The sequence below is a fragment of the Pseudomonas sp. NFACC02 genome, assembly GCF_900110765.1.
GTDB lineage: Bacteria > Pseudomonadota > Gammaproteobacteria > Pseudomonadales > Pseudomonadaceae > Aquipseudomonas.
The window spans coordinates 1-54390 of sequence record NZ_FOEO01000037.1 but is presented as its reverse complement, the minus strand read 5'-3'; the positions used below and the strand labels follow the sequence as shown (position 1 = coordinate 54390).

At 56.1% G+C, this 54390-nt stretch carries 49 protein-coding genes, 1 tRNA gene and 2 pseudogenes; 21 read left to right on the top strand and 31 right to left on the bottom strand.

The features are described from left to right. Positions 1-1590: 1590 nt before the first annotated feature. From BMY73_RS22300 to queA, 8 genes are all read right to left on the bottom strand, one after another. The gene (locus BMY73_RS22300; RefSeq protein WP_092409806.1) at positions 1591-3189 is read right to left on the bottom strand and encodes an argininosuccinate lyase; all 1599 of its coding nucleotides are present in this window, start codon (positions 3187-3189) and stop codon (positions 1591-1593) included. A gap of 66 nt (positions 3190-3255) precedes the next feature. Beyond that, positions 3256-4497 carry an OprD family porin gene (locus BMY73_RS22295; protein ID WP_062383533.1) on the bottom strand — a complete coding sequence of 414 codons (1242 nt, stop codon included), beginning with the start codon at positions 4495-4497 and terminating at the stop codon, positions 3256-3258. Positions 4498-4715: 218 nt separating this feature from the next. Next, positions 4716-5258 carry a glycine zipper 2TM domain-containing protein gene (locus BMY73_RS22290; RefSeq protein WP_062383536.1) on the bottom strand — a complete coding sequence of 181 codons (543 nt, stop codon included), beginning with the start codon at positions 5256-5258 and terminating at the stop codon, positions 4716-4718. A 118-nt stretch (positions 5259-5376) separates the two neighbouring features. Continuing rightward, positions 5377-6288 carry a protein translocase subunit SecF gene (secF, locus tag BMY73_RS22285; protein ID WP_092409804.1) on the bottom strand — a complete coding sequence of 304 codons (912 nt, stop codon included), beginning with the start codon at positions 6286-6288 and terminating at the stop codon, positions 5377-5379. A gap of 9 nt (positions 6289-6297) precedes the next feature. Then, positions 6298-8166 (bottom strand): protein translocase subunit SecD, encoded by a 1869-nt coding sequence (secD, locus tag BMY73_RS22280; protein ID WP_062383543.1) that lies wholly within the window; start codon positions 8164-8166, stop codon positions 6298-6300. A gap of 62 nt (positions 8167-8228) precedes the next feature. After that, positions 8229-8567 (bottom strand): preprotein translocase subunit YajC, encoded by a 339-nt coding sequence (yajC, locus tag BMY73_RS22275; protein ID WP_062383548.1) that lies wholly within the window; start codon positions 8565-8567, stop codon positions 8229-8231. A gap of 55 nt (positions 8568-8622) precedes the next feature. Then, positions 8623-9738: a tRNA guanosine(34) transglycosylase Tgt gene (gene tgt / locus BMY73_RS22270; RefSeq protein ID WP_175500231.1), complete on the bottom strand. Its 1116-nt coding sequence runs from the start codon at positions 9736-9738 to the stop codon at positions 8623-8625. Between the two features lie 14 nt (positions 9739-9752). Then, positions 9753-10832, bottom strand: a complete 1080-nt coding sequence (queA, locus tag BMY73_RS22265) for a tRNA preQ1(34) S-adenosylmethionine ribosyltransferase-isomerase QueA (RefSeq protein ID WP_092409800.1) — start codon at positions 10830-10832, stop codon at positions 9753-9755. Positions 10833-10940: 108 nt separating this feature from the next. Here queA and BMY73_RS22260 point away from each other — a divergent pair. The 8 genes and pseudogenes from BMY73_RS22260 to BMY73_RS22230 all read left to right on the top strand — a co-directional run bounded on the left by BMY73_RS22260 (position 10941) and on the right by BMY73_RS22230 (position 19520). After that, positions 10941-11025: transfer RNA gene (locus tag BMY73_RS22260), tRNA-Leu, on the top strand. A 708-nt stretch (positions 11026-11733) separates the two neighbouring features. Continuing rightward, positions 11734-12390, top strand: coding sequence for a dUTP diphosphatase (locus BMY73_RS22255; protein WP_218190168.1), 657 nt, complete (start codon positions 11734-11736; stop codon positions 12388-12390). Between the two features lie 12 nt (positions 12391-12402). Next, positions 12403-13314: a phosphoribosyltransferase-like protein gene (locus BMY73_RS28105; protein ID WP_139214266.1), complete on the top strand. Its 912-nt coding sequence runs from the start codon at positions 12403-12405 to the stop codon at positions 13312-13314. Next, positions 13314-15200: an ORC-CDC6 family AAA ATPase gene (locus BMY73_RS22250; protein ID WP_092409798.1), complete on the top strand. Its 1887-nt coding sequence runs from the start codon at positions 13314-13316 to the stop codon at positions 15198-15200. Before BMY73_RS28105 ends, BMY73_RS22250 begins: the two co-directional genes overlap by 1 nt. After that, positions 15187-16179, top strand: a complete 993-nt coding sequence (locus tag BMY73_RS28370; protein WP_175500230.1) for a hypothetical protein — start codon at positions 15187-15189, stop codon at positions 16177-16179. Before BMY73_RS22250 ends, BMY73_RS28370 begins: the two co-directional genes overlap by 14 nt. Then, positions 16179-17228: an N-6 DNA methylase gene (locus BMY73_RS22240; RefSeq protein ID WP_092409796.1), complete on the top strand. Its 1050-nt coding sequence runs from the start codon at positions 16179-16181 to the stop codon at positions 17226-17228. The genes BMY73_RS28370 and BMY73_RS22240 overlap by 1 nt, the downstream gene beginning before the upstream one ends. A 414-nt stretch (positions 17229-17642) precedes the next feature. Then, positions 17643-18002, top strand: coding sequence for an IS66 family insertion sequence element accessory protein TnpB (gene tnpB / locus BMY73_RS22235; protein WP_256571352.1), 360 nt, complete (start codon positions 17643-17645; stop codon positions 18000-18002). 18 nt (positions 18003-18020) lie between these two features. Beyond that, positions 18021-19520, top strand: a pseudogene (locus tag BMY73_RS22230) (IS66 family transposase). A gap of 364 nt (positions 19521-19884) precedes the next feature. On the opposite strand, the gene BMY73_RS28100 reads toward BMY73_RS22230, so the two are convergent. Then, positions 19885-20766 carry a hypothetical protein gene (locus BMY73_RS28100; RefSeq protein WP_139214265.1) on the bottom strand — a complete coding sequence of 294 codons (882 nt, stop codon included), beginning with the start codon at positions 20764-20766 and terminating at the stop codon, positions 19885-19887. 115 nt (positions 20767-20881) lie between these two features. Next, positions 20882-22504: a S8 family peptidase gene (locus tag BMY73_RS22225; protein WP_092409794.1), complete on the bottom strand. Its 1623-nt coding sequence runs from the start codon at positions 22502-22504 to the stop codon at positions 20882-20884. 400 nt (positions 22505-22904) lie between these two features. Here BMY73_RS22225 and BMY73_RS22220 point away from each other — a divergent pair. Continuing rightward, positions 22905-24277 (top strand): annotated as a pseudogene (locus BMY73_RS22220) (transposase). 286 nt (positions 24278-24563) lie between these two features. Here BMY73_RS22220 and imm45 read toward each other — a convergent pair. Then, positions 24564-24890, bottom strand: a complete 327-nt coding sequence (imm45, locus tag BMY73_RS22215) for an Imm45 family immunity protein (RefSeq protein ID WP_092409792.1) — start codon at positions 24888-24890, stop codon at positions 24564-24566. 141 nt (positions 24891-25031) lie between these two features. Continuing rightward, positions 25032-25979, bottom strand: coding sequence for an alpha/beta fold hydrolase (locus tag BMY73_RS22210; protein WP_256571351.1), 948 nt, complete (start codon positions 25977-25979; stop codon positions 25032-25034). A gap of 151 nt (positions 25980-26130) precedes the next feature. Here BMY73_RS22210 and BMY73_RS22205 point away from each other — a divergent pair, with 151 nt between their 5' ends. The 3 genes from BMY73_RS22205 to BMY73_RS22195 all read left to right on the top strand — a co-directional run bounded on the left by BMY73_RS22205 (position 26131) and on the right by BMY73_RS22195 (position 27810). After that, on the top strand, positions 26131-26475 hold the full coding sequence (locus BMY73_RS22205; RefSeq protein WP_092409788.1) for a hypothetical protein: 345 nt from the start codon (positions 26131-26133) through the stop codon (positions 26473-26475). A gap of 74 nt (positions 26476-26549) precedes the next feature. Beyond that, positions 26550-26864: a DUF3630 family protein gene (locus BMY73_RS22200; RefSeq protein ID WP_092409786.1), complete on the top strand. Its 315-nt coding sequence runs from the start codon at positions 26550-26552 to the stop codon at positions 26862-26864. Between the two features lie 574 nt (positions 26865-27438). After that, complete coding sequence (locus BMY73_RS22195) at positions 27439-27810, top strand: hypothetical protein (RefSeq protein ID WP_092409784.1); 372 nt, start codon at positions 27439-27441, stop codon at positions 27808-27810. A 234-nt stretch (positions 27811-28044) separates the two neighbouring features. Here BMY73_RS22195 and BMY73_RS22190 read toward each other — a convergent pair whose 3' ends face one another. Next, a complete protein-coding gene (locus BMY73_RS22190; RefSeq protein ID WP_092409782.1) occupies positions 28045-28563 on the bottom strand; it encodes a BRO-N domain-containing protein in 519 nt (172 codons plus the stop codon). A gap of 681 nt (positions 28564-29244) precedes the next feature. Continuing rightward, positions 29245-29988, bottom strand: a complete 744-nt coding sequence (locus BMY73_RS22185; protein ID WP_092409780.1) for an SDR family oxidoreductase — start codon at positions 29986-29988, stop codon at positions 29245-29247. Positions 29989-30133: 145 nt separating this feature from the next. On the opposite strand from BMY73_RS22185, the gene BMY73_RS22180 reads away from it, so the two are divergent. The 3 genes from BMY73_RS22180 to BMY73_RS22170 all read left to right on the top strand — a co-directional run bounded on the left by BMY73_RS22180 (position 30134) and on the right by BMY73_RS22170 (position 32660). After that, positions 30134-31060 carry a LysR family transcriptional regulator gene (locus BMY73_RS22180; protein ID WP_092409778.1) on the top strand — a complete coding sequence of 309 codons (927 nt, stop codon included), beginning with the start codon at positions 30134-30136 and terminating at the stop codon, positions 31058-31060. Positions 31061-31295: 235 nt separating this feature from the next. Further along, positions 31296-31958 carry a hypothetical protein gene (locus BMY73_RS22175; RefSeq protein ID WP_092409776.1) on the top strand — a complete coding sequence of 221 codons (663 nt, stop codon included), beginning with the start codon at positions 31296-31298 and terminating at the stop codon, positions 31956-31958. Positions 31959-32069: 111 nt separating this feature from the next. Next, positions 32070-32660 (top strand): DedA family protein, encoded by a 591-nt coding sequence (locus BMY73_RS22170; RefSeq protein ID WP_062388676.1) that lies wholly within the window; start codon positions 32070-32072, stop codon positions 32658-32660. Between the two features lie 19 nt (positions 32661-32679). On the opposite strand, the gene BMY73_RS22165 is transcribed toward BMY73_RS22170, so the two are convergent. Both BMY73_RS22165 and BMY73_RS22160 read right to left on the bottom strand, forming a co-directional pair. Further along, positions 32680-32979 carry an addiction module antidote protein gene (locus BMY73_RS22165; RefSeq protein WP_062388673.1) on the bottom strand — a complete coding sequence of 100 codons (300 nt, stop codon included), beginning with the start codon at positions 32977-32979 and terminating at the stop codon, positions 32680-32682. Then, positions 32972-33397, bottom strand: a complete 426-nt coding sequence (locus tag BMY73_RS22160; protein WP_370588220.1) for a type II toxin-antitoxin system RelE/ParE family toxin — start codon at positions 33395-33397, stop codon at positions 32972-32974. Before BMY73_RS22160 ends, BMY73_RS22165 begins: the two co-directional genes overlap by 8 nt. Positions 33398-33464: 67 nt before the next feature. Between BMY73_RS22160 and BMY73_RS22155 the strand changes: the two genes are divergently transcribed. Both BMY73_RS22155 and BMY73_RS22150 read left to right on the top strand, forming a co-directional pair. Continuing rightward, the gene (locus BMY73_RS22155; RefSeq protein WP_092409774.1) at positions 33465-34250 is read left to right on the top strand and encodes a transporter substrate-binding domain-containing protein; all 786 of its coding nucleotides are present in this window, start codon (positions 33465-33467) and stop codon (positions 34248-34250) included. A gap of 81 nt (positions 34251-34331) precedes the next feature. Then, complete coding sequence (locus BMY73_RS22150) at positions 34332-35345, top strand: ATPase (RefSeq protein WP_092409772.1); 1014 nt, start codon at positions 34332-34334, stop codon at positions 35343-35345. 52 nt (positions 35346-35397) lie between these two features. Here the strand turns inward: BMY73_RS22150 and BMY73_RS22145 are convergent, their stop codons facing one another. The 9 genes from BMY73_RS22145 to hmpA all read right to left on the bottom strand — a co-directional run bounded on the left by BMY73_RS22145 (position 35398) and on the right by hmpA (position 44481). After that, on the bottom strand, positions 35398-36021 hold the full coding sequence (locus tag BMY73_RS22145; protein ID WP_092409770.1) for a CatB-related O-acetyltransferase: 624 nt from the start codon (positions 36019-36021) through the stop codon (positions 35398-35400). A 39-nt stretch (positions 36022-36060) separates the two neighbouring features. Beyond that, positions 36061-36963 carry a glycosyltransferase family 2 protein gene (locus BMY73_RS22140; RefSeq protein ID WP_092409768.1) on the bottom strand — a complete coding sequence of 301 codons (903 nt, stop codon included), beginning with the start codon at positions 36961-36963 and terminating at the stop codon, positions 36061-36063. A gap of 244 nt (positions 36964-37207) precedes the next feature. Continuing rightward, positions 37208-38098, bottom strand: a complete 891-nt coding sequence (gene cyoE, locus BMY73_RS22135) for a heme o synthase (RefSeq protein WP_062388656.1) — start codon at positions 38096-38098, stop codon at positions 37208-37210. Positions 38099-38108: 10 nt separating this feature from the next. Further along, positions 38109-38441 carry a cytochrome o ubiquinol oxidase subunit IV gene (gene cyoD / locus BMY73_RS22130; protein WP_062388652.1) on the bottom strand — a complete coding sequence of 111 codons (333 nt, stop codon included), beginning with the start codon at positions 38439-38441 and terminating at the stop codon, positions 38109-38111. Further along, positions 38442-39074: a cytochrome o ubiquinol oxidase subunit III gene (locus BMY73_RS22125; RefSeq protein ID WP_062388647.1), complete on the bottom strand. Its 633-nt coding sequence runs from the start codon at positions 39072-39074 to the stop codon at positions 38442-38444. Positions 39075-39077: 3 nt separating this feature from the next. Next, on the bottom strand, positions 39078-41096 hold the full coding sequence (gene cyoB, locus BMY73_RS22120; protein ID WP_062388644.1) for a cytochrome o ubiquinol oxidase subunit I: 2019 nt from the start codon (positions 41094-41096) through the stop codon (positions 39078-39080). A 3-nt stretch (positions 41097-41099) separates the two neighbouring features. Then, positions 41100-42035 carry a ubiquinol oxidase subunit II gene (gene cyoA / locus BMY73_RS22115; protein WP_062388641.1) on the bottom strand — a complete coding sequence of 312 codons (936 nt, stop codon included), beginning with the start codon at positions 42033-42035 and terminating at the stop codon, positions 41100-41102. Positions 42036-42505: 470 nt separating this feature from the next. After that, positions 42506-43015 (bottom strand): disulfide bond formation protein B, encoded by a 510-nt coding sequence (locus BMY73_RS22110; protein WP_062388638.1) that lies wholly within the window; start codon positions 43013-43015, stop codon positions 42506-42508. Positions 43016-43299: 284 nt separating this feature from the next. Beyond that, positions 43300-44481 carry an NO-inducible flavohemoprotein gene (gene hmpA / locus BMY73_RS22105; protein ID WP_092409766.1) on the bottom strand — a complete coding sequence of 394 codons (1182 nt, stop codon included), beginning with the start codon at positions 44479-44481 and terminating at the stop codon, positions 43300-43302. A 289-nt stretch (positions 44482-44770) separates the two neighbouring features. On the opposite strand from hmpA, the gene BMY73_RS22100 reads away from it, so the two are divergent. The 4 genes from BMY73_RS22100 to BMY73_RS22085 all read left to right on the top strand — a co-directional run bounded on the left by BMY73_RS22100 (position 44771) and on the right by BMY73_RS22085 (position 47417). Continuing rightward, entirely contained in the window at positions 44771-45667 is an 897-nt protein-coding gene (locus tag BMY73_RS22100) for a chemotaxis protein CheV (RefSeq protein ID WP_062388631.1), read from the top strand. Between the two features lie 41 nt (positions 45668-45708). After that, complete coding sequence (locus BMY73_RS22095) at positions 45709-46170, top strand: GNAT family N-acetyltransferase (protein ID WP_092409764.1); 462 nt, start codon at positions 45709-45711, stop codon at positions 46168-46170. A gap of 54 nt (positions 46171-46224) precedes the next feature. After that, positions 46225-46548 (top strand): hypothetical protein, encoded by a 324-nt coding sequence (locus BMY73_RS22090; RefSeq protein ID WP_092409762.1) that lies wholly within the window; start codon positions 46225-46227, stop codon positions 46546-46548. A gap of 116 nt (positions 46549-46664) precedes the next feature. Further along, positions 46665-47417 carry a YkgJ family cysteine cluster protein gene (locus tag BMY73_RS22085; RefSeq protein ID WP_092409760.1) on the top strand — a complete coding sequence of 251 codons (753 nt, stop codon included), beginning with the start codon at positions 46665-46667 and terminating at the stop codon, positions 47415-47417. Between the two features lie 94 nt (positions 47418-47511). Here the strand turns inward: BMY73_RS22085 and BMY73_RS22080 are convergent, their stop codons facing one another. From BMY73_RS22080 to BMY73_RS22055, 6 genes are all read right to left on the bottom strand, one after another. After that, a complete protein-coding gene (locus BMY73_RS22080) occupies positions 47512-47748 on the bottom strand; it encodes a hypothetical protein (RefSeq protein ID WP_092409758.1) in 237 nt (78 codons plus the stop codon). A 107-nt stretch (positions 47749-47855) separates the two neighbouring features. Next, entirely contained in the window at positions 47856-48848 is a 993-nt protein-coding gene (locus BMY73_RS22075) for a fimbrial protein (RefSeq protein WP_092409810.1), read from the bottom strand. 2 nt (positions 48849-48850) lie between these two features. Next, positions 48851-49636 carry a fimbrial biogenesis chaperone gene (locus BMY73_RS22070; RefSeq protein ID WP_092409756.1) on the bottom strand — a complete coding sequence of 262 codons (786 nt, stop codon included), beginning with the start codon at positions 49634-49636 and terminating at the stop codon, positions 48851-48853. Further along, the gene (locus BMY73_RS22065) at positions 49633-52080 is read right to left on the bottom strand and encodes a fimbria/pilus outer membrane usher protein (RefSeq protein WP_092409808.1); all 2448 of its coding nucleotides are present in this window, start codon (positions 52078-52080) and stop codon (positions 49633-49635) included. Before BMY73_RS22065 ends, BMY73_RS22070 begins: the two co-directional genes overlap by 4 nt. A gap of 266 nt (positions 52081-52346) precedes the next feature. Beyond that, the gene (locus tag BMY73_RS22060) at positions 52347-53102 is read right to left on the bottom strand and encodes a fimbrial biogenesis chaperone (RefSeq protein WP_092409754.1); all 756 of its coding nucleotides are present in this window, start codon (positions 53100-53102) and stop codon (positions 52347-52349) included. A gap of 60 nt (positions 53103-53162) precedes the next feature. After that, positions 53163-53747: a fimbrial protein gene (locus tag BMY73_RS22055; protein WP_062388614.1), complete on the bottom strand. Its 585-nt coding sequence runs from the start codon at positions 53745-53747 to the stop codon at positions 53163-53165. Positions 53748-54390: the final 643 nt, after the last annotated feature.

Genomic DNA, 54390 nt, shown 5'->3' with positions numbered 1-54390 from the left:
CCGTCAGATCGCATCCGGCCTCTACCACAACGCCGCTTCTGCCCGCAGGGCGTAGGAGCGCGCTTGCCCGCGATCTGCCGGGAACCGGCAGTAAAACCGATGCATGCGGTGTGTCAGGCACAACCGAGTCGCCTGATTTTGCTGCCGCTTCGCGCCAGATCGCGGGACAAGCCACGCTCCTACAGTTTCGGAGTGAATCAGCAGCACGCGGCATACCGTCAGATCGCATCCGGCCTCTAGCACAACTCCGCTTCTGCCCGCAGGGCAGGTTCGGTCAGGCACCATCTTGCTTCTGCCCGCAGGGCGTAGGAGCGCGCTTGCCCGCAATCTGCCGGGAACCGGCAGTAAAACCGATACATGCGGTGTGTCAGGCATAACCGGGTCGCCTGATGTTGCTGCCGCTGCGCGCCAGATCGCGGGCAAGCGCGCTCCCACGGCCTTCGGCCAGAATCAAGAGCAGCGGCATGCCGCCAGATCGCATCCGGCCTCTAGCACAACTCCGCTTCTGCCCGCAGAGAGGGTTTGGTCAGGGACGATCTTGCTTCTGCCCGCAGGGCGTAGGAGCGTGGCTTGTCCCGCGATCTGCCGGGAACCGGCAGTAAAACCGGTGCATGCGGAATGTCTGGCATAACCGGGTCGCCTGACTTTGCTGCCGCTACGTGCCAGATCGCGGGACAAGGTGGAGCGCCACCCCGGACGCTCCTACAGTTTCGGCGTGAATCAGCAGCACGCGGCATACCGTCAGATCGCATCCGGCCTCTAGCACAACTCCGCTTCTGCCCGCAGAGCAGGTTCGGTCAGGCACGATCTTGCTTCTGCCCGCAGGGCGTAGGAGCGCGCTTGCCCGCGATCTGCCGGGAACCGGCAGTAAAGCCGGTGCATGCGGTGTGTCAGGCATAACCAGGTCGCCTGATTTTGCTGCCGCTTCGCGCCAGATCGCGGGCAAGCGCGCTCCTACAGCGCCGGCGTGAACCAACAGCAGGCGGCATACCGTCAGATCGCGATCCTGGGTTTATCGAGACACTGCTTCTGCCCGCAGGGCGTAGGAGCGCGCTTGCCCGCGATCTGCCGGGAACCGGCAGTAAAACCGGTGCATGCGGTGTGTCAGGCATAACCGAGTCGCCTGATTTGCTGCCGCTGCGCGCCAGATCGCGAGCAAGCTTGCTCCCACGGCCTTCGGCCAGAATCAAGAGCAGCGGCATACCGTCAGATCGCATCCGGCCTCTAGCACAACTCCGCTTCCGCCCGCAGGACAGGTTCGGTCAGGCACGATCTTGCTTCTGCCCGCAGGGCGTAGGAGCGTGGCTTGTCCCGCGATCTGGCGCGAAGCGGCAGTAAAACCGATGCATGCGGAGTGCCTGGCACAACCGGGTCGCCTGATTTTGCTGCCGCTTCGCGCCAGATCGCGGGACAAGGTGGAGCGCCACCCCGGACGCTCCTACAGTTTCGGCGTGAATCAGCAGCACGCGGTATGCCGCCAGATCGCATCCGGCCTCTAGCACAACTCCGCTTCTGCCCGCAGGGCAGGGTTGATCTGGCGCAATCTTGTTTCTGCCCGCGGGCGTCTCCCTCCGGGCAGAAACGGTGGCATCAGCCTTTGGACGACAGCAACTTCTCGAACGCCCGATCCAGGTTACCTTCCGCCTGGGTCAGCTTCTCCCGACGCTCACGCAACCATGCCTGATCGGCATCCAGCGTCTTGTGTGCCTCGGCCAGCATGCGCTTGACCTCTTCTGGCTGAGGTCCTCCGGTGCCTTTGCGGGTCTTGACCATGTTTTCCGGCGACAGCGACGCGCGGAAAGTCGCCTCATCCAGTGGCAAGGTATTTGGCTTCCATTGGTACTTGTCCGCCGCCTTGGTGTAGAGCTTTTGCGCATCGGCGTATGGGAAGGTTTTCGGCGTCAGGCCTTGATCCCGCGCCTGTTCGACAATGAGGGACGCGAAGCTGTGGCCAATGCGGAACGGTACTTTCTGGGTGCGCTCAAGCGTGTCCGCCAGCTCCATCGAAGTGGTCCACTCGTTTTCCAGTTCCTCACGCGCCCGCTGTGGATTGACCTGCAACGCATCGAGCACTGCATTCATGGCGCCGAACATTTCCTTGGTCGAATCGAACACGCCCAGCGAGTCGAAGGCGAACTTGTAGTCGGTCATGCCAGGCGTGACGTTGTGCGCGCGCAGGGTCACGCTTTGTGCCAAGCCCACCACGTCGGACGCGCTTTCCCGTGCGCGCATCAGCAACCCGGGGTTACGTTTCTGCGGCATCGCGCTGCTGGTGTAGGTCTTCTCCTCGTCCAGCAACAGCCACGGCCGAATCTGGTGATATTGGGTGTGGATGTCGCCAATCATCGCGCCGATGCGGATCGCCGAAGACGACGCGATATCCGCCGCCTCAATCGGGATGTCGTAGGTGGAAATCTGGCTGGAATCCATCGAGTTCTCACGCACACCGTCAAAACCCAACAACTCGGCCAAACGCTCGCGATTGAGCGGGTAGGCCGAGTTGGCCAGTACGGCAGTGCCCATTGGGCTCAGATTCAAACGTTGATACAGTTCGCGAATCCGCTGCCCGTCACGATCGAACGAAGCCTCGAAGGCCAGCAGGTAGTGGGCGTAGGTGATCGGCATGGCCTGAACACCGTTGGTGTACGCCGGAATCAACGTGTCGATGTTCTTGTCCGCCAGGTCCAACAGCCGCTTGCGGGTCGCGTTCATGGCCTCGCTGTAGGCCAGCACGTCAGAGCGAAGTTTGGCCAGACGGTAGGTGGCGAGAATGTCCTGACGGCTGCGACCCGAGTGAATCAGTGACGCTTCCGGGCCGATCTTGTCGGTCATGATCTGCTCAAGTTGCAGCACATCGCTCGGGCGCTTGCCGTTGGGCTGGTCGGCCTGATCGATGGCGTAGCGCACGCCGGTCGCAATCTTCTGACCCATCTCGGGTTTGACAATGCCCTCTTCGGTCAGCATGACGATCGAAGCTTTGTTGATACGGTTCAGCCAGGAAAACTGGCTCTCACTTTTGTTGCCTTTTGCACTCGACTTATCGACCGTCGCGCCGATTTTCGCCGCCTGGGCGGCGCATTGTTCGGTGGTCGCACACGGCAAGTCGGCGGTGTTGGCCGCGTAAGCGCCATAGCTGTTGAACAGGGCGAAGGCGATGGCCAGGTGAATGAGGGTCTTTCTTGCAGGCATGTCAGGCTCCGTTGCGGCGCGTGCCGAAGATGAGCGTTATCGGGAAAGTGTCGAAAAGCGTCGAACTCAGAGCAGCGGCAGCGTGTAGCTGACGATGACGCGGTTCTGGTCAATGTTGTTACCCCCATTACTGCGGTAAGTGCCGTTGCGCCACTTCAGTTCGAGGTTCTTCAGTGCGCCGCTCTGGAACACATAGGCAATGTCGGTATTGCGCTCCCACTCCGTGCCTTCCTTGTTGCCGCGCGCGAAGTTGTCGCCTTGCAGATAGCGCGTCATGAAGCTCAGGCCGGGCAACCCGACGGCGGCGAAGTCATAGTCGTAACGGGCTTGCCACGAGCGCTCTTCCGGGTTGGCGAAATCCGGAGAAATCATCACGTAGTTGACGAGGAAGGAGTCGGTACCCGCCAGGTGCGGAAACCCGGTGTCGCCGTTCATGCGTTGATAGGCCACGCCAAAGCCATGACCGGCAACGTTGTAGGTGAACTTGGCGCCGATGGCCGTGTTGTCGACGTTGGTATTACCGTCCTTGAGCGAACGCGCGTAACGCAGGTCGCTCTTGAGCGATTGGGATTCGCCCAGCGGAAAGCTGTGAACCAGCGTCAGAATGTGCTGCTTGTAGTTGTTCTCCAGCCCACCGTAGTTGTAGGACGTGGTCAGCCCCTTGGTCCAGTTGTAGCTGGCGCTGGCGAAGTCGAACTTGTCGCTGGGACGGCCACCTTTGATGCCTTTGCCCTCGGCTTCAATGTCTTCGTGCCCGCTGTCGTTTCGCTCGGTGTTGCTGGTCAGACGGCCGACATTGAGGGTCATGTCGGTGATGTCCCTGGACGTCACCTGCGCCCCGCGAAAGGTCTGAGGCAGCAGACGGCCATCGTTAGGCAGAACAGTCGGCAATCGCGGCAACAATGTGCCGACGCGCAGCACACTCTTGGAAATCCGCGCCTTGGCGGTGACGCCAGCACGGCCATAGTCATCCGGAGCCTTTTCATCCCCGACCGGCAGCAATCCCGAGTTGCGACGCTCGGGACCGGAATCCAGTTTCAAGCCGAAAAGCCCGATGGCATCGACACCGAATCCGACCGTGCCGTCGGTAAACCCGGACTCATAATTGAGGATCAGGCCCTGAGCCCATTCGTCTCGCTTGGACTGGTTGGCGCCGTCCTGGCGATAGTCACTGTTGAAGTAGAAGTTGCGAAATTCGAGATCAGCTTTGCTGTCCTCGAGAAAGTCGGCTTCGGCGAAGCCGGGAAACGCCAGGGTCAACCCGAAGGCAGCCGACGTGAGGCCTAGAGCAACAGGGCTTTTATGCATTTTTATTCCCGCGTGTCGTCGCTGATTTTTATTGGTTTTGTTGTGCGACCCCGATAACGCGTCCGCCTCGGGGCCACGCGAAAAGCTTACGCGGTGACGTTTGCGATTAAAAATATATAGTTACTACTCATTTGATACTTTTTGAATATGCAGAAAATGCGGACAAAAAAACGCCCCGAACCACGGGGCGTTTTTATCTAGCGGGACAAACGTCAGGGTTATTGAGCCTGGCTCAACTCCAGCTGACCGTCCTTGTTGACCGGAATCTGGCTGCCTGGATCACGGTCCATGCGCACCTGACCCACCTTGTCGTTCAACTTGTACTTCACGTTGTAGCCCACCACCTTGTCGCTGATGTCGTTGACGGTGTTGCAACGGCTTTCAGTGGTGGTGTAGGTGTCGCGGTTCTGCATGCCTTCCTGAACCTTGTTACCGGCATAACCGCCGCCGACGGCCCCGGCAACGGTCGCGATCTTCTTGCCGGTACCACCGCCTATCTGGTTGCCAAGCAGGCCACCGGCGACGGCACCGATGACGCTGCCCACAATCTGGTGTTCGTCCTTGACCGGTGCGCGGTGGGTGACCGCGACGTCTTTACACACTTGGCGTGGCGTTTTGATCTGTTCTTTTACAGGCTCGACGGCGAGCACTTCCGCGTACTCAGGGCCGTTTGATTTTACGAGGCTATAGGTGGCCAAAGCGCCACCGGCGGTGACACCGACAGCACCCAATACTGCACCAACTAGCAACGACTTGTTCACGTGAACCTCCTGACCATATTCAGCGCAATTGCTCGCGCTACTCCCAGCCTTGGAGCACAAAAAAAGGCGCGAGTTCACACTCGCGCCTTTTTACAGGATGACCGGTCCGAATAGAGGCTTACGGACGATCGTCCACTTTGTCGGTGGTCACGGGTGGCAGCAGGTCTTCACTGCGCAGGTTCAGCCAGATCAACACCACGTTGGCGATGTAGATCGAGGAGTACGTACCCGCCAGCACACCGATGAACAGCGCGACGGAGAAACCGTGCAGGCTGTCGCCACCGAAGACCCACAGCGCGACGATGGCCAGCAAGGTGGAAATCGACGTCGCCATGGTGCGCAACAGCGTCTGCGTGGTCGAGATGTTGATGTTCTCGATCAGCGACGCCTTGCGCAGCAGACGGAAGTTCTCACGAACCCGGTCGAATACCACGATGGTGTCGTTGAGCGAATAGCCGATGATCGCCAGCACCGCCGCCAGTACCGTCAGGTCAAACGTCACCTGGAAGAACGACAGGATGCCCATGGTCACGACCACGTCGTGGATCAGCGAGACAATCGCACCGACCGCAAACTTCCACTGGAAGCGGAAAGCCAGGTAGATCAGTACGCCGCCCAGCGCGAGCAACATGCCGATACCGCCCTGGTCGCGCAGCTCTTCACCGACCTGCGGGCCGACGAACTCGACACGCTTGACGGTCACAGGGTTGTCAGCGCCGGTCTTGCGCAGCGCTTCGGCCACCTGAGCACCCAGCTGTGGATCTTCGCCCGGCATCCGCACGAGCAGGTCGGTGGTTGCACCGAAGCTCTGCACGATGGCTTCGTGGTAACCCGAAGAAACCAGCTCCTCACGCACCTTGCCCAGATCGGCAGGACGCTCGTAAGTCAGTTCGATCAGCGTACCGCCGGTGAAGTCCAGACCGAAGTTGAGCCCTTTATGAAACCAGCTGAACAACGCCAGTACCGTGAGGAGCATGGTGATGGCGAACGCAACATTGCGAACGCCCATGAAGTTGATGGTACGTTTCATGGCAGCCCCTTAAATCCACAACTTCTTGAAGTCACGACCACCGAAAATCAGGTTGACCATTGCGCGGGTCACCATGATGGCTGTGAACATCGAGGTAAAGATCCCGAGCGACATGGTCACCGCAAAACCCTTCACCGGGCCGGTGCCCATTGCGAAGAGAATGCCGCCGACCAGCAACGTCGTCAGGTTGGCGTCGAGGATCGCGGTGTAGGCGCGGTCGAAACCTTCGTTGATCGCACGCTGCACGGTCATGCCATTGGCGATCTCTTCACGGATACGCGAGAAGATCAGCACGTTGGCGTCCACCGCCATACCCATGGTCAACACGATACCGGCGATGCCCGGCAGGGTCAGGGTTGCACCCAGCAGCGACATCAGCGCCAGCAGCATGACCATGTTGAGGGCCAGTGCGACGGTCGCGATCAGACCGAAGAAACGGTAGATGGCGAGGATGAACAGCGAAACGAACAGCATGCCCCAGAGCGATGCATGAATGCCCTTGGTGATGTTGTCGGCACCCAGGCTCGGGCCAATGGTGCGCTCTTCGGCAAAGTACATCGGCGCCGCCAGACCACCGGCACGCAGCAGCAGCGCGAGCTCGGAAGACTCACCCTGACCGTTCAGGCCGGTGATGCGGAACTGAGCACCCAGCGGCGACTGGATGGTCGCCAGGCTGATGATTTTCTTCTCTTCCTTGAAGGTCTGAACCGGCACGTCTTTCTCGACGCCATCCACCATCTGCTTGGTGTAGGTGGTGGTCGGTTTCTGCTCGATGAAAATCACCGCCATGCTGCGACCGACGTTGGCGCGAGTGGCGCGGCTCATCAGATCGCCACCATGACCATCCAGCTTGATGTTCACCTGTGGACGGCCGTGTTCGTCGAAGCCAGCCTTGGCGTCGGTCACCTGGTCACCGGTGATGATCAGACCCCGCTCCACCGCGGCCGCCGGACGACCGCCTTCGCGGAATTCGAACATTTCAGTGGTGGCCTTGGTGTCATCGGGGCCTGCGCCCAGACGGAACTCAAGGTTGGCGGTCTTGCCGAGAATACGCTTGGCTTCGGCCGTGTCCTGCACGCCTGGCAGTTCAACCACGATGCGGTTGGCACCCTGGCGCTGAACCAGCGGCTCGGCCACACCCAATTCGTTGACCCGGTTACGCACGGTGGTCAGGTTCTGCTTGATCGAGTATTCGCGAATCTCGGCGACTTTGGCCTGGGTCATCGTCAGACGCAGAATCGGCATCTCGCCACGATCGCTCATGGTGATATCGAAATCGGTGTAATCCTTGCGAATCAGCGCACGGGCCTGTTCACGGGAGTCGGTGTCACTGAAACCCAGCTGAATGGCATTGCCGTCTTGCGGCAGGCTGCGATAACGCACTTTTTCCTTGCGCAACAGGCTCTTCACTTCGCCTTCGTAGACGTTCAGACGGGCACTGAGCGCCTTGTCCATGTCCACTTCGAGCAGGAAGTGCACGCCGCCGGAAAGGTCCAGACCCAGCTTCATCGGGCTGGCGCCAATGCTGCGCAGCCACTTGGGCGTGGTTTGGGCCAGGTTCAGTGCAACGACATAGTCGTCACCCAGCGCCTTGCGCGCGACATCCTTGGCCGGCAGCTGGTCTTCCTGCTTGGTCAGACGCAACAAACCGCCCTTGCCATTCTCGGCCAGAGACGCGCCCTTGACCGCGATGCCAGCATCGGTAAGCGCCTTGCTTACGCGATCCAGATCAGCCTGAGTCACCTGCAACGCAGTGCTTGCGCCGCTGACCTGAACGGCCGGGTCATCAGGGTAGAGATTGGGTGCGGAATAAATAAAGCCGATCGCCAGCACTGCCAGGATCAGGATGTATTTCCACAGAGGGTATTTGTTCAACATCACGCCGCCTGCTTATAACGCGGGGCGCCTTGCGCGCCCCGTCGATTGGTAAAAGACTGGAATCAGATGGCTTTCAGAGTGCCCTTAGGCAGGGTGGCAGCGATAGCGCCCTTCTGGATCTTCAGTTCAACGGTGTCGGAAACTTCGATCACGACGAAATCGTCAGTCACTTTATTGATCTTGCCGGCGATGCCGCCGGAAGTGACAACTTCATCGCCCTTCTGCAAGTTGCCCAGCAGGTTCTTCTGCTCTTTGGCGCGCTTGGCCTGTGGACGCCAGATCATCAGGTAAAAGATGACCAGGAAACCGACCAGGAAGATCCACTCAAAACCCGAACCTGCCGGGCCAGCGGCCGCAGGTGCCGCGGCGTCTGCCATGGCGTTGGAAATGAAAAAGCTCATTTAACACTCCAGTTGCATAATTTTAATAATAAGAAGCGGTAAGACCGGTTGTCATTCAGTCCAGAGGCGGCACGGGAAGCCCGCGTTTGGCATAGAACGTGTCGACAAAGGCGGCCAATGTACCCTGTTGAATAGCCTCGCGCAAACCAGCCATAAGCAGCTGGTAATGCCGCAAATTGTGGATCGTATTGAGCATGCTCCCCAGCATTTCGCCGCACTTGTCCAGGTGATGCAGATAAGCGCGGGAGAAGTTCTTGCAGGTGTAGCAATCGCAGGTCGGATCCAGCGGCGATTCATCGTGGCGATGAAACGCGTTACGAATCTTCAGGACACCGGTGTCGATGAACAGATGACCGTTGCGAGCATTGCGCGTCGGCATGACGCAGTCGAACATGTCGACTCCGCGACGCACACCTTCAACCAGGTCTTCCGGCTTGCCTACACCCATAAGGTAACGAGGTTTTTCAGCTGGCATGCGGCCCGGCAGATAGTCCAGCACCTTGATCATTTCGTGCTTCGGCTCGCCCACCGACAGGCCGCCAATGGCCAGGCCGTCGAAGTCGAGCTCGTTCAAGCCTTCCAGCGAGCGCATGCGCAGGTTTTCATGCATGCCGCCCTGAACGATGCCGAACAAAGCCGCAGTGTTTTCGCCATGGGCGATCTTCGACCGCTTGGCCCAGCGCAGGGACAGCTCCATGGAGGTGCGCGCAACGTCTTCGTCCGCCGGGTACGGCGTGCATTCGTCGAAGATCATCACGATGTCAGAACCCAGGTCGCGCTGGACCTGCATCGACTCTTCCGGCCCCATGAACACCTTGGCGCCATCCACCGGAGAGGCGAACGTCACGCCCTCCTCCTTGATCTTGCGCATGGCACCCAGGCTGAACACCTGAAAACCACCGGAGTCGGTCAGGATCGGGCCTTTCCACTGCATGAAATCGTGCAGGTCGCCGTGGCCCTTGATCACCTCAGTGCCCGGACGCAGCCACAGGTGGAAGGTGTTGCCGAGGATGATCTGCGCACCCGTGGCTTCAATATCCCGAGGCAGCATGCCCTTGACCGTGCCGTAGGTACCGACCGGCATGAACGCCGGGGTTTCGACCACGCCACGCGGAAAGGTCAGACGACCACGACGAGCCTTGCCATCAGTGGCCAACAGCTCGAACGACATACGACAGGTGCGACTCATGCTTGATCCTCTGAGGCCGAGTCCGCTGGGTCAGAACCCTCAGGGGCAGTCGGCGCGGGATTGCGGGTGATGAACATGGCATCACCGTAACTGAAGAAGCGGTAACCGTGCTCCACCGCTGCCGCGTAGGCCGCCATGGTTTCCGGGTAACCGGCGAAGGCCGAAACCAGCATCAACAGCGTGGATTCAGGCAAATGGAAGTTGGTGACCAGAGCATCGACCACATGAAACGGCCGCCCCGGATAGATGAAGATGTCGGTATCGCCACTGAACGCCTTGAGCACGCCATCGCGCGCCGCGCTTTCCAGCGAACGCACACTGGTGGTACCGACCGCGATCACCCGACCGCCCCGCGCGCGACACGCCGCAACGGCATCGACCACGTCCTGCGTGACCTCCAGCCATTCGCTGTGCATATGGTGATCTTCGATCCGGTCCACGCGCACCGGCTGAAACGTCCCCGCCCCCACGTGCAACGTCACGAACGCCGTCTCGACGCCCTTCTCGGCAATCGCGTCCATCATCGTCTGATCGAAATGCAGCCCCGCCGTCGGCGCCGCCACCGCACCGGCACGCTGCGCGTACACGGTCTGATAACGCTCGCGATCCGCGTCATCATCCGGGCGATCTATATAAGGAGGCAACGGCATGTGACCGACGCGCTCCAGCAGCGGCAACACCGGCTCGGCAAAACGCAGCTCGAACAACGCATCGTGGCGCGCAACCATCTCGGCCTCGCCACCGCCATCGATCAGGATCGTCGAACCCGCTTTGGGCGACTTGCTGGACCGCACATGCGCCAGCACGCGGTGCTGATCGAGCACCCGCTCCACCAGAATTTCCAGCTTGCCGCCCGAGGCTTTCTGCCCGAACAACCGCGCCGGAATCACCCGGGTATTGTTGAAAACCATCAGATCGCCAGGGCGCAAATGCTCCAGCAAATCAGTGAATTGGCGATGTGCCAGCGCGCCGCTTGGCCCGTCGAGGGTCAGCAAACGGCTGCTGCGTCGCTCCGCCAAGGGATGGCGAGCGATCAATGAATCAGGGAGCTCGAAGGTAAAGTCAGCGACACGCATGATGGGGTTCGTCTAGCAGGGCCGGGAAGTTTAGCCGAATAAGTGAAAATTGACCATGAAACATGATTGACCAACGGTAGGAGCGTCTCTATACTTCGCCGCCATTGAGCCCTGATGGCGGAATTGGTAGACGCGGCGGATTCAAAATCCGTTTTCGAAAGGAGTGGGAGTTCGAGTCTCCCTCGGGGCACCAAACAGCAATACCTTCAAGCGGTTACGTGGCTTGAAGCACAGAGAAACCGGCCAGATTTGAGCCGGTTTTTTTGTGTCTAGCTGACTATCCTAGTCCGTGTCTCCAAAGTCTCGCCGCTTGTGGCATAAGAAGAAAATCGCACCTCGGTCCACAGAGACGACGCGTAGTTAAAACACGCCTTTCTATCGCTGACACGTTGGCCCGCGCCTGACCTCCGACGTCATCTTCTACTCTCCAACGAGGGAAGTGGTTACGCTTGAACAAGGGCAAAAGCAAATCACCGCACTAAGCCTCGGTAAGCATCATCTGACGCTTGTCGTTGGCATGTCCGCGGTCGGACATTGCTCCGGCAGGAACACTTACCTACAAGTCGCCGACCGCGCAGGGTGGGTGTTTTCACGCGCGAATCTTCAGCGCGAGCAGACGCGACGGACGGCCCCAGATCCACCAATCTACTGTGTCTGACTCCTCTCACGCGAAGGAGTCGGAGCGACAGATTTTTCGGATCCTCCTTTAGGGGGGGCTACATAGATTTCCAGACTCACAGGTTTTCTCTTGCTATTATTTTTGCAAGGATGTCCGTCTTATCAAAGCGTAAAAGCCGAGTCAAATGATGCGTCTGAGTAGAGGGACGCGGCACTACACCAGTGTTAAGATCAAGTTGGTTTTTTGCGCGTAGGCAACTGGTATTCCCCTGTGAGGTGGCAAATGGATAGGCTAGCACTGCTCCAAAATCAAGCAAAATTAATGTTGCATTTGCAAGACACTATCAATAGCAAAATAAACAAAGAATGGAGATCAGCAAGAAATCCATGGTATCGCGCTATTTGGACCGAATGTGCAGAACTAATGGACCACGTGGGGTGGAAGTGGTGGAAGTCGCAGGAAGTAGATATTGCTCAGATGAAATTGGAGCTGGTCGATATATGGCATTTCGGCTTGAGCGAGCTTCTTGCATCAGCTTACACCGAATCGAAAGTTGAAGCACTGCTGGCATCAGCATTAAGTGAACTAGACAAAGGTCAAAAATCCTACGCGTCTGCACAGAGCATCTTAGATGCAATAGAATCCTTTTCATTAGCAACTCTCAAATCAAAAAGCTTCGACCTGCCGTCCTTCATAACGCTTGCAGCAGCAAGCAACTTATCAACCAGTGAGCTCTTTAAGTCATATGTAGGAAAAAACATTCTCAACAGATTTCGCCAAGACAATGGCTACAAGTCAGGTACTTACATCAAGATATGGGAAGGCAAAGAAGACAATGTTTGGTTAAGTGAACTGATAGAAAAGCTGTCGATTACCTCAAGCGACTTCTCTGAAGAACTCTACAATCTGTTAGCCACCACGTATAAAAACAAAGCATAACAGGAGGCTTACATGGAAGTTGCATTACCAACAGATAAATGGCGCTATATGGTAACGACAGGGCTGTGGCCCAAAAGAGGTAATTTCGATCCAGTAGGATGGACATCCAATTTTTCAAAAGAAGAGATGCCATTAGCACTCAGACTTCTCGACGGCTTTACATATTTCTCTGACGAACTTGTAAAGCAAATGTTTAGAAGTGCATTTCTCAATGTATCACAACACATACTCACCGACAAAGACTCATTGAAAAAATCTCGCACATCTTGGGCTGAATTCATAGATTCTTTGATAGTAGTAAGAGTGACAGGCGAAATCCCCCACGATGCAGACAGCGGATTTGCTTTCGCAAGGTTGGCACGTGACATTCTTATGCTGGATGAGCAAAAAATTGTTTCACCCGAAGCAGCGCTAGAGATTTTTATGAGAGGCCACACTCCTAACGTTCTGTTTGTAGATGATTTCGTAGGCTCAGGAAATCAATTTGGTGACACTTGGGAAAGAGAGTATGAAATTCACCACCAGAAGATTTCATTTGCAGCAGTACAACATCATCTACAAGGAAAAATAAAGTTTTTTTACTGCCCTGTCATTTGCACTGAGCTAGGCCAATCAAATATTTCGAGAAGATGCCCTGAGGTTAAAATTGTTCCAGCTCATTTCTACACCTCACGCCAAAGCGCCCTCAGCAGTGATTCCGCAATATGGCGCAAGGACATGAAGATAGAAGGTCCAGAGTTTGTAAAAACAGTAAGCGCTAGAATTGGGCTTCCGGACACTGATGGTGGGGAGGACTGCTGGCGAGGCTTTCACAAACTAGGGCTGGCACTCGCATTTGGTCATGGTTGCCCTGATGCAACACTTCCAATATTTTATACGCAGCTTAATAGCTGGAAGCCACTCATAAAAAAGGGGTCGCTATAATGACTTTAATTCAGGAAGATGCAACCCGACGATTAAATAAGACTCTCGGCCTATATAAGGCAGAGTGGTTAAACGAAGCGATTTTTAAACTATTTAATGAACCGGCATATTTCCAGGAACTCCGCACGCACAGGCCATGCGTTCTAATAGGCGGCCGCGGCACGGGAAAAACCACAGTCCTTCGCGGCCTTTCCTACCAAGGCCAGCTAGAGCTAACTAGCAATCCTTCCCCGATAACTGAGTGGCCCTTTTATGGAGTCTACTACAGGGTTAATACAAATAGGGTGACTGCATTTCGAGGCGCAGAATTAAGTGAAGAAAAGTGGTGCGCGTACTTTGGACACTACATCAACCTTACTTTCTGCCAATTACTTTTGGATTTTTCGAGCTGGTTCGAGGAAAAAACCGAAGTAAAAATAGACATACCAGCTAAGGACTTAAAAAAAGTTTCTACAACCCTAGGACTTCAGGAAATCAATACAATTGGAGATCTAGCCGAAGAAATAGAATATCTCATTCTGGACTTCGAAGCTCAAATCAACACGATCGCAGACAACCCACCCGAAAGAATTTCATCGCTAGCCGCCCCATTAGACGAACTAGCCAGCGCACTTCTAAAATCCTCAGCACTAAAGGGAAAACAATTTTTCTTTCTGATTGACGAGTTTGAAAATTTTGAAGACTATCAGCAGCGAGTACTGAATACAATTATCAAACACGCTAACAAAAACTACACCTTTAAAATCGGAGTAAGAGAACTAGGCTGGAGACAGCGAGCGACGTTAAACTCTAATGAACAACTAACATCCCCCGCAGATTACGCCAGAATTAATATTGCCGACAAGCTAAACGAACAACGTTTCCCTGCGTTTGCGGAATCAGTGATCAGACAAAGAATCACAAGCGCCTTTCCTGACGAAGAAAATATAATTACGACGCCGCAGCAGCTTCTACCTACAGTTAGTGATTTGGAAGAAGCTGAGCTTCTATTGGGAAGTGAAGGAAAAACCAAGTTACTTGAAAAACTGAGAAACTTAAATCTATTAACCAATCTTGACGCTGCGATGCGGATTGACATTGGCCACCTTTACTTTCTAAGTTACTGGGGTGCTGGTACTGATGAAAGCTTTGCTGAAAATGTAAAATCGTGGCTTAGCGACAAAAACTCTTGGAAGCAAAAACTAGAAAACCATTTCCACGCATCGTTATACGCAATTAGGAAAGGCAAGCGCGGCATCAGCAAATACTACACGGGCTGGGATGTATATGTCTCACTTGCAAATGGCAATATCCGCTATCTACTTGAGCTCGTACATGCCGCTTTCACACGTCACGTTGAAAATGAAGGCACCCCTCAAGAGCCAATTTCTTACAAGTCTCAAACTGAAGCAGCAGAGGATATAGGCAGAAAAAATCTTTCTGAACTGGAGGGATTAAGTGTTGAGGGCGGAAAGCTTACAAAGTTAGTGTTAAGTGTTGGTCGTATATTGCAAGTTATGGCGTCAGATGCGAATGGGCACGCCCCCGAGGTAAACCAGTTCCATATTAAACAAGATTCATCTAAAACAGATGCAAGTGAGCAGGTTAAAAAAATTCTAGAACAAGCTGTAATGCATCTCGCATTGGTTCGTTCGCCAGGTAACAAGCTAATGTCAGAGAGCGATACCGCTGACTACGACTATCGTTTGCATCCGATATTTTCACCGCTTTTTGTCTTTAGCCACAGAAAAAAACGAAAATTCGTGCTAGGAGAGCAACAATTTCTAGGGCTTATTTCTTATCCTAGAGAAACAATCAGAGAAGTTTTAGCACAAAGTAACCGAAGCGATAGCATACAGCTCCCAGACCAACTTAGCTTATTTGGATCTTATTATGCGGGCAACTAAAGATACTCCAGTGCTTACCGACACTTTTGAAAATGCCAGTGATTTTCGCCCGTGCGATAATAGCATTTACATTTTCGGCTCAACAGGAGAATTACGTGCCCAGCATATCGAGTCCTGGAGAGCTACTATAGTAGGTGTAAAAATTCATGAAATTACACTTGAATCTCAAAATTCATTCACAGTGAAAGATATCGAGTCCCCTATTTCGCTCAGGTCAGAAGTAGATATACAATCTTTATGGAAAGGATATGATCCAAAAGTTAAAATTTATTTAGATATAACAGGCCTTACGCACTCCGTATGGGCAGGAATACTAAAAGCAGCTCTATCGGCAAGGCTAGAGGTTCTTGCGGTGTACGTAGAACCCGACATGTACTCTAGAAGTTCAGCGCCCGTAGAGGGACAAATTTATGATTTAAGCAATAGCATCCAAGGAATTTCTCCACTACCCGGATTCGCTACTCTTTCATCTCGCAATAACGACCAGTTTACGTTTGTCCCTTTGCTCGGATTCGAAGGGCCACGTTTGCGCTACATAGTTGAACAAATTCAGCCAGGGTATGAAAATATTAGACCTGTCATAGGATCACCGGGATTCAAACCTTGGTATGTATTTGAAACCTATGTGGGGAACAAAGGTGCACTGCAAGAAACTGAAGCATGGCAATCAATCAGATATGCTCCTGCAAACTGTCCTTTCAGCTGTTTTTATTTATTGGAGGAAATTTCAGCTGACACATCTGGCCGGGCCTTGAAAGTAGCACTTATCGGCACTAAACCTCACGCCTTGGGTGCAGTACTTTTTACGCTGTCAAGCCACGTAGCTGTGGAGCTGGTTCACGATCACCCTATCAGGAAGGCTGGTCGCACTGGCGGAACCGCCCGTCTTCTGGTATATCACGTTTCCGCGCTTTTCGATGAAGCGTCAGCTATTTTCATCAAACGTAGCGTAAATAGACCGCGTAGATCAAAAACCTGATGATCGATCTTCATTACACACCCTCCGAACTGGCGCAGACGATGATTGCGTGTGTTCCGGAAAACTTTGTTCCTCAAAGCATCGCCGACTTCTCAGCTGGGGAAGGAAGCCTGCTTAATGAAGCAGAAAAGTATTGGCCATATGCCTCCATATACGCCAACGATTTAAGCAAAAAAAATGCAAGACTGATAGCTTCTTTAAATAAAAAATGGTGTGTCTCATGTTCAGATTTCTTAAAGCTGAGCTCTCATAGAAGTACCAAGTTCTCGCAAAAAAAACAATCAATTGATTTAGTATTACTAAATCCTCCATTTAGCGAAAGAGGCCGAAAAGGTACTATTTGGCCAGACCTAATAGGCGTCAAGTCTGGCTTGGCGTTAGCGTTTGTTTATTTAAGCCTGAAGTACCTATCAAAAGATGGCTATTTATTCGCAATATTGCCAAATGGTTCATTGGCTAGCGAGCGAGATGAGCAGGGTTGGAACCTGATAAATAAAAACTACAATGTCGAGATTGTTTCGGGAAACTGCATGCGTATTTTCAAAAGCGCAGTAGCTCGCACATCAATTGTCAAGATTACGTATAAACAATCACGGTCGCCCATCATCTATAACTCTGAAGTCAAAACAGAAACACCAAAAGCACTCATTAAACGTGGCCAAGTACAAATGCACGCCATCAAGGCATGCGATAATGGATTGCCGCTCATACACACTACTCAGCTAATAAACGGAGAGATCATACTCAACCACCCTTACGAAAAAGTCTTCTCTCGAGTCTCGATTAAAGGACCAGCTTTATTATTTCCTCGGGTCGGCATGATTACACCCGGAAAGATTTGCGTTCTGGAGAAAGATGAGGCGGTCACGCTATCAGATTGCGTTTTAGCTATTGAAACCCATGATATCCACAGAAGCAGATCTATCCGAGACTATGCACTTAAAAATTGGCAACAGTTTCATAAACTTTATGATGGGACCGGAGCCAAGTATATAACGCTAAAAAAAGCAAACGCCTTTTTTGAAAGAGCTATGAACTCCATTCAGTAAGCCAGGGAGCAGAGAGGCTTGGGCTTCGACTTTGCGTAATGGGTAGTGCTTGACGACAGTTCCTATGGTATTCCTCAACTTAAATGGTATCTCCCAGCCTTTTCAAGGTGTTTATGATACCCGCCGAATGGATTCGAAATGTGTCAGCTTAGCCTTGTAACGCTAAGCAAGCCCACGAGAGTGGGTCAGAAGCGGCAACCCACACCTTAAAGCGTTCAAGGGGACGACAAATCTCCCTGCGGATCACCGCCCGCGATTTTGAGAGGGAGATCGGCCGTTTTTCCGTTTTCCGCCCAAGGATTGGGGAGGTCTCAAAACCACGTTAAAGGGTAACCGCTCCATGAACCCCACATTCCAAGCGCTTATGTGATGCTCGATGCTCTGCTCCCGATTTCTTTCTGGAGCCCGCCAGCCATGATGCGACCCGATGCCAAAGTCGAAAAAGTCTATCTCTACCCCAAACCCGTCGACTTCCGAAAATCCATTGACGGCCTTGCTGCGTTGGTCGAACTCGACATCAAGGTCGCGGTCTTTGACCCAGTGCTTTTTGTGTTCCTCAATAAGCCGCGCAACCGTGTGAAGATCTTGTACTGGGAACGCAACGGCTTCTGCCTTTGGCTCAAGCGCCTGGAGTCTGAGCGCTTCAAAACATCGCCCGATCAGACCGACGAAGCAATTGTCCTGACTGTCCAGGAGCTCAACTGGATGCTCGACGGCTTTGACCCTTGGCGTAACCGTCCCCATCAAGTTTTGACGCCGCGATTCGTGGCCTGATTCGGTATAATCCCGGGCATGAATTTCGTGCCCGACAACCTTCCTGATGATCCTGAATTGCTCAAGCAGATGCTTGCGAAGATGCAGTCCAGGATGGGCGTGCTCGAAGAGCAAGTCGCACTGCTAAGGCAGCGCCTGTTCGGCCGAAAATCAGAGCAGGCCGTCGATCCGGCAACGCCTCAAATGGCGTTGTTCAATGAAGCGGAGCACGAGGTCGAGTTGGCGCGCGATACCACTGAAGAAGAGGTCGTCGCACCCTCAAAGCGTCGTGGCAAGCGTAACCCATTACCTGCCGATCTACCGCGCATTGAAGTCATCCATGAACTGCCCGAGCATGAGCTGACCTGCGTCTGCGGCTGCCGCAAACACGCCATTGGCGAGGAAATCAGCGAGCAACTTGAAATTGTCCCGATGCAGATACGGGTGATCAAACACGTTCGTAAAGTCTACGGTTGTCGCGACTGCGAGACTGCACCGGTGACTGCGGACAAGCCGGCTCAGGTGATTGAAAAAAGCATGGCCAGCCCGAGCGTTCTGGCGATGCTGCTGACCACTAAATATGTGGACGGTTTGCCGCTTCACCGCTTTGAAAAGGTGCTGGGTCGCCACGGCATCGATATCCCTCGCCAGACCCTGGCACGCTGGGTTATCCAGTGCGGCGAACACTTTCAGCCGCTGCTGAATTTAATGCGCGACAGCCTGTTGGCCAGCCGGGTCATCCATTGCGATGAAACGCGGGTGCAGGTGTTGAAAGAGCCTGGCCGTGAGCCAGGTAGCCAGTCATGAATGTGGGTGCAAACCGGCGGCCCACCGGATAAGCCGGTGATCCTTTTTGACTACCCCACCAGCCGAGCGCAGGAGGTGCCTACGCGTCTGCTCGTTGGCTATCGTGGCTACGTCATGACCGATGATTATGCCGGTTACAATGCGCTGGGCGCCCAAGCTGGAGTTGAGCGTTTAGGATGCTGGGCCCATGCGCGTCGCAAGTTTGTTGAAGCACAGAAAGTGCAGCCCAAAGGTAAAACGGGGCGCGCGGATATCGCACTGAATCTGATCAAAAAGCTTTACGGCATCGAACGCGACCTAAAGGCTTTCTGCGACGATGAACGCAAGACCGGTCGTTACGAACAAAGCCTGCCGATACTGGCTCAGTTGAAAAGTTGGATCGAAAAGACGCAGCCACAGGTCACTGCTCAGAACGCCCTGGGCAAAGCCATCAGTTACCTCGCCAGTAACTGGAGCAAGCTGGAGCGATATGTCGAGGAAGGCTACCTGCCACTCGACAACAACACCGCTGAACGCGCGATCCGCCCCTTCGTGATCGGCAGAAAGAACTGGCTGTTTAGCGATACGCCCAAAGGCGCAACGGCCAGTGCTCAACTTTACAGCCTGGTCGAGACTGCCAAAGCCAACGGCCAGGAGCCCTATGCGTGGCTGCGCCACGCACTGGAACGCCTGCCGGTTGAAGACTACGAAGCGCTGCTACCGTGGAACTGCTCGCCGGTATCATCTAGCTAAGCGCCCCCCCCATAATGAAGCTGGTGGGTTTATGGAGCGCTTAGCGATAAAGTAACGCACGTGCTTTGAACAGGAGACTGAAACCACGCGAGAGCACTTGAAGTCGTCGAAACTGATGATGTACCTTGGACAACAATGCTCGGAGCCTCAGCAATCATCTCTGAGGTTCCGAGTTACGAAGTATTCCACAATACTCGGAGAACATAATTAGTAATGATGAAGAAACCGCCTCGTTTGCTTGTGTATTATGGTACTGCCTCGATATCCACAGACATAGGCAGCGACTGAATACTGACCTAAACACCTGCACAAATCAGAGCCATGCCGAGGCGACGCCACTTGGGAAACTCAGTTTGGCTCTATATTACTTACCGCAATCTAGTTTTTCCAACGCCACATCATCTTTTGATTTTATCGCATCAGCACATGCACTGTATTTGACTTTATCCATTTCCAACTTTGTTGACGCTAGCAACTGAGCACTTGACTTTTCATCCGAGCTTTTAAAACTTTCAAATAGCTTCCCCACAGCCCCAAAATACGCTCCAATTACGGCAGCAGGGATAGTCAGCAAACCTACAACTTCACCATCAGTAGACTGATTGTATTTTGTAGGCATACCATCAACAAACCCGAAGTCTGCTTCACCGTTCGCAAATAGCGTCCTTGAGATAGGTAAAAAATATGTTGGTGACTGTGATGGCGAGAAAACAAGTGCCGAAGCATTAAAACCACCGCTAACGCTAACCAAGTATGGTTCTGCCTGGCGATAATACACCCCTGATCTATTAGCCGTGAGAGACCTTGAACTCACCACATCGCGTTGTTGCTTTTTAGAAATTGACACATTGAGACCACATGCCGTTCCACTATACGGCTCTTGTGTCGCCGGAACAATGAAAGTATGAGTACCATCTGTGCAAGCCTCGGCAAGTGTTGTGCTTGCAGGCTTTGCCAAAACGGATCCAGCCAGACCAGCCAGATTTTGAAAGGCTTCAGATACCCCACTAGTCGCTGTTGACTTAGTTGAGGTTAACAGACCATTTGTATCAACACCTACATTCGCAACATTTTTCCCAGTTATGCCCCCTTTAAATCGCAGAAGATAATTTTTAGACTCATCTGGGTACGCAGATGTACTGTCAAGTGCTACCGAAGAAATCTTACCACCTTGAACTACTATCTTAATAGAAATATCCTTATTGGGCAGGTAATACCTCAGACCATCACCAGTATTATCACTCACTTCCGTAGACTCCAAGTTAGAGCACCCGGCCAGTGCGAGCGGAATTAGAACGCGAACGAATATCTTCATGTGCGGCCCCTGCGTGCGTATTTAAATTCAAATATTAGGAATATAGCTAATTATTCGGAAAACTGAGCGCATCGATAGCAATTTTGGATTTTTCGCCAAAAACATGCTGTATGGCGGCCTTGTCCTTTTCGTTAACCCCCCCTTTCATTTCAATAATATAAAAACCGTCTCTATCTTTCACCTCAGTTGTTTTTCCAGTGACAGTCTCAAGTTCAGCCGCCACGTGATCAGTCGGCGCGACTGAAACATTCTCTTGCGGAATGACTACCACACGTGAGGGCAGACTATTAACAACGGTCGATTGAGGATCACCGTCATTGTGTTGAGCAGGTTCCACTGTGCCAACAGGAAATTTTTCCAATGAGACGATATTAAGCGCTGTAAATTTTTGCCCAGTGCGGCCATCAATAACTTGAGTACCACTAGCTTTCAGTACTTTGACCAAGTCTGGCACCTTAGCACTGGGCAACTTGGACCTTAACAAAACCAGTGCTCCGCTGACTTGCGGTGCAGCCATAGAAGTGCCTGTTTTACGTCCGTACCCACCGCCCTGATCCGAAGACAGGACATTATCGCCAAGCGCAAGCAGGGTTGTGGTGACGGCAGTGTTAGAGTAGGAATATGCCAGATGATTAAATACATCAACTGCTCCAACAGATATCACACCAGGGATACATGCCGGAGAAGACGAAGCTCCAAGCAGCCCCTCGTTGCCACTGGCGGCCACTACTGCCACATTACCGGAAACCAATTTTTGGATGCTTTCCGACAAAATATCATCAGCGCAGCTTTTGGAGAACGCACCGTGCCCCATACTCATATTGACAACCGCAAGGCCAGTTTCCTTGTGGATCGTGTACAAATAGTTTAAAGCTCTAATTTGATCCGACGCAAAACTCAGAACACAAGGAGTACTATTCCCCCCACACAGAGATGGATCATCAAACTGGCTGTACACTTGCACAGAAATAAACTTCGAGCCCGGGGCAGTCCCTTGCAACACCTCTCCTTTAAAAGTGACAGGTCCACCGACTGCAATACCTGCAACGTGAGTACCGTGACCACAGCCTATAGTTGAGCTACTACAGTCTTTCCCTGCACCTTTCATTATTTGGGTTTCAAGTCCATTAGGGCATAATGACTTTGACTTAGGGCTCGAAGAGCTTATTGAAGAGAAGCAGGCTTCACCAACCAACTTCCCCTGTAAAAAAGGGTGACTGGCGTTTATGCCAGTATCGACTATTGCAATAGTTTCGCCCTTACCCTCCCAAGAATCATTCTTACCATCTACCTCGCCAATGGTAGTCAACCCACTAGCCGAGTCTGTAAACGTCCAACTTGGTTTAGATAGATAGTCTTCAACAACAGCAATGACATTAGAATCTTTCCTCAAAGATTCGACTCCTTCGGCCGACATTTCAGCAACAATCAAATCTGGTAGTCCCAATGTTTGAATTTCCCCGAATGACTGCCTAGCGTATTTTGATTTCATGTAGCCGAGCGGATTGGATAGCGCCCCTAAATTATAGCTTTCAGGCGATGACGACTGTTTTAGCTTTACGATGACCCTGGTAGTTTCTGGTCTGTGTTCCTCCGGCTCAGCCGCGAGGGTGTTCAGATGGAATACTGCCAACCCCATAAAAATAGCCGACTTAGCAAAAATCCACATACTTTCCCCTAGCTTCAGTGATCTACCAAAGCGATTAAAAGGTCAAGCTTAAGGCTAAATACAAGCTTTATTTAGGATCAAGCAGCTTTAAATCTAGACTATCAAAGTCCCCTGTCAAGGACGCCTGCGCTATTACTGCGTGTCCAGCTAGCTCGATGAATCATAAGTATCAGCGACGTAAAGAGTTCAGACCACGTCTGCGCGATAATCTGGACAATTCAAAAGCCTGCAATCCCCCCCAGCATATCGTTGCCTAAGTAGGCCAACACTCAGCGTGAATAGCGTCAAGCAGAAAAGACGTCACAGCGATGGTCCGCTTTGGGTCGATTCTGTTGAAAAAGTAGCTCCCTGTCTGGCCTGCGGCAAAATCTCTGCATCGGCCAGCAGGGAAGCACGCAGCATGATGGGACAGTTATCGAGTGGACAGGAGCGACTGTTTTACTTGCCCAAGCTTGAGGATCACATCCCCGCCAATCACCTTCCGCGCAGGATTGATCAGTGTCTCGACCTGAGCGATTTGCGCCATTACCTCGCCGATTTTTACAGCCCGATTGGGCGTCCGTCGATTGATCCTGAACTGATGATCCGCATGCTCATCGTCGGCTATTGCTATGGCATTCGCTCAGAGCGGCGGCTGTGCGGAGAGGCCCATTTGAACCTGGCGTTTCGCTGGTTCTGCCGGTTGAGCCCCGAAGATGAAGTACCCAATCACTCGACCTTTTCCAAAATTGACACGGTCGTTTTCGGGACAGCGATCTGTTTCGCTGGCTGTTCAATGAAGTACTGCGTCGTTGCATGGACGCAGGCTTGGTTAAAGGTGAAGGTTTTGCAGTGGACGCCAGCATCATCAAAGCGGATGCCAGTCGGCAGCGCGGCGTACCGGGTGATGAGCAGGTCAGCTGGAGCGATCCGTCCCTGAGCACCCGCGCCGTGCGTGAGTACCTTGAGGCACTTGACGAGGAGGCTCTGGCTGAAACACTACCGAAGCGACTATCGCTGACTGATCCTCAAGCCCGCTGGACCGCAGCTCCAGGTGGCCCAGCGTTCTACGCTTACTCCACGAATTATCTGATCGATACCGAGCACGGTGTCATCGTGGATGTGGAGCCCACACCGGCTCATCGCACGGCCGAGGTCGAGAGCACCAAGATCATGATCGACCGGGTACAGGCGCGGTTCGACATCAAGCCGGAACGCCTTGTTGGCGACACCGCTTGCGGAACCGCGCCGACGCTGGCTTGGATGGTGGAGGAAAAAGACATCGAGCCGCAGGTGCCGGTGTGCGACAAAACCAAGCGCAAGAACGACAGTTTTTCGAGCAACGATTTCCACTGGAATGAGAAGACTGAGGAATACCGCTGCCCAGCCGGCAACGCATTGCGCAGCGAATGGCGAGCCTTCAAGAATGAGCGTTCGCACGTCACCAAAGCCAACACCATCATCTTCCGATCCCGGCAGACCGACTGTGCGACATGCCCGATGAAAGCCAAGTGTTGCCCGAATACTGCGTTTCGCAAGATCGCTCGCAGCGTCCACGAGGCCGCTCGTGATGTGGTTCGACGCATCGCAGCAACGCCGACGTATCAGCGCTCTCGCCACGAACGTAAAAAGGTCGAAATGTTGTTTGCCCATCTCAAGCGCATCCTGAAAATGGATCGCTTGCGACTACGTGGCATGAGTGGCGCGACCGATGAGTTCACGCTGACCGCCGCGGTGCAGAACCTGCGCCGGCTGGCCAAATTTACATCCCAAGGGCCACCGACCACGGGATAGGTGCGCCTGCACTCAGCAAAAAACCTCAAACTAACCCAATAACAGAGCCGCAAAGCTCAACGAAGGGCCGAAAAACCACTCAACGTGATGAGTAGGTTCTCCAGTGGTTGGCGTGCCTGAGTTCAGGCGAGATGAAAATCCGACTTTTTCAACAGAATCGGTCGTTAGCGGTCATTCAAGCAAAAGTTTTGCGAAGCTATAAAACCATAAGGATCCGCGGCCTTGATTGCAGAGACTCATGCGGCTAGCTGAAAGGTGCATAACCGCCTACCACCCAATCCGCACCTTAGCCATCGACTTCCCTACCCGGGTCGTACCCCTCGAAGACAAGCACCTGAGATACATCGCAGTCCGGGTAGATCCACTCTGCCCAATTTTTTACTACCCATTCTGTGCACAATCCCTGAGTTCCAGAGTTGCTCTCTACGGGCAGGGTTACCAACACCAGACCGGCTTTGTAACCCGTGGTGACCATCAACCCAAAACGACGCCTCTGCTGCAAGGTTTCGAAGACCATGAAATCCACAGCGGCCTCGTATGGGGGCATTCCTATCGCCCTGAATATGCTGCCACGGCAAAAAAATTCATTGTCGCATTCGATAAGTCTCTTCATCGAATCTCAAGGCTCCTCCGAGATCACAGGCAGTGAATCTTACGACATCGGCGATAACTAGCCCATATCAGTAGCCGTCATGAAGGCCTTGGACAGATTTGAAAGGCGGCAATCGGCCAGCGGAAAATAACCGCTTAGAATTCATGATCCATGGAAGAAAACCCTAAGGGCGTTTGCCAATTCGACAGGGGCCTCTTCTGCGATGTGATGGCCGCAATCGACTCCTGCACCGGTGACTATTTGCTCAACCCAAGGTTGCCAGACGGCAACAACGTCGCCGTAAAGTTCTTCCAAGTCGTCCTTCAATGACCATATGACGTTGAGAGGGCACTGAATTTTGCGGCCAGCCTCACGGTCTTCCCGATCATGCAAGTGATCAACTGCGATCCCGGCGCGATAATCGCCAAGCATTCCGATAACGGTATCGGGATCGTGGATCGCGGCTTGAAAATCCTGATAATTATCCCTCCCCATGGATTCGGCGCTGGCTTGGTACCAGCTACCAGGGTCAGGAAAAATCGCTTGTTCTGGTTTGTCGGGCTGAGCGTAGAAAAACCAGTGCCACCATTTGGATGCAAACTTTGCGTCACACCGATCAAGCGCTTCCAGAATCGGTACTCCATCAAGGATGGCCAACTTCAGCACTTTTGACGGGAAGTCGAGCGCGGTGCGAAAAGCGGCATAGCTGCCCCGGTCATGGCCTGCCAAGTAAAATTTATCGAACCCAAGCCAATCCATTAGGGCCACGCAGTCACGCGCCTTCGCTCGTTTTGAAAAAGCCTCGTAATCGTGAGGATTTACAGGCTTGCTGGACATTCCGAAGCCCCTCAAATCAGGGCACACAACTGTGAAAGATGTGGCGAGCAGCGGTGCAACCGCATGCCACGTCGTGTGGGTGCGGGGATGCCCATGCAACAGCAACAACGGAGGGCCTGAACCGCCGTGACGGACGCGTAAGGTCGCTTCAGGCAACTCGACCATTTCAAGCTGGAATCCCTCGAACATTCCCACATCCTGGTAATTGCCGACGATGTTCACATCGTAGATCAGAAGTCCACGGAGCGACCACTTCGGGTCGAAAGCTGTCAATTTGTGGCTAGCAACTCCCTACCAGAAAGGAATGCTCAATTGAATTGACCTGGGCCTGTTACGCCGGCATTTTTGGCCACGCAGAAAGACAAATCAGAGGCATATTTTGCCTGCCCGGTAGACCAGCCGCGAAGGAAACGTCTTGGATGCAATGAGTACAGACCTGCTCGCGGAGCGCGTTTTCGAAAAAAGATGCAACCCGGCAATGTATGCCATCGGTTCCCGTGGCGTTATGTCAGATGGCTTTTATCTTCGCCACAGGGATGGACAATGGCAGGTCTGTTATACGGAATGGGGCCAAGATTCACAGCCGATTTTTGTCTCAGGCAGTGAGTCGCAGGCATGCGTGTTTTATTTCCAACACATCACGTCAATGCGTCATGACCATTGCGCTGGCTTCTTCAAGTCTAAAGACAATGCAGTTCAACTGGGTGAAGATAGGATTGATGCTGCTCGAGAGAGGCGCTATACCGGGCAGACCCATTATCTTTGCTGAATCTTAAACGACTCTGGGTCTTTCGAACAAATCATTGAAAGCGCAACCAGAGCTGGTGGTGGAGACATATTCTAATGAAAAACAAAATACCCCCAAGTGAACTGAGTATTGAAAAAATGCACTCTGGCCGATCGTGTCTCAACCTGACATCGAGCGTCGATTGGGAGTGTTTTCCTGATTATGCGGATTTTATTCTTGAACTACTTGGGGGGTCGATCATCAGCAAGTCTGACGGAGCTGACGTGCGCATTTGGGAGGTGCTGATAGACAACGAGTATTTCTTCCTCGCATTTGATGATTTTCCAGTAATGATTACGCTAGAGTCTAAGAGTCCGCAAGGGGACGATTATCTACCAGCCTTCAAGGCCTTACTCGTTGAGAAGTCCTAGTCTTAAAGCCAATTCAAACGGAATGAGCAAGGATAAATAGTTCACGCGCACAAAACAAAGCGGGAGCCGTCTGGCCGGGATGATGATGAACGACACCATTCCCCCTCCCACTCCGGCAAACAGGAAAAGTGCGGACGTTGTATGGATGTCTGCTTATGGCCGGTTTCTGTCTGTCCCCAACGGCCGTTTTGGGCGTTTTCTGCCCCTCGATATCGGCAGACTACCTTCGCGAAACGGGTCAACCAGCAGCGATCAGAAATCTATTTGCTGAGGTGGGTCATGCTGCGTTGGTGCATTTATGAGGACCATGAAAACCATCCAAAAGTTATTCCGTAGGATATTCGAATCTCTGAAGTAGGACGATTCTGAAAACGCCGAAACTGTGCCTGTCACCTTGGTGATATTCGCGCTCACCTCCCTATTCTAGATCGACCTTTCAAGCATCTCAGAATAAACAGATGGCATTCGACGGATTCACCAAAATCGACGGTATTGAAGGCGAATCGCAGGATTCGCGATACAAGCGCTGGATTGGTGAATCTATCGGTGAATACCTTTATGAATGGAATCCATAATGGCAGACATCCCCACCGGCCTGCTCTCGCTGATAGTAGGGGTCGTCATGATCATTCACATTGTGTGTTCCTATGTGTTTTTCTTGATGTATCTCGAAAAGATCGAAGATCAGCTTTGTGATATCGAGATGTTTGCCCTTAATAGGCGCTATTACGGAGAAAGTTTTCTCGGCAGAAAAATGCGAGAGATATTTGTGGTTCTGGTCATTATCGAACCTCGCATTTTCAAAAAACAGGAGATTATTCCTCGAGAAAAATTGCTCAAACTGTCGCCGGGTTTACGATTGGGAGTGAAACTTCACTTTTATCTGATGTACGTGATTGGCATCGCAATCGCAGTGCTTTATTTCACGCGACTTCGTCCTGGTTAGGGCAATGTGACTATGTCGCCGAGAAAAAGCAGAAAGGTCGCAAGATTTCGGGGGAGAGGTGGTTCATGGCGGGGCTTTTCATCGGGGCAGTTGGTGTCGGCAGTGCTGCCCTTCGCATATGAACTCCCTTCCGAAGGTGTAATACCTGACCTTCCGCTGCAGGTATGTTGCGGCAGCCCCAGATGCCCGCTATCAGCGCAAGCGTTATCCCGTGGGATACCGCCTAGCCCGACATCATCTGCCGATCAACTTCTGTCGCCATCTGATCAACACACTCTTCCAACCATCGCGGGCGACGCGACGGTTCTGACTTCGCTCGACCATCAGTTCGGGCAGATCCCTTAACCGCACCCAGTAATCGCTCTGCCATTGCAGTAATCCCACCGAACATCCGGCCCATTTCATGGCGTTGATACTCGGTGAACAGGGCTCGGCTTTGTCACGCAGTGTCGGTAGTACTTCGTGGGTCAGCCATTGCCTTAATGCGCGGTTTTCGGGGACGTAGTGGTGGACGAGCATGGCGAAGAGGCCGGATTCGCTGATGAGGATGTGTTTGGTCCATTGGCCGTTGCTGTTTAGCCAGGCGGTGCGGCGTTGGTCTGGGTCGAGTTTGTAGGTGGCACGTTCGTCGAGGGGTTTGCCCATGAGGCGGGCGATATCGGGGAGGCAGAACCAGGCTTGGTTTTCGAGTTGGAGGGCGCGGAGTTGGCGGTGGTGGCGGATGAAGATTTGGGGTTCGAAGCAGTCGGTCATCGCCTTGTTTCCCTTGTTGGGGTTAGCGATGGGTGTGGGGATTTGGGTAAATGCGGTGCCTGCATGGGTGAAGCTCCTTAGTTAACGCTGAGTCCAATGTCGTCAAACAATGGGTGGCAGCTGTGCGAAGGTTGACGAACCGGCCTAAGGCTACCGGCAGACCCGAAGGTCTCCGACGCACAGCTGCCATAACACTTGCCGCGAGCGTAATAGCTCAAAGCATAGTCGGAGCGCTGTGCGCCTTAGTCTCAGATCGTCAAATCCGGTCGCTGATCACAACGACGGCTGGGAGGCTAACGTCGGCATTGGTTGTCGACAACCGGATGGCGGAAAATCAGAAATTTCCTACAAATACCTTCAGATCTAGGTCTGTCTGGTAGGGACAGGTTGACTGGTTTTGCTGCCGGTTCCCGGCAGATCGCGGGGCAAGGTGGAACGCCACCCCGGTCGCTCCTACGCCTTCTGGGCAGAAGTGGCGACTCAATTGTGTCTGATACTACGCATGCACAGGTTTTGCTGCCGGTCCCCGGCAGATCGCGGGACAAGCCACGCTCCTACGCCTTCTGGGCAGAAGCGGCGACTCAATTGTGTCTGACACTGCGCATGCACCGGTTTTGCTGCAGGTGTCGCGAGCATTGCGGGGGATGCGACAGGACGGGTCTGTCGCACCACCGCTCACGCTTAGAAATCCTGCGAGGTCGGGCGCAGGACGATTTCGTTGATGTCCACGTCGCCCGGCTGTTCGATCGCGTAGGCGATGGCGCGCGCGACGGATTCGGCGGGGATGGCCTGTTTGTAGAACTCTTTCACGACATCGGCGCTTGGCTGGTGGCCGCTGCCGAATTTGAGTTCGGAGTCCACGGCACCCGGTTCGATGGTGGTGGTGCGGATTTTTCCGCCGACTTCGTGGCGCAGGCCGTCGGAGATGGCGCGGACGGCGTATTTGGTGCCGCTGTAGACGGAGCCGCCTGGGCTGAAGACTTTGATGCCGGCCACGGACGAGATGTTGATGAAGTGGCCGAAGCCTTGGGCTTCGAATTTCGGCAGTGCGGCGGCGATGCCGTACAGGACGCCTTTGACGTTGATGTCGATCATGCGGTCCCACTCGTCGACGCGCAGTTCGGCGATGGGCGCGATGGCCATGAAGCCTGCGTTGTTGACCATGACGTCGACTTTGCCGAAGTCCTCAACAGCGTGAGCGACCAGCGCTTCGAGGTCGCCACGGCGCGTGACGTCGACGGTGTAGGCCGATGCCTGGCCGCCTGTGGCTTTGATGTCCTGGACGATGACGTCCATGCGTTCCTGGCGACGTGCGCCGAGGACGACTTTGGCGCCGAGTTTGGCCAGATGGCGGGCGGTTGCTTCGCCCAGTCCGCTGCTCGCGCCGGTGATGACGACGACTTTGCCCTGGATGCCGTTGCTCATGTTGAATCTCCTGCAGAGGTTGGTGAGGGGTTGAGCAGGAGTTTGCAGTGGATCTTCTGCTCAGAAAATGGAAGAGTTTGGCTTTGAGAATTCCACTTTCTGGAACACGCTGTTCATCTCACCGTCGCCACGAGGATCCGGGTCAATGCTCAACCGCATGGAAATGCTCCGTGTTTTTCTGGTCGCGGTGGAAGCGCCGAGCTTTCGCGAGGCTGCGCATCGCCTGGGAATTTCGCCGCAAAAGGTGACGCGAGCGATCAAGGAGCTGGAGCGCACCTTTGCCGAGCCGTTGTTTCACCGCAGCACGCGACAGGCGACGCTCACGGCGTTCGGGGCCGAGATCGCGCAGCAGGCGCGGGAGACGCTGAATCAGTTCGACCGGCTGTTCCTGGCGCACTCGAAACCGAAAAATGCCGAGATCGCTGGCCGTGTCGGGATCACCGCGCCTCATGCCATCGGCAAGCTGTACCTGGCGGATTTTCTAAAGCCGTTGATGCATCAGCACCCGGGGTTGCGAATCGAATTGAATCTGGATGACCAACTGACGGATGCGGTGCTGTCCCGGATCGATATCGGGATCCGCATCGGGGCGGTGCGTGATCGGCGGTTCATCGCCCGGGCGGTGGCTCAGGTGCCGTTGAAGGTTGTGGCGGCCCCCGCATTGGTGGAGGCGGTCGGGGCGCCGTCCAGTGTGGAGGCGCTTAAGTCGTTGCCGTTGTCGGTGCTGATTGATCGGAACAACGGCAGGCCGTGGCCTTGGTTCTTTTCGGACGGTGAAAGTTACTTGCCGCCCTCCCCGGCGTTCAGCTGTGACGATCCGGAGACAGAGCTGGAGTTTGTCCTGTCCGGGCTCGCGTTCGCGCAGATGCCGCACTACCTGGCGGAACCGCACGTGAGTGAAGGTTCTCTGGTCGAGGTGCTCGCGCACTGCGCGCCGCCGACCGTGGACCTGATTGTCTATCGCACCCAGTCTGGGCCGGTGCCGCCCAGGGTTCGGTTGGTGTATGACCATCTGATCGCCTGTCTTTCGGATGAGGGGTTGTTTCCTCGGCGGTCGGGCCATCATCCATAAAACTGGACTGTCCGGTTTTGCGACCGCTGCGCGGCAGATCGCGGGCAAGGTGGAACATCACCCCGGTCGCTCCAGCGGCCTGTGGTCAGAATCAGCAGCCTTGGTCCGGATTCGACCAAGCGCCCTATTTCATCCCCTCGTCCTGCAAAACCCCAGTTCTCAACTAGCCTGAAAATTGACTGATCCAGAGCGAATGGACCAAACGTTTAACCTCGCTGATCGGATAAAAACAACAATGAAAGATCCTTATGCGTTCGGGTTCTATTGCGCCTTGTTCGCGCTTGCCGCGATGACCGGCGCAGTCTTCTACGAGTCCTACACAGGCGCCGGCATTTCCGGGTCGGCGAGAGCGTACGACGTCATTAATTCGTGTTCCGCGCTGGTGCAAGCGCTCGCGGCCATCGGTCTGGTCGGCCTGGCGTTCAAGGCGTATCGCGCGTGGAAGAACGAGATGATCCACAACAAGGCACTGGGCATCATCTGGGATGCCAACGTCGCCTTTCGCGAAATCGAGCTGAGTTTCAACGAGTGGTTCTTTGGTCCCAATGCAGTGGACAAGGCCAACAGCGATGGGTCGCGTATTACGTCATTACTGGCGGCCAGTCCGTTTGGTGCCAGCCTGCGCAGTTTCAAGAAGCAGTGCATTCTCATCGACAAGGTGGTGATCAAGGACGACTGGCAGTGGGTCAACCACGCCACCGAACTGGACATGCTGGCGCGCGTGCTGAGCATGGACGCGTTTCGCCCCACCACCAAGGCCAAGGAAACCGCGAACATCATCGACTTTCTCTACTCTCGCGAAGGCGAAGCGTTGAAGCGCACGCAGGGCGAGTGGGAGATGTTGATGAAGGTGATCGAGAAAGATCTGGCCGCCCTGGAGGCCGAGTACAGTGAGTGACCCTGCCAGGGCTTGAAGCGCAATAGAACTGTTCGCGCACAGCTCCGGTCGAACGGCATGCCTTCCGCCGGATGACCCTGCGGCTAACCCTTTTCGAGGCTGCTGGAGCTCATGTTCGAACACGTCGACTTCAATTATCTGCTGGTCAACTACGGCTACTGGGCAGTGTTTATCGGCTGCCTGCTGGAAGGCGAAACCATTCTGATTCTGGGGGGACTGGCGGCTCACCAGACGTCCCTTCACCTGCCGCATGTCATTCTCATCGCCACGCTGGGCGGCATGCTGGGGGACCAGATTCTGTTCTGGACCGGGCGTTGCTTCGGCCCTCGCATCCTGCCGAAGCTGCACCGACAGCAATCGGCCATCGACCGGGTTTCCGACTTGATCAAGCGCTACCCCACGGCGTCGATCTTCTCCGTGCGGTTTCTCTATGGCATGCGCCTGGTCGGGCCGCTGGTGATCGGCGCAAGTCGCCTCTCCCCCATTCGCTTCGCACTGATCAATCTATTGGGCGCCGCCGTGTGGGCGACGCTGTTTGTGATGGCGGGTTATTGGGCCGGTCAAGCGCTAGAGAACCTGCTGGGGAACCTGAAGCCTTACCGGTTGCCGATTTTCATCGGTGTGGTGGTGCTGGCTGCCGGCGTGGCTTTTTTCCGGCATCATCGCGCGAAAACCAAGGCCGCGCGATCTCATGGAGACTGATGCTCATACCGCAGAGGGACTACACGCTGCCTCCGCCGGTCGCGCTTGCGCGGAGCTCGACACCAAGGGCGTGCATGACTTTCACTACGGTGTCAAAGCGTGGTTTGGCACCCGGCGCCAATGCTTTGTACAGACTTGCGCGCCCCAACCCGGTCGCCTGCGCAACGCTCGACATACCACGCGCCTTGGCCACATAACCGATCGCTCTGACAAACTCCTCGCTGTCGCCGTCGGACAGTACCTGGGTCAGGTATTCACTGATCGCTTCATCCGTATCCAGAAATGATGCGACATCGAAGGGACTCAGTTTATTACTCATGTTCTAACCTCTTTGCCAGCATTCGGGCCTGACGAATATCCGCAGATTGACTGGCTTTATCGCCGCCGACCAACAAAACGATGCAGACGCGCTCTCGAAACGTGAGGTAAATCCGGTAGCCACTCCCTATGTTCAAACGCATTTCCGAGATGCCACCCCCAACTGATTTGACGTCGCCAAGATTTCCTGCGGAAACCCGATCTATACGACGAACTACCGCTAGCTTTGCCTGAATGTTGCGCAACCCGGAATGCCAGCTCACAAACGCCTCAGTTTGCAGAACGGTGTACATAAAAGAGTGTATCCGATCGAAGACAAAGTGCAATCGTACCGACCGTCCGCCACGTAACGGCACTACATATTTATTACCCGCGTTGAACCAAAACGCGCTCAATGCCGCTCTCGCGATCGCTTCCACGCTTCCCATCCGCCGGAGGTCCCTCTATAACGACGGTGCGCACAATCGACTCACAGGGATCAACACAATGAAGACATGCTTGACCGCTAGCTTGCTGTTGGGATTGGCCAGCGTCACTCACGCGCAGGCGGCTGAGGCTCCGTCGCACCTGGACGCGATCCAGCAGAAGGGTGAGCTCGCGGTCTGTACCACCGGCGATTACAAGCCGTATTCGTTTCTCAAGCCGGATGGGCAATACGAGGGGATCGATATCGAGCTGGCGCAGTCGCTGGCTCAGAGTCTTGGGGTGAAGGTGCAGTGGGTGCCGACGACCTGGAAAAACCTGATGCCGGATTTCACGGCGGGCAAGTGTGACATCGCGGTCGGTGGTATTTCGGTGACGCTGGAACGGCAGAAAAAGGCTTTTTTCAGCAGCACGCTGGACGTCGACGGCAAGGTGCCGCTGGTGCGCTGCGAAGACGAGTCGAAGTACCAGACCGTCGAGCAGATCAACCAGCCGGAGGTGCGCCTGATCGAACCTCAGGGCGGCACGAACGAGGCGTTTGCCAGGGCGTACCTGCCCAGGGCGTCGCTGTCCTTTCATGACAACAAGACCATCTTCCAGCAGTTGCTGGACAAGAAGGCCGACGTGATGATCACCGATGCGTCGGAGGCGCTCTACCAGCAGAAGCGCACGCCGGGGCTGTGTACGGTCAACCCTTCCCGTTATATGCAATATGGCGAAAAGGCGTATCTGCTGCCGCGTGACGATATCGCCTGGAAAAGCTACGTCGATCAGTGGTTGCACTTGAGCAAGGCAACTGGCGCCTATCAGAAAGTGGTGGGCGAATGGCTGGCGGTTCCGGGGGCGTAATGGCGTGTCGGGGTTGTGCTAATCACTGGCTATTCAGCATCATCCCGGCATGAACCCTCGGCAAAGGATCCGGCTGCTCTCATGAAGACCCGCAAAAGCATCACCCGCGCGTTCTGTGTCGAGTTGCAGCAGGAGCTGTCCATTGTGGCGGCGCGTCGTGAATACTTCTCTCAAGAACCACCGCGCGCCCGCTTCAACTTCCTGTGTTCGTCCGAGCCGTGTCGCGCCCAGGGCGTGAAGATCACGGGGGTGCGCTATGACGTGAAGCCGCAGGAGCATCCGACCTTTGTGGCGGCGCACTTTCGTGCCAACCCCCATTACGAGCACCATGCCGATTGCGAGTGGGTTGACGAGGCTGATGTGGCCGAGGACAAGCCCGTCCTTGAGGAGAATGACGCGCAAACCGCGTTGCGCAAGGTCAAGCGCAAGCTGGACGATTACATTGATGTGTTCGACCCCACGCTAAAGGAAAGAACCCGGTCTGCGCCCTCCCGTGACAAACCTCTACCGCCGTCTGAAGAACCGCCCGCAAGCGCGACGCCCTCGTCAAACGCCTCGAACAACAGACAGCCCACTGAAACCCGCACCCACAACCTGGAGCGTCTGGTCGACAGTTTCCGGCAGGCACAGGCCACCCTCAGCAAGGAAGAGCTTGCCCTGCTGACGCTGCGCGTTCCGGGTCAGGGCGAGGTGACACTGCGTTCGTACTTCCGCCACATCAAATTCGCCCAATTGGGGGACGAACGACGCGTGCTGTACGGCGGCGGGCTGGTTGAGCGCTATGGCATAGGGTTCAAGTTCACGTTCTTTGATCGGCTCCAGGGCAAGCAGGTGACGCTGTACGTCTCGCCGGCCCAGATGCAGGCTTACCGTTCAAGTCGCTACATCAGCGAATTGCTCAGCCATGCGGACGAGGTGCGATTTTTTACCGTGTTCGCCTTGGGAACGCTGGCGCTCAGCCCATCGGGCAAAAGCGTCAGCGTGAAAATCGAGGACCTGAGGCACCTGGCGATCGTGCTGGGGCCCGCAAAAGAAGCGATGCCGGACACAAAGAATGACACCGGCTCGACTGGCGATCCGGTGCGGGACGCTTAGCCCCGGATCACCGGCTCCCGCGCGTTCTACACATCGCCTCGTCGTTAGAGGCTCAGGCGGCCTTACGCGCCTTCACGTACGAGAAGAAGGCGTCAAGGTCGGGTCCGCACAGCGTGCGGGCCACCGACTTCACTTCCTCCATCGGCCAGTCCCACCAGGCCGCTTCGAGCAGTTGTTCACGCACGTGCTCGTCGAAACGCCAGCGAATGAATTTGCACGGGTTTCCGCCCACAACAGCGAATGGCGGCACGTCGCGGGTAACCACGGCCCCTGCGGCCACGATAGCGCCGTGCCCGATGGTCACTCCGGATAAAAGCGTGGCGTCGGCGCAGATCCAGCAATCACTGCCAATGACGACGTCGCCTTTGCTGGGCGCGTAGTCCTTGATGTCCTCCAGCCCCTTCATCATGGCCGGGAATGGATAGGTGGTGAGCCAGTCGGTGCGGTGCTCGCCACCGAGCAGGATTTTCACGCCCGCCGCGATCGAGGTGTAGGAACCGATTCGCAAGATGGTGTCGTCGCCGAACTCGAAGACTTCTGGAATGCCGTAGGTGCCGGTGCCCACGACATAGTCCGGATAGCGCAGGCGGATCTTTTCCGGCTCGCGCTCGAGCTTGTCGAGGCTGCGCAGGTGCTTTCTGGTTTTACGGGTTTTCAGGCGTTCGAAGAATTTCATGCGGGGTCCAAGAGCAAAAGCGGGCACGACAAGGGCGGGTCAACTGCTCTGACGATGCAACAGAAGACGCTTGAAGCGGCGAAACGTGGTCCGGTTGAACTGCCGCAACGGAATCGAGCGAAGCAGCGTCCAGGCGTACTTCTTGTCGCTGACCACGGCATATTTCAATGCCTTGTTGATGATCGCGGTCAGCCCCCGGTTGTAGGCCGGGTGCGAGCGATAAGGCGCAATGGTGCGCATGTCAGCGTCAAACAGGACTTTGTAGCGGCGCGACAAGTTGTTCGGGTGACGTCGATACCGGGTGACGGTCACCGGCAGCACATGCACCTCATAGCCTTTGCTGGCGATCTTCAGCGTCATCTGAAAATCCTGGACCTTGATATCGGGATCGTAGAAATCCACGGTCCGTAATGCGTCCATCCGGTACAGCGACACCGGGGCACCCACGACGATCGCGTCACCCAGGATCTCGTCGAAGCTGAGCTTCTGGATGCTGGCCAGCTTCTGGCTCTTGGTGTCGTTACCCTCGGAGTCCATGTAGATGATCAGCGCGCCGACGCAGCCGACTTCCGGATGCTGGTTCAGGTACTCGGCACGCAGGCGTACCGATGACGGCAGCATGATGTCGTCCAGGTCAGGCGTGCACACATACTCGCCCCTGGCGTACTGCAGCCCGTGATTCAGCGCAGCACTGACGCCCTGGTTGACCTGGGAGTAAAGCTGGAAGTCGTATTTACCTTGCAGCGCCCGCAGCAAGGGCACGCTGTTATCGGTGGACCCGTCGTCGACGATGATGACTTCGACGTTCGGATAGTCCTGGGCAAAGATGCTCGCCAGGGCGACGTCCAGATACTTTTCTGCGTTGTAGCAGGGCGCGATGATCGATACGAGGGGCATCGAATCATTCTTGGGCCGATTTTCTGGAGTGGGTTGTTCAGTCATAAGTCTGTTTTTTGTATCTCTACGACTGGATCGGAGGCATTTCGCAACGATCCTTGCACAAAACAAACACATGATGCGGCAAAGCGGTGCGCTTTGTCATGGGCTGATTAGAGCCTGAAAATCGCAAAATGCGGATTTTCGTGGATCCCGCAGGTGGAAATCCTGCAAACCCTTCAAACGCGCGCAATAAAAAACCCCGTGGCTCGACAGCTCCATGGGGTTTTCTGTGTTTCAGATCAGGCGATCAAGGGGCTGCGTAAGTGACCAGCAGCTCTTTGGTTACCTGAAAGTCCAGCGACATCGCCACGCTCAAGGCCGTGATGGTGAAGATGGAGAACACGAACAGCTTGCGTGCCCAAACGGTGTCATCTTTGGCTTTGTACCCTGTCCAGGCCATGTACAGCCAGTACATGCCCATGGCAGCCGCGACAGCCAGATAGTTGAGCCCGGCGTAACCGCCGAAGGTCAGCATCAAGGTCGCCAGCAGGAACGCCAGGATGTAGATCAGGATATGCCGCTTGGCCACCCGGATGCCGCGCTTGACCGGCAGCACCGGAATCGAAGCCGCCAGGTAGTCATTGAAACGGAAGATCGCGATGGCGTACGAGTGAGGCATCTGCCACAGGCTGAACATGACGAGCAAGGTCAGCGCCGCGAGGTCAAAGCTGTTGCTCACGGCAACGTAGCCGATCACTGGAGGCATCGCACCCGACAGACTGCCGACCAACGTGCCGTGAACGGATTTGCGCTTCAGGTACAGGCTGTAGAAGCCGACGTAAATCACAAAACCGATCACTGCAAACAAGGCCGCCAGTGGGTTGGCCTTGAAGTACAGCAGGCCAACACCGACCACACCCAGGACCGTGGCATAGATCAGGGCCAGCTTCACCGAAACCAGGCCCTGAACCAGAACACGATTCTTGGTGCGCTCCATCTTCAGGTCGATATCGCGGTCGATGCAGTTGTTGAACACGCAACCGGAGGCGACCACCAGCGAAGTACCGATCATCGCGATCAGGAACAGTCCGAAATCGACATGTCCCTTGGATGCGAGGAAAAAGCCACCAGCCACCGAAAGCACGTTACCGAAAATGATCCCCGGTTTGGTGATTTGGATAAAGTGCTTCAGTGACATCAGGTTTTCCTCACTTCGCCATCATGAAGGTATGAATGCTGAACATGATCCAGACACTCAGACCCACCAACAGCAAGATCACCAACGTTGCGAACGCAAACGCGATCACGTTGTTGCGCTGGGCCGCGGAACGGTCCAGGTGCAGGAAGTACACCAGGTGAACCAGAACCTGCACGACTGCGAAGATCAGGACGACCCACAGGGTCGCGACCTTCGAAATAGTCGGGAACATCACCAGACCGAAAGGAACCGCGGTCAGGATGATCGACAGGACGAAACCGACCATGTACGACTTGAAGCTGCCGTGGCTGGCATCGTCATGAGAATGAGGTGAATTAGCCATTTAAATGGTCCCCATCAGGTAGACAACGGTGAACACACAGATCCAGACCACGTCCAGGAAGTGCCAGAACAGGCTGAGCATGCTCAGACGGGTTTGGTTGGTCGACGTCAGGCCGTTCTTGCTGACCTGATACATCATGATCGCCATCCAGATCAGACCGCTGGTCACGTGCAGACCGTGGGTACCGACCAGCGTGAAGAACGCCGACAGGAAGCCGCTGCGGTTCGGGCCGTAGCCTTCGGAGATCAGCATGTGGAACTCGTTGACTTCCATGCCGATGAAGCCCAGGCCGAACAGGAAGGTCACGAACAACCAGCCCAGAACACCCGCCTTGTTACCTTTGTGCATCGCCAGCATGGCGAAGCCGTAGGTGATCGAGCTGAGCAACAGGCAGGCGGTTTCGCCCAACACGTACGGCAGCTCGAAGATGTCGTGGCCCGAAGGACCACCGGCAACGTTGTTCACCAGAACCGCATAGATTGCGAAGATCGACGCAAACAGGATGCAGTCGGTCATCAGGTAGATCCAGAAGCCGTAGACCTTCATCTCGCCGGCGTCATGGTGACCGTGATCGTGCTCGTGGTCATGACCGTGGTCGTGACCCTTCGCACCTTCAAATACTAAGTTCGACATTGTTTATGCCTGCTCCAGCTTGTTGACAGGAGTGTTCGCCTGGGCGTTACGCACCGAGGCCAGGATCTTGTGTTGCTCGCCTTCGATACGTGCCACTTCCGATGCAGGAACCATGTAGCCCTGATCGTCACGGGACGCGTGGATGACGAAGTAAACGATGGTGCCGACCAGGCTCACGCCCGCCAACCAGAAAATGTGCCAGATCATCGCGAAACCGAAGACGGTGAGCAGCGCGCCCATCACCAGACCGGTTGCCGTGTTGTTAGGCATGTGGATGTCGGAGTACTTGGCGGGAACCTTGTACGCTTCACCATCACGCTTGGCGGCGTAGAACGCGTCGATCTCTTCAGCCTTCGGCAATTCTGCGAAGTTGTAGAACGGTGGCGGCGAAGAAGTCGACCACTCCAGGGTGTGGCCATTCCATGGGTCACCGGTCAGGTCGCGGTTCTGCTCGCGGTCACGGATACTCACGTAGATCTGGATCAACTGGCAGGCGATACCGACCATGATCAGCGCGGCGCCCCAGAAGGCAACGTGCAGATAAGGGGTCCAGTCCGGGTTGTCAGTGGTGTTCAGACGACGGGTCATGCCCATGAAGCCCAGTGCGTACAGCGGCATGAATGCCACGTAGAAGCCCGAGATCCAGAACCAGAACGCTGCCTTGCCCCACTTCTCGTTCAGCTTGAAGCCGAACGCTTTAGGGAACCAGAACGCGAAGCCGGCGATGTAACCGAATACCGCACCACCGATGATCACGTTGTGGAAGTGCGCGATCACGAACAGGCTGTTGTGCAGAACGAAGTCGGCACCCGGGATAGCCAGCAGAACGCCGGTCATACCACCGATGGAGAAGGTAATCATGAAGCCCAGGGTCCAGCACACTGGCGCAGTGAAGCGCAGGCGGCCCTGATAAATCGTGAACAGCCAGTTGAACAGCTTCACACCCGTCGGGATGGAAATCAGCATCGTCGCCAGACCGAAGAAGGCGTTGACGCTTGCACCCGAACCCATGGTGAAGAAGTGGTGCAGCCAGACCATGAAGCCCAGTACCGAGATCGCGCCGGAAGCGTAGATCATCGAGTGGTGGCCGAACAGGCGCTTGCCGGTGAACGTGGAGATGACTTCGGAGAAGACACCGAACGCCGGCAGAATCAGGATGTAAACCTCAGGGTGACCCCACGCCCAGAACAGGTTCACGTACATCATCGGGTTACCACCCAATTCGTTCGTGAAGATGTGGAAGTCCAGGTAACGGTCCAGGGTCAGGAACGCCAGGGTACCGGTCAGGATCGGGAACGAAGCCACGATCAGGACGTTGGCCCAGGTGCAGGTCCAGGTGAAGATCGGCATGTCCATCAGTTTCATGCCAGGGGTACGCATTTTCAGGACGGTAACCAGGAAGTTAACGCCCGTTAGCGTTGTACCCAGACCCGATAGCTGAAGTGCCCAGATGTAGTAGTCAACACCCACGCCCGGGCTGTAGCCCAGCTCGGAAAGCGGTGGATAGGCAACCCAGCCGGTACGTGCGAATTCGCCGACGCCCAGAGACACGTTCACCAGCACCACGCCGGAGATCAGCAGGTACAGGGACAGCGAGTTCAGGAACGGGAAGGCCACGTCGCGAGCGCCGATCTGCAGAGGCAGAACGATGTTCATCAGACCGGTGAAGAACGGCATCGCCATGAAGATGATCATGATCACACCGTGAGCGGTGAAGATCTGGTCATAGTGTTCAGGCGGCAGATAGCCAGGCGAACCCTCAGTGGCCAGGGCCAGTTGGGAACGCATCATGATGGCGTCGGCAAAACCGCGCAGCAGCATGACCATGGCGATGACGATGTACATCACGCCGATTTTCTTGTGGTCAACCGAGGTCAGCCACTCGGTCCACAGGTAGGTCCATTTCTTGAAATACGTGATCAGACCGAGGACCGCCGCACCGCCGATAGCGATCATGGCAATCGTGATCATGACTATCGGTTCGTGGAACGGAATCGCGTCCAGACTTAATTTACCAAACATCGTTTACTCCTCTGCCTCAGCAGCTGAATGCTTACCCATGTCCATCCCTTCCATACCGGCCACTTCTTTCTTCTCGTGCTCAATCTTGCCCGGCTTCATACCTTCATACTTGTCGATGATGATCTGGAACAGGTTGGGAGTGACCGTGGAGTAGAGTTCAACGGGGTTACGTTCGCTAGGTTTGGCCAGAGCGGTGTACTCAGCCGATGCCAGCTGTTTAGGTGAATTCTTGACCTCGGCAACCCAGGCGTCGAAACCCGCCTGATCGGTTGCGGTTGCCTTGAATTTCATGCCGGTGAAACCTGCGCCGCTGTAGTTGGCGGAGATGCCATCGAACTCGCCGTTTTCGTTGGCGATCAAGTGCAACTTCGTCTGCATGCCGGCCATGGCGTAGATCTGGCCGCCCAGTGCAGGGATGAAGAACGAGTTCATGACCGAATCAGAGGTGATGCGGAAATTGATCGGGGTGTGAGCCGGGAACACGATCTTGTTGACGGTGGCAATGCCCTGTTCCGGATAGATGAACAGCCATTTCCAGTCGAGCGCGACCACTTCGATGGTCAGCGGCTTCACGTCGGATTCAAGCGGACGGTAAGGGTCCAGTGCGTGGGTCGACTTGTAGGTCACATAGCCGAGCACGATGATGATGGCCAGCGGAACCAGCCAGACGATCAGTTCAATCTTGGTCGAATGCGCCCAGTCAGGCGTGTAGGTCGCGCTCTTGTTCGAGGCGCGATACTTCCAGGCGAAGATGATGGTCATGAAAATGACCGGCACCACCACCAGCAGCATGAGCAGAGTTGCAGTGATGATCAGATCACGCTCTTGCACGCCGACATGGCCCTTGGGATCCAGCAGGGTGTAATCGCACCCGCTGAGCAGGAGCATGCTGAAAAGGGCCAAGAAGCCAAAAAACCTGGGGTACCTTTTTTTACTCATCTCACGACCTCTAAAAGCAGCTTTCGCATCGCAGTTGGGTTTCGACCGCCAACACTTCACCCTGCCAGGTGCTGGCAAATTTTTGGATTGAACAGGGGCCTGTCAGGAAGCGTGTGGCCTCGTAACAAATCCGGGTTTCGCTGTGGTTTCTTATTCGAATGGTGGCAACCGCCTATGCGGACCAATTCCTTGGGCGCAGACATTCTGAACGTGACGCAGGAGGCCATCCAAACGGCGTCTACAAAGGCGTAAAAAACGCTTTCTGACCTCGATTTCCGCCGTCCATCAAGTGACAGGGGCGTTAAGTGGGGGCGATTGTAGATACGTAAAGTTTTATTGACTATGAGTTATTGCGCAACAGTTAATTTCCGAATCTGTAAGAATGCGATCATTTGTCGCACCCCCAAAAGCCCGGACAGCCCCGAATCTGTTGAGGAATCCGGAGCGGTTTTTTACGCAAGACTTTGTAATTAGCGCGCTTTCATGCGGTTCCGGAGGATGCCCACTGGTACCAGAATTACGGTGAGAACAAAAGCGATCAATGCCCATTGCGCCAGCGACAGTCCGAGGACTGGCGGATATGGCGTCTCGCAAAAGCCGCCGACCTGAAAACCGAGCGGAAACAACGATGCCAGCGGCAAGCCATCGACAATCGGCTGCAGGACATCGATGCCGCAGCTCTCGGTCGGGTGGGTCTGGATGTAAACGTGACGCCCTGCTGCAACAATCCCGCCGACCGCACTCAAGGTAACGAGCGCCTCGCAGATGGTCAGGCTCAGTCGGCCCGGCATGGCGGCGCCGATGAAGGCGAAGATCGCGATGAACAGCAACGCATAGCGCTGCAGAATGCACAGCGGGCAAGGCGCCTCACCCAATACGACCTGCATGTACAGGGCTCCGCCGATCAGCGCCAGGCAGATGATGCCCAGCAGCACCAGGAACTGCTTCTCGCGTCGCAGGTAAATCATCTCGTCAGTCATTCACATACCCTTTGAATTGGTGTCCATCCAGATCAACGATCTGCGTTGTCACGCGCCCCGGCTGCCGGGAAAGCCGGCAATTCTACCATCGTCTCAGCCGCACGCTGGCGAGATGGTGAACACGCCGGTATTACCCGAACATTAAGCGTGATACGTAACAATCGACGGACACCGACCTCAACCCCTTCTATATATATAGAAGCGTGCGACGCTTTGCCGCAGGGACGGATCGCCGCATCCCTCTTTATATATAGAAGGATGCGGCCTTATGTCGCACCTCTGGATTATTCCAGAGCGGAAGCAGGACCAAAGAACTCGTACCGTGCCTGCTGCTCAGGAACCCCGGCAGCCGTGAGCTGACGCTTCATGGTGGCCATGAACCCCTTCGGCCCCAGAAAGTACGCATCCAGGTCGCGGTTCTCGGGGAGCCATTGTTCAAGACGCGCCTGATCGAGCAATCCGGTCGCATGGGCGGGCGGGCTGACGCCGTCGTCTTCGTTGTAGCAGTAGAAGCGCTTGAGTTGCGGGTGTTGGTCAGCCAGCGCTTCGATCCGGTCACGGAACGCATGAACCGAACCGTTGCGCGCGCAGTGGATGAAGTGGATCGGACGCGGGGTTTCCAGGGCCGCCTCCAGCATCGCCAGCGTCGGGGTGATGCCGACGCCGCCACTGATTAACACCAGCGGCTTGTCGCTGTGCGTCAGGGTGAACTCACCTGACGGCGGGAACATGTTGATGCTGTCACCCACGTTCAGGTGGTCGTGCAGGTAGTTGGAGGCACGACCACCCGGCTCCCGCTTGACGCTGATGCGGTACTGGTTGTCGACCGCCAGCGCCGACAGCGAGTAATTGCGGCGGATTTCTTCGCCATCCAGAAACAGCTGCATGCCGATGTACTGACCGGCCGTGAACGACAGGATCGGCTGACCATCGGCCGGGGCAAAGTAGAACGAGGTGATCTCGGCGCTTTCCGGCACCTTGGCGACCACCTTGAACGCACGAGCGCCGCGCCAGCCGCCTGGGGCCTGGGCTTTTTCGTCGTAGATGGATTTTTCCGCGCCTATCAGAATGTCGGCCAACTGCCCGTAGGCATTGCCCCAGGCGTTGATGACTTCGTCGGTCGCGATGTCGGCGCCAAGCACCTCGCGAATGGCCTCCAACAAGCATTCGCCCACCAGCGGATAATGTTCCGGCTGGATTTGCAGCGCGACGTGCTTGTTGATGATCTTGGCCACCAGGTCGCCCAGCGCCTCGAGTTGATCAATGTGACGGGCATACATGAGCACGCCGTTTGCCAATGCGCGGGGCTGATCGCCGCTGGCCTGATGCGCCTGATTGAACAGCGGGCGCACCTGAGGGTAGCGGCTCAGCAGTTTTTTGTAGAAGTGGGTGGTCAGCGCTTCTCCCCCGCTTTCCAGCAAGGGTACGGTCGATTTGACGATGGCACGATCCGAAGCATTCAACATGATGGACTCCTGGGACTGTTAAAAAGGCTACCCAGGAGATATCAGGAAGCGTGCCAGCTATTAATTCTTTTTAAATCATAGGCTTACGATAAAAGTGTCAATATGACCAAACGCCGTTGATGGTCATTACGACCTAAGCCAGGTCATTTCGACTACACAGCGAGGCGCCCGTGTTGATTCGGGTCTTTGCCAAAACGGTTAAAGCCTGCCCTTGCGGGGTCGATAAACCGTCAATGACAGCTGATTGCTCGCATCGGGCAAATCAGACACCGCATGACAGAAGGTTCATATGTCCAAAAACGTCCGCGCAGATTCACTCTCGCTTCTGCTGTTCACGTTACGCAGCGGAAAGCTGATGGCGATCAACCTGCTCAAGGTCAGTGAAATCATTCCCTGTCCTCCCCTCACTCGCCTGCCGGAGTCGCACCCGCACGTCAAAGGTGTCGCCACCTTGCGCGGGAACTCCCTGTCCGTGATCGATCTGAGTCGCGCGATTGGTGAGCGCCCCTTGGTCGACCCGGACGGCGGTTGCCTGATCGTCACCGACGTCAGCCGCTCCAAGCAGGGGCTGCATGTCCAGGCCGTGAGCAAGATCGTCCACTGCCTGACCACCGATATTCGCCCACCGCCTTTCGGTTCGGGCAATAAATCGTTTATCACGGGCGTCACCCAAGTGGATGGCACGCTGGTCCAGGTGCTGGACATCGAAAAAGTCATCCATGGTATTGCGCCAGCACAAATCGTTGCCGAACCGTCCGAGCTCAGCCCTGAAGAAATTGAAGTCTTGACCAAGGCACGGATTCTGGTGGTCGATGACAGCCAGGTTGCCCTGCAGCAGTCGGTCATTACCTTGCGCACGCTGGGGATCGAATGCCACACCGCTCGCAGCGCCCGCGAAGCCATTGAGCACCTGCTCGATCTGCAGGGCACCGCACAGCAGATCAACGTGGTGGTGTCCGACATCGAAATGTCCGAAATGGATGGCTATGCCTTCACCCGTACCCTGCGTGAAACGCCCGACTTCCAGGAGCTGTACGTGTTGTTGCACACCTCGCTGGACAGCGCGATGAATGCCGAAAAAGCCAAGGCGGCTGGCGCCAACGCCGTCCTGACCAAATTCTCCTCACCCGAGCTGACGCGATGCTTGATCGAAGCCGCCCGCACCGTCCAGGCCCAAGGGATCTGAGACCCGGCCCCACCGACGCGTCCACCGAGCATTACTGGTTGATGCGTCGGGATCTGACGCTTCCACGGCGTCCGGTCACCTGGCCAGAAACGCTGCGCGAGGTACCGTTCAGTGCCGAAAACGCCGCAGCGGTTCACCGCTTGTTTGCCTTGGGCACACAGTACGGCGGCGGGCGGGTCCCCGACTTCACGACCTGGTTGAACGCATTCGAAAGCGATCCTGAATTCGATCGGTCCTTGTGCTTTGTCGTGGAGGACCCGTTGGGGGTCGCCGCCGTGGCGCAGTGCTGGACCAGCGCATTCATTCGCAACCTTGTGGTTCACCCTCGCCTGCAGGGCCGTGGCGTGGGCTCGGCGCTGTTGGCGCGCGCGTTCGACGCCTTTGCTCAGCGAGACGAGCGGTATGTCGATCTCAAGGTCATGGAAAGCAACCTGTCCGCCCGACGCCTGTATGAACGGGTCGGCATGCGATATGTGCAGCGCTGCGAACTGGAACCACGCTAAGCCACTCTAATCCGCCGTCACCTCCGTAAAAAAATGACGCCGATGGAGATTTGCATGAAAACCACCACCCTGCTGTTGCTGGCCCTTACCGCCGCTGCGGGCCAGGCCAGCGCCTCAAGTCCGGACGCATGGAAAGCATTCGACAAAACGCTGGTCGACAGCTGCGTTGCCGCCAGCTCACTTAAAAACGCCAAGCCTGCGGGCGCGCCGGCCATGTTCGATGACAGCGTCGGCTACAGCGCACTGCTGATCAAAGGCCAGTACAAACAAGCGTTCATGAAGAATAAAACCGGCACCGAGCTGTGCCTGTACGACCGCAAAAACAAGAAAGCGCTGATCACCGAATGGGACAACGTCACCACACTGCCCAAGAAGTAACGGGCGCTGGCGCATAACTTGCTGCAATACCCGCCAACGTGAAAAACACACCCGCGATGACAGATTGCCAACGCGGGTCAGTCGTCTTTCCTTCCTGTCGGCGGGCCATTCTTTCGATGAACACTCAGTTTTCCTGCGTCGGTTGCGGCAAATGCTGCACCGATCACCATGTCCCGCTCACCTTGTCGGAAGCCGCGCAGTGGGCGGCTGACGGCGGGTCGGTCATCGTCCTCACCGAGGCATTTCTGGCTGACGGTTACGGTGTGCCGGCCGAGCAGCTCATTCACGCCACCCGGCGCTCGCACCCCGTCAACAGCGGAGATGCGCAGGCGCTGGTCGCGATCACCTTCGCCGCTTACAACGCCGGCCGATGCCGAAATCTTGACGCGCAGAACCTCTGCCGCATCTACGAGCGCCGTCCGTTGGTGTGCAGAATTTATCCGATGGAGATCAACCCGCACATTCCGTTGCGCCCACAGGCCAAAGATTGCCCGCCCGAATCCTGGGAACAAGGCCCGGACCTGATCGTCGGTGGTCAGCTCGTGGACCGTGAGTTAATGGCGCTGATCGAGGCGTCCCGGCAGGCAGACCGTGATGACATCGCCCGCAAGCAGGCGATCTGCATGTCGCTGGGGATCGATACCACTGCCCTCAAGGGCAACGGTTTTGTCGCTTACCTGCCCGACATGACCGCATTTGCCGCCGCCGTCGAGCGTTTCATCAGTGGCGAGTTGCCAACGCCCGCCGACGAAGGCTGGCGTTTTCGCGTGGTGGGAGAGACTGCCACTCAGGCCCTGGAGCACGCCGGCGCCCGACTGGAAACAACAGAGTCGACGCGCTATACGTTCATTCCTTTGCAAAGCGCCTGAGATTTTCGATGAGAAGCAGCGATCGTGCTGCTTCCCCTCCTCCAGTCGCTGTACGTCGCAGTTGGGAAGGTGCTCACGCGCAACGGTACCCGGATCAGCGCTTGCCCATCGAGCGGCGGGTGCCGGAGGGCGCGGCGCCGGGACGCTTGTCATGATTGGATTTACCCGGTCCCTTGTAGTGCATGGGGGGCTTTTTGGTCTGCATCAACTCACCCGGTCTGAACGGAAAGCTGAACGCCGGGATCTCTGTTTTCCTGTCGTTTGTTTCGGCATCCGCCTCGACCGGTTCGACGTCGACGTCAGGAGCTGGGGTGGGTTCGGGGGTGGTCATGGAAGCTCCGGAATCGCGAAACGGTCTAAGGATGAACAGGCAGTGCCCGCAAGCCGCGCAGCATACCTCAATCACTGTGCAACTGCCTGTGACAACCGAGCGATGGCCTATTTGTAGAACAGATCGACCATCACCTCCGCCGAGAACGGGCCGGGCGTCGGCGTGTCGGTTTGCCAAAGCAGCTCGGCATTGAAGTCGGCTGTCGCCGAATAGTCGTCACCCAGCAGATCCGTCGCATGAAAGGGTTCGTTGTAACGCACCGGGTTGTTGTTGCGTGCATTGGTGATGCGGATGCCAATGCTCTGGTTGCCCGTGGGCACCAGCACATCGCCCGACAGCGTGCCCGACACCGGGGTAAAACGCGCATTCAGGCTGAACGGCGAATCACAGACTCGGCTGGTCGCCAGGGCAAATCGCTGAAAGGTCGCCACTTCGCCGACCCGCACGTTTCTGATCGCCACATCTCCGAACTCGACCGTCTCCGGCATCACCCGCAACTCAGCGTTGCACGCGACAAAACGCAGCCCCGTCAGGTCGCTGATGACGTAATTGAGGTTGTTGTCCGGTGCCGGATTCATGCCGCTGCCGCTGTCGATCTGAAACATGCGGTAATTCCTCACATCGCTGGCCACACCCGACGGCGGCGTCGGGCCGTACTTCTGGATGAACACCGAGAACGGCAGGTTGAAGCGGACGGTGGGACAGGCTGCGATCCGCGCGGGGGCCTCACTGCAGCCGGGCACTGTCTGCTGTACAGGCACGCGTCCGTTGCTTTGCAGGTAATCGATACCGTTTAGCGTAAGACCGGCGCGAATTCCCTGGCCGATCTGCTGGTTGTCGGGGTTCAGGTAAATAAACACGTCTTCTGCACCGCCTGGCGCTTCCCTCGCGCACTCAACGGCGAGGTTCAACCGTTCAGAGCGCCAGACCACACTGTCATCCGGCAAGGTCGCCGGGATCGCCACGCTGCTGCTCAGGTCGGCGCGAACCACGGTTTCGCCCGTGCCCTGCACCTTACAGGTCATGGCCATGCCGGTCGCGGGCAACGTCAGGCTCAGGAGAAAGGTCGGGCACCATCGGGTAAAAGAAAAAATCGTCATGCTCAGCATTTCTCCATCGTTGAATTGGCGGCAGGCGCGGCGGGCGACTCGGCACCTGCCGGGCGCAGGTGCGCGTTGAAGGGCGCGTCGCCTCGGGCGTGCGCACAGAACGTGCGTTGACCGCCGTAATCGGTCAGTGCCTTGAATGTCAGGCGTCCCGGCGTTGCGCGGCTATTGGGGGCCGATGGCCTCGACAGCGAACGCTCGGACAACGGCTCGATCAGCAGGTAGTCGCTGACCTCCCCTCCTTCGAATACAACGTCTTGCAGCGACACGTGGAAGGGCGTCGGATTGCGCACCCAGAGCGTGCGATCAGCGCTCGCCGAACGCTGCCAGATCAGGTTTTGCGCAGCCTCGGCGGGATCTCCAGGCAACGAGTCCGGGCGGTAGAACACGTTGATCCGGTGCCGTATCGCGATGCTCAACTGCTGAGCGGCTTCGCTACGACGCGGCACTTCCAGCACGTACAGATGCAGCAGGGATTCCCGATCCTCCGGCATGCCCACGCCCTCATAAAAAAGGCGCAACATCTGTTTGCCCTGCGCCGGCAACTGCGCGAGAGGAGGTGTCACCACAAAGGGCAGGTCGGACGCCGCAGAAGGCACCCCGTCAGGTTTGCCCAGCCACGCCTGGACAAGCACGCTGGCAGTCCCCGAATTGCTGACCTCGATGCTCGCTTCACGGAACCGGCCGTCGAACACCAGGCGCGTTCCCGACAGCGATACCGCAGCGTCCACAGCGGTACTGAAGAAGGCAAACATTGCCCACGGCAGACAGCCCCACTTCATTGGCACACCACTTTGACGCGGTCATAGGTGCGTTGCGGATTTCGGGCGGGCAGTTCAAAACGCGCCCGGCATTGCTGATCGGACCATCTGACATGCAACTCGCCCTTGTCCTGCTCGCTCAGAACCAATGCCCGACTGCCAGGATCGACCGCGGCCAACGGTTTCCCGCCCTCGTCTTCCACGATGGCCCCGAGCGGCACGGGGCTGCCGTCGGCGCGCGCCAGCTCGAATTGCACTCGACGACCGACCGTTGTCTTGAAGCTGACCCGAGGCACCGCACCGCGACGCGGCACGACCTGAGTCACGGCATTGTCCAGTTCGACATCCGCCCCCAGCGCGCGGGTGTCCAGACTGACCCAGTTGGCGCGATACGGCTGGGCGTACGGCAGAATGGCGTAGCCGTTACCGGCCGTTTCAACGTTGCTGACGTTTGAGAGCCTCGCGCCGCTGACGTCCTTGACCTCGACCAACGCAAAGGTGTCACCCAGTGGCTGCCCAAGATTCACGCCGCCCGCATGCGCGACCATCGAACCGGCGGCACCGAAACTCACCGCGCGATAGTCACGCCCCTGACCGTAGCCCGCATCGAATCGACCATACGGCGTGGTGGTGCTCAGTTTGCCGAACCCGGCCGAGCCCGAGCGGTTGTCGTGACCGGCCTGCACCGAATAGAACGTATTGCGGTCATCGAAGACCTGTCCATTGAGGCCGGTCTGCAGGTTGTAATCGCCCGCGCTGTCACGCACTGCGTTCGAAAAAGCGCGCGAGGCACCAGGGCTGTCCCCCAACGGAAGGCTTAACGTCAGCGCGACACGGTTGTCGGTCCGGCTGTCGCCATCGCGCTCGAACGTCTGATTGCGCTCGACCGAAAGGCTGTAACTGAGGCTTCGCCACGCGGCGTTCCAGGACAGATAGAACTGCCGCGTTTTGCCGGCGCCATCCCAATAACGCTGTTCGGAACCGATAAGGCTCAGTGAACCCGACTGCTCGGGCAGCGCCTGGGTCAGGTTGAACTCAATGCGATCCTTGGCCCGAGCCAGCGCCGACCCGTTGCGTGTCTGCAGGGCTTCGACGTGCTCATTGAGGGTTCGGTATCGATCGGTCGAGTAGCGATACCCCGCCACCGCCAACGTGGTGTTGGTCAGGTCCAGCGTGTTGGCATACCGCACGCGCAGGCTTTGGCCACGAGCGGTGGCGCGGCCCACCTGACTGAGCGACTGCGTAAGGTCCAGCGACACGGCACCCACGCCGGTATTGATGCCGGCGCCAACGTTGCCCGCCTGATAATCCTCGGCGACCTGCACGCCACCGGCGGTCGTCACCTGCTCGGTCAGGCCGTAGATCAATGTCGTGCTGGCGAAGGTCGGCGACTGGCGACTGTCGTAGCTGTCGTTGCTGTCGTATCGCCCCGCTGCGACGCTGTAACGAAACGCGCCTTTGGGGATCATGATCGGAAGCGACGCATAGGCCTGCACGAATACACGCTTGCGACCGTCCGCCTCGACCACCGTGATTTCGAGGTCGCCATTGGAACCGCTGGGGTAAATATCGGAAATCTCGAACGGACCAGGCGACACATTGCCGCTGTAGAGCATGAAACCGTTCTGCCGCACTTCCACCGTTGCGTTGGTTTCGGCGATGCCGCGAATGACCGGCGCATAAACACGCTCACTGTCAGGCAACATCCCGTCGTCGGACGCCAGCGTCGCACCGACGAACCGAACGCTGTCGAACACCTGCGAGTCGGTGAAGGTTTCACCCAGCGTCAACTGGCCCTTGAGTGTGCTGATGTCGCGCTGAACAAAGGTTCGGTTGCTGCGGAAGCGGTAAGGCTGTGCATCGCCGTACACCAGCGACGACTCGTTGCGCAGTCGCCACGCACCGAGGTTGAAACCATTGCGCAGGCCCAGGTAATACTGATCCTGCGTCTGATTGCCCCGCGTGCGCCGTGCGCCGCTGAAGCTGTAATTGACGAAACCGACTGTTTCACCTTCGTCCCACAATTCCGGCGGAACGTAGCCACGCGCGCGGCGTGACATCAATGACTGAGGGATGCTGATGTTCAGGCGCAAACTCGCGGGCTGGTACTCGACGTGGGCGAACTCGACATTCGCCGGCAGATCGAAACACCCGCCTGGCGTGGCGGCCGGGCCTTTGATGTCATCGATGTTCATGCCGAACTGGCGCAGCATCTCAAGCGTCAGACAGGCTTCGATCGCACCACTGGCCGGGTTGGCGATAAACGGGATGTCACGCCGTCCGGTCAATGCCCGGTTGACGTAGACGTCCACGCGATACGTACCGGGCACAACACTGTTGCCTTGCAGAAACGTGCTGAGGTCTGCTGGCTGGTCCGTGCCCTGGATGAACGCCGTGTTGAACTTGACGGGGGCGGGCGTCCCATTCCCCCCGTCGGTCATCGCCATTGATCCGGTGCTGAACATCCAGGCTACGGTGACGATACAGGTCGGCAGGACGTGACGCCTGATCGTGCGGGGATCGTTCACCGCGCCCATACGAGCGCCTCGCGCCACTGCGTTGGAGGTACATCCCTTGTTGTTCTTGTCTCGCCGTTCCATTAGCTGGTTTCACTCGTGTTCTGAGTCCCGATGCGCCGCTGTTCCTTTCTCGCAGGCGCACGAAGCTGAAGCCGGAAACAGGTCCGGCCCGAAAAATGGGTCAACGAAAAAATCCCGATCAGCGTGCCGCGCTAGTCGGGATGGGGCTCGGCCTTGCTGGCCTGGGTCATTTGCTCGCCGGACACCCTGACGTGATAGGGCTCCTGAGCACCGAAATCGTTGATGCTGATGAAGGACAACTCCACCGGTCCGCTCGAGGTCGCAGGGCTCAGAGGCCACTGGACGCGCTGCCGTGGACCCAGCATCCGGCTGGCCTCTTGCAACAACACGCGTCCGTTTTTTCTGGCGTCCAGCTTGATCATCGAAACGTGAAAAGGCCCGGGGTTGCTGACCTCGATGGATCCGCCCGAGACACGCCACTGCAACGCTTGCGCCGCTTTCAGCGGGTCTTCAGTCAACCCTTGAGGCCGGTAAAACACCTTGATGCGCTGCCGGATCGCGATCTGCAACTCGTTTTCGCTGGCGGACTGAGGGATCTCCTGGACATTGAGCCAGAGCACGGACTCACGGTCGGTTGCCAGGCCTTCCCCTGAATACATCACCCGGATCAACTGCCTGGCATCACCCGCCATCCGTGCCAGCGGCGGGGTCACGGCGAACGGTGGGGTATCCGGGGAGGCGCTGTCGGGGCTGCCTTCAAGCCAGGATTGCGCGAGGATGTCGCTCGTCCCGGTGTTATGCACGATCAGGCTGACTTCCTTGCTGCTGGCCGGGTAAATCAACCGTGTCGTATTCAGCACGATGCCCGCGTGTGCCTGCGCCGCCAGCCCCATCGCCAGCCCGGAGCAGATCCACGCGGCGGCACCACGCAAAAGAGTAGAAAACATGATGGAATCGTCTCAGGTCCAGAGGTAGGCGGGGCGAGCATGCTCACCCCGCCCGTTGCATCACAGATAGTCCATCACGAACGGCAGGAAGCCGTCGGCGTTGCCGGGATTGGTGGCCGCGCCGTTGAGCACGTACACCGCGCCGAAGTTGATTTCCGCGGTGGCGCCGTCAGCGGCATCCTTGATCAGCGGGGTATCGATGGTTTCATTCCCGCTCAGGTCCATCAGTTGGTTGGACGCGTTGAGCAGGCCGATACCCACACCGTCAGCCGCACCGGTGGTCCGTAGCAGCTTTTGATCGAGATTGTCGAGGCCACTGCCCTGACGGGCGATGAAGCGCATGTTCACGGTGTTGTACTGCGAAGCACCTCCTGTGCAATTCACCAGCAATTGAATCGGCGATGCGGTTTCCAGCTTGTTGTCGGCGAAACGTCCGATGTCGGAGAAGGAAACGTTACCCAGATCGACGTTGATTTCGCCTGGGTTGTTACCCGGGCTTGCGCCAGTGCCGGCACCGATGTCGCAGGTGATGTTGGTGAGGGTGCCGTTAAATACCAGCTTCCCGTTGTTTGCAGCGTGGGCGGTACCCGATACGCTAAAACCCATTGCGGCTACGATAGCCAGAGAAAGAGAAACCTTTTTCATGTTAACGACGTTCCTTGTGTCAATTCGTGTGTGCCCAGAGGACGGCGAGAACTATAAGCGGACGAGTGATTGACGGCTGTCAGGCTTTCTACCTTGAGCGTGCGGAATCGACAGTGGGGCGTGCCAGACGTTTCCGTAGGACTTGGCATGGCTCCGCCGCAGCCAGCGGTTGGCGTGGCTTGCAGGCTATTCGGCAAAAAAAAGGTGGGGCAGACCTTTGCAGATGATTTGTAAGTAATGACGTGTGGCGGGCGCGTGGATGGTGCCTTGGGACCAGGCGCGGGGGTGCGGTCTATCTCGGTTGTGTCAGACCCTCCGCGTGCATCGGGTTTGCTGCCGGTTCCCGGCAGATCGCGGTGGGTGGGTTTGTTGGGTTCGCTGGGTTCGTTGGGTTTGGCATTGGGAGGGTGGGCAGATCCATTTTCTCGGGTGGAGCCGAATCACCTTTCCGCCCCTCCGGCGGGTCACTTTTGAAAAGGCACCAAAAGTAACCAAAAGTGCCCGGCTCCTGGTTGGGCCCTCGTTCCTCGGGTACCCGCACTCCGACGACGCTCCGTGGGCCCGCGCCGAACGGGCATCCATGCCCTGACGGCGCTCTCGCGGCATCCCTGCCGCTCGACCCACTGCGCGTCGTCTGCGTTTG

Coding starts and splice junctions, on each gene's coding strand:
- BMY73_RS22065 (WP_092409808.1), bottom strand. CDS start 52,080: ATGTTCAGCACCGGATCAATGGCGATGACCGACGGGGGGAATGGGACG.
- BMY73_RS22155 (WP_092409774.1), top strand. CDS start 33,465: ATGAAGACATGCTTGACCGCTAGCTTGCTGTTGGGATTGGCCAGCGTC.
- BMY73_RS22140 (WP_092409768.1), bottom strand. CDS start 36,963: ATGACTGAACAACCCACTCCAGAAAATCGGCCCAAGAATGATTCGATG.
- BMY73_RS22080 (WP_092409758.1), bottom strand. CDS start 47,748: ATGACCACCCCCGAACCCACCCCAGCTCCTGACGTCGACGTCGAACCG.
- BMY73_RS22070 (WP_092409756.1), bottom strand. CDS start 49,636: ATGAAGTGGGGCTGTCTGCCGTGGGCAATGTTTGCCTTCTTCAGTACC.
- queA (WP_092409800.1), bottom strand. CDS start 10,832: ATGCGTGTCGCTGACTTTACCTTCGAGCTCCCTGATTCATTGATCGCT.
- yajC (WP_062383548.1), bottom strand. CDS start 8,567: ATGAGCTTTTTCATTTCCAACGCCATGGCAGACGCCGCGGCACCTGCG.
- BMY73_RS22250 (WP_092409798.1), top strand. CDS start 13,314: ATGACTTTAATTCAGGAAGATGCAACCCGACGATTAAATAAGACTCTC.
- BMY73_RS22300 (WP_092409806.1), bottom strand. CDS start 3,189: ATGCCTGCAAGAAAGACCCTCATTCACCTGGCCATCGCCTTCGCCCTG.
- BMY73_RS22055 (WP_062388614.1), bottom strand. CDS start 53,747: ATGAAAAAGGTTTCTCTTTCTCTGGCTATCGTAGCCGCAATGGGTTTT.
- cyoA (WP_062388641.1), bottom strand. CDS start 42,035: ATGAGTAAAAAAAGGTACCCCAGGTTTTTTGGCTTCTTGGCCCTTTTC.
- cyoE (WP_062388656.1), bottom strand. CDS start 38,098: ATGTCACTGAAGCACTTTATCCAAATCACCAAACCGGGGATCATTTTC.
- BMY73_RS22175 (WP_092409776.1), top strand. CDS start 31,296: ATGAAAGATCCTTATGCGTTCGGGTTCTATTGCGCCTTGTTCGCGCTT.
- BMY73_RS22150 (WP_092409772.1), top strand. CDS start 34,332: ATGAAGACCCGCAAAAGCATCACCCGCGCGTTCTGTGTCGAGTTGCAG.
- BMY73_RS22225 (WP_092409794.1), bottom strand. CDS start 22,504: ATGTGGATTTTTGCTAAGTCGGCTATTTTTATGGGGTTGGCAGTATTC.
- hmpA (WP_092409766.1), bottom strand. CDS start 44,481: ATGTTGAATGCTTCGGATCGTGCCATCGTCAAATCGACCGTACCCTTG.
- BMY73_RS22240 (WP_092409796.1), top strand. CDS start 16,179: ATGATCGATCTTCATTACACACCCTCCGAACTGGCGCAGACGATGATT.
- BMY73_RS28105 (WP_139214266.1), top strand. CDS start 12,403: ATGGAAGTTGCATTACCAACAGATAAATGGCGCTATATGGTAACGACA.
- secD (WP_062383543.1), bottom strand. CDS start 8,166: ATGTTGAACAAATACCCTCTGTGGAAATACATCCTGATCCTGGCAGTG.
- BMY73_RS22165 (WP_062388673.1), bottom strand. CDS start 32,979: ATGAGTAATAAACTGAGTCCCTTCGATGTCGCATCATTTCTGGATACG.
- BMY73_RS22180 (WP_092409778.1), top strand. CDS start 30,134: ATGCTCAACCGCATGGAAATGCTCCGTGTTTTTCTGGTCGCGGTGGAA.
- tgt (WP_175500231.1), bottom strand. CDS start 9,738: ATGTCGTTCGAGCTGTTGGCCACTGATGGCAAGGCTCGTCGTGGTCGT.
- BMY73_RS22200 (WP_092409786.1), top strand. CDS start 26,550: ATGAAAAACAAAATACCCCCAAGTGAACTGAGTATTGAAAAAATGCAC.
- BMY73_RS22125 (WP_062388647.1), bottom strand. CDS start 39,074: ATGTCGAACTTAGTATTTGAAGGTGCGAAGGGTCACGACCACGGTCAT.
- cyoB (WP_062388644.1), bottom strand. CDS start 41,096: ATGTTTGGTAAATTAAGTCTGGACGCGATTCCGTTCCACGAACCGATA.
- BMY73_RS22190 (WP_092409782.1), bottom strand. CDS start 28,563: ATGACCGACTGCTTCGAACCCCAAATCTTCATCCGCCACCACCGCCAA.
- BMY73_RS22255 (WP_218190168.1), top strand. CDS start 11,734: ATGGATAGGCTAGCACTGCTCCAAAATCAAGCAAAATTAATGTTGCAT.
- BMY73_RS22205 (WP_092409788.1), top strand. CDS start 26,131: ATGAGTACAGACCTGCTCGCGGAGCGCGTTTTCGAAAAAAGATGCAAC.
- cyoD (WP_062388652.1), bottom strand. CDS start 38,441: ATGGCTAATTCACCTCATTCTCATGACGATGCCAGCCACGGCAGCTTC.
- BMY73_RS22110 (WP_062388638.1), bottom strand. CDS start 43,015: ATGACTGACGAGATGATTTACCTGCGACGCGAGAAGCAGTTCCTGGTG.
- secF (WP_092409804.1), bottom strand. CDS start 6,288: ATGAAACGTACCATCAACTTCATGGGCGTTCGCAATGTTGCGTTCGCC.
- BMY73_RS22090 (WP_092409762.1), top strand. CDS start 46,225: ATGAAAACCACCACCCTGCTGTTGCTGGCCCTTACCGCCGCTGCGGGC.
- BMY73_RS22095 (WP_092409764.1), top strand. CDS start 45,709: ATGCGTCGGGATCTGACGCTTCCACGGCGTCCGGTCACCTGGCCAGAA.
- tnpB (WP_256571352.1), top strand. CDS start 17,643: ATGATGCGACCCGATGCCAAAGTCGAAAAAGTCTATCTCTACCCCAAA.
- BMY73_RS22075 (WP_092409810.1), bottom strand. CDS start 48,848: ATGACGATTTTTTCTTTTACCCGATGGTGCCCGACCTTTCTCCTGAGC.
- BMY73_RS22100 (WP_062388631.1), top strand. CDS start 44,771: ATGTCCAAAAACGTCCGCGCAGATTCACTCTCGCTTCTGCTGTTCACG.
- imm45 (WP_092409792.1), bottom strand. CDS start 24,890: ATGAAGAGACTTATCGAATGCGACAATGAATTTTTTTGCCGTGGCAGC.
- BMY73_RS22060 (WP_092409754.1), bottom strand. CDS start 53,102: ATGTTTTCTACTCTTTTGCGTGGTGCCGCCGCGTGGATCTGCTCCGGG.
- BMY73_RS28370 (WP_175500230.1), top strand. CDS start 15,187: ATGCGGGCAACTAAAGATACTCCAGTGCTTACCGACACTTTTGAAAAT.
- BMY73_RS22085 (WP_092409760.1), top strand. CDS start 46,665: ATGAACACTCAGTTTTCCTGCGTCGGTTGCGGCAAATGCTGCACCGAT.
- BMY73_RS22295 (WP_062383533.1), bottom strand. CDS start 4,497: ATGCATAAAAGCCCTGTTGCTCTAGGCCTCACGTCGGCTGCCTTCGGG.
- BMY73_RS22145 (WP_092409770.1), bottom strand. CDS start 36,021: ATGAAATTCTTCGAACGCCTGAAAACCCGTAAAACCAGAAAGCACCTG.
- BMY73_RS22195 (WP_092409784.1), top strand. CDS start 27,439: ATGGCAGACATCCCCACCGGCCTGCTCTCGCTGATAGTAGGGGTCGTC.
- BMY73_RS22170 (WP_062388676.1), top strand. CDS start 32,070: ATGTTCGAACACGTCGACTTCAATTATCTGCTGGTCAACTACGGCTAC.
- BMY73_RS22185 (WP_092409780.1), bottom strand. CDS start 29,988: ATGAGCAACGGCATCCAGGGCAAAGTCGTCGTCATCACCGGCGCGAGC.